This is a genomic window from Nocardia sp. NPDC005746, assembly GCF_040630785.1.
In the GTDB taxonomy this organism is placed as follows: domain Bacteria; phylum Actinomycetota; class Actinomycetes; order Mycobacteriales; family Mycobacteriaceae; genus Nocardia.
On record NZ_JBEXYE010000009.1, the window covers coordinates 222893 to 280563 of the forward strand.

At 69.3% G+C, this 57671-nt stretch carries 47 protein-coding genes (2 of these 47 running past the window's edge); 15 read left to right on the forward strand and 32 right to left on the reverse strand.

Features of this window, described 5'->3' with window-relative positions:
* The 4 genes from ABZ412_RS19350 to ABZ412_RS19365 form a co-directional block, all read right to left on the reverse strand.
* A protein-coding gene (locus ABZ412_RS19350) for a hypothetical protein (protein WP_357282273.1) crosses the window boundary here: on the reverse strand, nucleotides 1-1432 show its 5' portion. It extends 647 nt beyond the left edge of the window; 1432 of the gene's 2079 nt are visible here — the first part of the coding sequence; its start codon is at nucleotides 1430-1432; its stop codon lies beyond the left edge, outside the window.
* On the reverse strand, nucleotides 1429-1749 hold the full coding sequence (locus ABZ412_RS19355; RefSeq protein ID WP_357282274.1) for a hypothetical protein: 321 nt from the start codon (nucleotides 1747-1749) through the stop codon (nucleotides 1429-1431). Before ABZ412_RS19355 ends, ABZ412_RS19350 begins: the two co-directional genes overlap by 4 nt.
* Before the next feature lie 62 nt (nucleotides 1750-1811).
* On the reverse strand, nucleotides 1812-2123 hold the full coding sequence (locus tag ABZ412_RS19360; protein WP_357282275.1) for a DUF6802 family protein: 312 nt from the start codon (nucleotides 2121-2123) through the stop codon (nucleotides 1812-1814).
* Between the two features lie 105 nt (nucleotides 2124-2228).
* Nucleotides 2229-2435, reverse strand: coding sequence for a PspC domain-containing protein (locus tag ABZ412_RS19365; protein ID WP_357088867.1), 207 nt, complete (start codon nucleotides 2433-2435; stop codon nucleotides 2229-2231).
* A 116-nt stretch (nucleotides 2436-2551) separates the two neighbouring features.
* Between ABZ412_RS19365 and ABZ412_RS19370 the strand changes: the two genes are divergently transcribed.
* A complete protein-coding gene (locus ABZ412_RS19370) occupies nucleotides 2552-4195 on the forward strand; it encodes an ABC-F family ATP-binding cassette domain-containing protein (RefSeq protein WP_357282277.1) in 1644 nt (547 codons plus the stop codon).
* Between the two features lie 69 nt (nucleotides 4196-4264).
* On the opposite strand, the gene glmM is transcribed toward ABZ412_RS19370, so the two are convergent.
* The 5 genes from glmM to ABZ412_RS19395 all read right to left on the reverse strand — a co-directional run bounded on the left by glmM (nucleotide 4265) and on the right by ABZ412_RS19395 (nucleotide 12440).
* Nucleotides 4265-5641, reverse strand: coding sequence for a phosphoglucosamine mutase (glmM, locus tag ABZ412_RS19375; RefSeq protein ID WP_357282278.1), 1377 nt, complete (start codon nucleotides 5639-5641; stop codon nucleotides 4265-4267).
* Between the two features lie 226 nt (nucleotides 5642-5867).
* Entirely contained in the window at nucleotides 5868-6383 is a 516-nt protein-coding gene (gene rpsI, locus ABZ412_RS19380; RefSeq protein ID WP_357282280.1) for a 30S ribosomal protein S9, read from the reverse strand.
* On the reverse strand, nucleotides 6380-6823 hold the full coding sequence (gene rplM / locus ABZ412_RS19385; RefSeq protein WP_357088878.1) for a 50S ribosomal protein L13: 444 nt from the start codon (nucleotides 6821-6823) through the stop codon (nucleotides 6380-6382). Before rplM ends, rpsI begins: the two co-directional genes overlap by 4 nt.
* Nucleotides 6824-7049: 226 nt before the next feature.
* A complete protein-coding gene (locus tag ABZ412_RS19390; protein ID WP_357282282.1) occupies nucleotides 7050-9671 on the reverse strand; it encodes a hypothetical protein in 2622 nt (873 codons plus the stop codon).
* A 78-nt stretch (nucleotides 9672-9749) separates the two neighbouring features.
* Nucleotides 9750-12440: an FHA domain-containing protein gene (locus ABZ412_RS19395; protein WP_357282283.1), complete on the reverse strand. Its 2691-nt coding sequence runs from the start codon at nucleotides 12438-12440 to the stop codon at nucleotides 9750-9752.
* Between the two features lie 169 nt (nucleotides 12441-12609).
* Here ABZ412_RS19395 and ABZ412_RS19400 point away from each other — a divergent pair, with 169 nt between their 5' ends.
* Nucleotides 12610-14028, forward strand: a complete 1419-nt coding sequence (locus ABZ412_RS19400) for a metallopeptidase (RefSeq protein ID WP_357282392.1) — start codon at nucleotides 12610-12612, stop codon at nucleotides 14026-14028.
* Between the two features lie 21 nt (nucleotides 14029-14049).
* Here ABZ412_RS19400 and ABZ412_RS19405 read toward each other — a convergent pair whose 3' ends face one another.
* Nucleotides 14050-15399 (reverse strand): FHA domain-containing protein, encoded by a 1350-nt coding sequence (locus ABZ412_RS19405; protein ID WP_357282284.1) that lies wholly within the window; start codon nucleotides 15397-15399, stop codon nucleotides 14050-14052.
* A 142-nt stretch (nucleotides 15400-15541) separates the two neighbouring features.
* On the opposite strand from ABZ412_RS19405, the gene ABZ412_RS19410 reads away from it, so the two are divergent.
* The 5 genes from ABZ412_RS19410 (at nucleotide 15542) to ABZ412_RS19430 (ending at nucleotide 20398) form a co-directional block, all read left to right on the forward strand.
* A complete protein-coding gene (locus ABZ412_RS19410; RefSeq protein WP_357282286.1) occupies nucleotides 15542-17113 on the forward strand; it encodes a serine/threonine-protein kinase in 1572 nt (523 codons plus the stop codon).
* Between the two features lie 37 nt (nucleotides 17114-17150).
* Nucleotides 17151-18371 carry a hypothetical protein gene (locus ABZ412_RS19415; RefSeq protein ID WP_357282287.1) on the forward strand — a complete coding sequence of 407 codons (1221 nt, stop codon included), beginning with the start codon at nucleotides 17151-17153 and terminating at the stop codon, nucleotides 18369-18371.
* Nucleotides 18372-18405: 34 nt separating this feature from the next.
* Complete coding sequence (locus ABZ412_RS19420; protein WP_357282289.1) at nucleotides 18406-19614, forward strand: hypothetical protein; 1209 nt, start codon at nucleotides 18406-18408, stop codon at nucleotides 19612-19614.
* Between the two features lie 101 nt (nucleotides 19615-19715).
* Nucleotides 19716-20045 carry a WXG100 family type VII secretion target gene (locus ABZ412_RS19425; RefSeq protein ID WP_357282291.1) on the forward strand — a complete coding sequence of 110 codons (330 nt, stop codon included), beginning with the start codon at nucleotides 19716-19718 and terminating at the stop codon, nucleotides 20043-20045.
* Nucleotides 20046-20095: 50 nt separating this feature from the next.
* Nucleotides 20096-20398: a WXG100 family type VII secretion target gene (locus tag ABZ412_RS19430; protein WP_357282292.1), complete on the forward strand. Its 303-nt coding sequence runs from the start codon at nucleotides 20096-20098 to the stop codon at nucleotides 20396-20398.
* A 59-nt stretch (nucleotides 20399-20457) separates the two neighbouring features.
* Here the strand turns inward: ABZ412_RS19430 and eccCa (ABZ412_RS19435) are convergent, their stop codons facing one another.
* Complete coding sequence (eccCa, locus tag ABZ412_RS19435) at nucleotides 20458-24492, reverse strand: type VII secretion protein EccCa (RefSeq protein WP_357282293.1); 4035 nt, start codon at nucleotides 24490-24492, stop codon at nucleotides 20458-20460.
* A gap of 69 nt (nucleotides 24493-24561) precedes the next feature.
* Between eccCa (ABZ412_RS19435) and eccD the strand changes: the two genes are divergently transcribed.
* Entirely contained in the window at nucleotides 24562-26022 is a 1461-nt protein-coding gene (gene eccD, locus ABZ412_RS19440; protein ID WP_357282295.1) for a type VII secretion integral membrane protein EccD, read from the forward strand.
* Between the two features lie 12 nt (nucleotides 26023-26034).
* Nucleotides 26035-27462 carry a type VII secretion-associated serine protease mycosin gene (gene mycP / locus ABZ412_RS19445; protein ID WP_357282296.1) on the forward strand — a complete coding sequence of 476 codons (1428 nt, stop codon included), beginning with the start codon at nucleotides 26035-26037 and terminating at the stop codon, nucleotides 27460-27462.
* Between the two features lie 2 nt (nucleotides 27463-27464).
* Here the strand turns inward: mycP and eccB are convergent, their stop codons facing one another.
* Complete coding sequence (eccB, locus tag ABZ412_RS19450) at nucleotides 27465-28952, reverse strand: type VII secretion protein EccB (protein WP_357282298.1); 1488 nt, start codon at nucleotides 28950-28952, stop codon at nucleotides 27465-27467.
* Nucleotides 28953-29062: 110 nt separating this feature from the next.
* On the opposite strand from eccB, the gene eccE reads away from it, so the two are divergent.
* Nucleotides 29063-30736: a type VII secretion protein EccE gene (eccE, locus tag ABZ412_RS19455; protein ID WP_357282300.1), complete on the forward strand. Its 1674-nt coding sequence runs from the start codon at nucleotides 29063-29065 to the stop codon at nucleotides 30734-30736.
* Here the strand turns inward: eccE and ABZ412_RS19460 are convergent.
* The 3 genes from ABZ412_RS19460 to ABZ412_RS19470 form a co-directional block, all read right to left on the reverse strand.
* On the reverse strand, nucleotides 30721-31284 hold the full coding sequence (locus ABZ412_RS19460) for an NAD(P)H-dependent oxidoreductase (RefSeq protein ID WP_357282302.1): 564 nt from the start codon (nucleotides 31282-31284) through the stop codon (nucleotides 30721-30723). The genes eccE and ABZ412_RS19460 overlap by 16 nt on opposite strands.
* A 22-nt stretch (nucleotides 31285-31306) precedes the next feature.
* Nucleotides 31307-32542: an NAD-dependent epimerase/dehydratase family protein gene (locus ABZ412_RS19465; protein WP_357282394.1), complete on the reverse strand. Its 1236-nt coding sequence runs from the start codon at nucleotides 32540-32542 to the stop codon at nucleotides 31307-31309.
* 198 nt (nucleotides 32543-32740) lie between these two features.
* A complete protein-coding gene (locus ABZ412_RS19470) occupies nucleotides 32741-33556 on the reverse strand; it encodes an S-methyl-5'-thioadenosine phosphorylase (protein WP_357282304.1) in 816 nt (271 codons plus the stop codon).
* A 109-nt stretch (nucleotides 33557-33665) separates the two neighbouring features.
* On the opposite strand from ABZ412_RS19470, the gene ABZ412_RS19475 reads away from it, so the two are divergent.
* Nucleotides 33666-34004, forward strand: coding sequence for a metal-sensitive transcriptional regulator (locus tag ABZ412_RS19475; protein ID WP_357282395.1), 339 nt, complete (start codon nucleotides 33666-33668; stop codon nucleotides 34002-34004).
* A 107-nt stretch (nucleotides 34005-34111) separates the two neighbouring features.
* Here ABZ412_RS19475 and ABZ412_RS19480 read toward each other — a convergent pair whose 3' ends face one another.
* From ABZ412_RS19480 to infA, 13 genes are all read right to left on the reverse strand, one after another.
* Complete coding sequence (locus tag ABZ412_RS19480; protein ID WP_357282306.1) at nucleotides 34112-35119, reverse strand: nitrilase-related carbon-nitrogen hydrolase; 1008 nt, start codon at nucleotides 35117-35119, stop codon at nucleotides 34112-34114.
* Nucleotides 35120-35198: 79 nt separating this feature from the next.
* On the reverse strand, nucleotides 35199-36191 hold the full coding sequence (locus tag ABZ412_RS19485) for an AraC family transcriptional regulator (protein WP_357282307.1): 993 nt from the start codon (nucleotides 36189-36191) through the stop codon (nucleotides 35199-35201).
* A gap of 101 nt (nucleotides 36192-36292) precedes the next feature.
* Entirely contained in the window at nucleotides 36293-37147 is an 855-nt protein-coding gene (locus tag ABZ412_RS19490) for a nitrilase-related carbon-nitrogen hydrolase (RefSeq protein ID WP_357282308.1), read from the reverse strand.
* An 81-nt stretch (nucleotides 37148-37228) separates the two neighbouring features.
* A complete protein-coding gene (locus ABZ412_RS19495) occupies nucleotides 37229-38209 on the reverse strand; it encodes an AraC family transcriptional regulator (protein WP_357282309.1) in 981 nt (326 codons plus the stop codon).
* Nucleotides 38210-38438: 229 nt separating this feature from the next.
* A complete protein-coding gene (locus tag ABZ412_RS19500) occupies nucleotides 38439-39404 on the reverse strand; it encodes a helix-turn-helix domain-containing protein (RefSeq protein ID WP_357282311.1) in 966 nt (321 codons plus the stop codon).
* A 274-nt stretch (nucleotides 39405-39678) separates the two neighbouring features.
* Nucleotides 39679-40635, reverse strand: a complete 957-nt coding sequence (gene truA / locus ABZ412_RS19505) for a tRNA pseudouridine(38-40) synthase TruA (protein WP_357282312.1) — start codon at nucleotides 40633-40635, stop codon at nucleotides 39679-39681.
* 69 nt (nucleotides 40636-40704) lie between these two features.
* Nucleotides 40705-41202 (reverse strand): 50S ribosomal protein L17, encoded by a 498-nt coding sequence (gene rplQ, locus ABZ412_RS19510; RefSeq protein ID WP_357282314.1) that lies wholly within the window; start codon nucleotides 41200-41202, stop codon nucleotides 40705-40707.
* 52 nt (nucleotides 41203-41254) lie between these two features.
* On the reverse strand, nucleotides 41255-42313 hold the full coding sequence (locus ABZ412_RS19515) for a DNA-directed RNA polymerase subunit alpha (protein ID WP_033085978.1): 1059 nt from the start codon (nucleotides 42311-42313) through the stop codon (nucleotides 41255-41257).
* A 119-nt stretch (nucleotides 42314-42432) separates the two neighbouring features.
* Entirely contained in the window at nucleotides 42433-43038 is a 606-nt protein-coding gene (rpsD, locus tag ABZ412_RS19520; protein ID WP_357088930.1) for a 30S ribosomal protein S4, read from the reverse strand.
* Between the two features lie 21 nt (nucleotides 43039-43059).
* Nucleotides 43060-43473 (reverse strand): 30S ribosomal protein S11, encoded by a 414-nt coding sequence (gene rpsK, locus ABZ412_RS19525; RefSeq protein WP_213557959.1) that lies wholly within the window; start codon nucleotides 43471-43473, stop codon nucleotides 43060-43062.
* Between the two features lie 9 nt (nucleotides 43474-43482).
* On the reverse strand, nucleotides 43483-43854 hold the full coding sequence (gene rpsM, locus ABZ412_RS19530; RefSeq protein ID WP_213557960.1) for a 30S ribosomal protein S13: 372 nt from the start codon (nucleotides 43852-43854) through the stop codon (nucleotides 43483-43485).
* Nucleotides 43855-44034: 180 nt separating this feature from the next.
* On the reverse strand, nucleotides 44035-44148 hold the full coding sequence (gene rpmJ, locus ABZ412_RS19535; RefSeq protein WP_033085975.1) for a 50S ribosomal protein L36: 114 nt from the start codon (nucleotides 44146-44148) through the stop codon (nucleotides 44035-44037).
* Nucleotides 44149-44270: 122 nt separating this feature from the next.
* Nucleotides 44271-44492: a translation initiation factor IF-1 gene (gene infA, locus ABZ412_RS19540; RefSeq protein WP_040804562.1), complete on the reverse strand. Its 222-nt coding sequence runs from the start codon at nucleotides 44490-44492 to the stop codon at nucleotides 44271-44273.
* 3061 nt (nucleotides 44493-47553) lie between these two features.
* Here infA and ABZ412_RS19545 point away from each other — a divergent pair.
* Together ABZ412_RS19545 and ABZ412_RS19550 are read left to right on the forward strand one after the other, a co-directional pair.
* A complete protein-coding gene (locus ABZ412_RS19545) occupies nucleotides 47554-48588 on the forward strand; it encodes an AAA family ATPase (protein ID WP_357282315.1) in 1035 nt (344 codons plus the stop codon).
* A 246-nt stretch (nucleotides 48589-48834) separates the two neighbouring features.
* On the forward strand, nucleotides 48835-50652 hold the full coding sequence (locus tag ABZ412_RS19550; RefSeq protein ID WP_357282317.1) for a serine/threonine-protein kinase: 1818 nt from the start codon (nucleotides 48835-48837) through the stop codon (nucleotides 50650-50652).
* Between the two features lie 7 nt (nucleotides 50653-50659).
* On the opposite strand, the gene ABZ412_RS19555 is transcribed toward ABZ412_RS19550, so the two are convergent.
* From ABZ412_RS19555 to ABZ412_RS19565, 3 genes are all read right to left on the reverse strand, one after another.
* Nucleotides 50660-51925: a hypothetical protein gene (locus ABZ412_RS19555; protein ID WP_357282319.1), complete on the reverse strand. Its 1266-nt coding sequence runs from the start codon at nucleotides 51923-51925 to the stop codon at nucleotides 50660-50662.
* Nucleotides 51926-51933: 8 nt separating this feature from the next.
* On the reverse strand, nucleotides 51934-53100 hold the full coding sequence (locus ABZ412_RS19560) for a hypothetical protein (protein WP_357282320.1): 1167 nt from the start codon (nucleotides 53098-53100) through the stop codon (nucleotides 51934-51936).
* Between the two features lie 145 nt (nucleotides 53101-53245).
* Nucleotides 53246-53752, reverse strand: coding sequence for a DUF4254 domain-containing protein (locus ABZ412_RS19565; RefSeq protein WP_357282322.1), 507 nt, complete (start codon nucleotides 53750-53752; stop codon nucleotides 53246-53248).
* A 151-nt stretch (nucleotides 53753-53903) separates the two neighbouring features.
* Here ABZ412_RS19565 and ABZ412_RS19570 point away from each other — a divergent pair, with 151 nt between their 5' ends.
* Together ABZ412_RS19570 and ABZ412_RS19575 are read left to right on the forward strand one after the other, a co-directional pair.
* Nucleotides 53904-54767 (forward strand): GntR family transcriptional regulator, encoded by an 864-nt coding sequence (locus ABZ412_RS19570; protein WP_357282324.1) that lies wholly within the window; start codon nucleotides 53904-53906, stop codon nucleotides 54765-54767.
* The gene (locus ABZ412_RS19575; RefSeq protein WP_357282325.1) at nucleotides 54764-55447 is read left to right on the forward strand and encodes a GNAT family N-acetyltransferase; all 684 of its coding nucleotides are present in this window, start codon (nucleotides 54764-54766) and stop codon (nucleotides 55445-55447) included. Before ABZ412_RS19570 ends, ABZ412_RS19575 begins: the two co-directional genes overlap by 4 nt.
* A 1-nt stretch (nucleotide 55448) precedes the next feature.
* Here the strand turns inward: ABZ412_RS19575 and eccCa (ABZ412_RS19580) are convergent, their stop codons facing one another.
* Nucleotides 55449-57671, reverse strand: the 3' portion of a protein-coding gene (eccCa, locus tag ABZ412_RS19580) for a type VII secretion protein EccCa (RefSeq protein WP_357282327.1). The gene runs 1800 nt beyond the window's last position; only the last 2223 of its 4023 coding nucleotides appear in the window; its start codon lies beyond the right edge, outside the window; it ends in the stop codon at nucleotides 55449-55451.

Genomic DNA, 57671 nt, shown 5'->3' on the forward strand with positions numbered 1-57671 from the left:
GTCCAGCGAGGTCGAATTCGAGATGGCCGGACGGAAGGTTCGATGTCCCTGGGCCGCGCGGTGGTTCGGCAGGCCGGTCCGCACCTGTTGGCTTATCCGTGTCGGCGTGCGCATTCGGGTCGGCCGGCTTGTCAGGGTAGGCAGACTTCTCCTGTCCTGCAGGCGTGTCTACGTCGCCCGGGGTATCGGATGCGGGGTCGGACAGGGAGCCGAGCTGTTCGAGGACGGTGGATAAGCCCTGCCGCAAACCGGTTTCGAGCTTGCCGATGAGGCCCTCGAGCGCCTGCGCGAGCATTTCGGCCTGGGGCTGGGCCTGTTTCGGCACGGCGCCGGACCCCGAATCGGACGGGGTGGGTGCACCGGGGACCGGCGGCTCCACGGCGGTAACCGATCCGACAGAGGCGGGTTCGGTGGCCTCGGCCGGACGGGTGGGCGCCACCTTCGCACACGCGTGGTCACATGGTTGCCCGGTTGCGGTGCCGGGCCGACCGGATCCCTCCTGCGTAGGTTGGGGCGCGCCCGAATCGCCCGGCCCGCAGCAGTCCCGCGACCGCGCGGACCCGGCGTCGGCCTGTGGGCATTGGCCACGGCCTACCGTCGGCGGCGAGGATTCCGGCTCGGACGGCGCGGGAGCCACGCTGGGCTGCGCCCCAGCAGGATTGGCCTGTTCCTCGGTCGAGTCTGGTTGCGCCCCACCGTGGCTGCCGAGCAGAGCTGCGGAATTCGTCTCCGGTTGGGGCAGCAGGGCTTGGGATGGTTGTGGATAAGTGTGGTCGATGACCTGCTCGAAGGCCGTGATGATGGTGCGGTAATGGGATTCGACGGTGTCGGCGGCGGCCGCGCAGGCGGCGGTGAAGGCGGCCAGCTGCCGGTCGACCTCGGGCCGGAATGTGGCTGTGAGCCAGGGGTCCGCTTTCGCGAGGGCGCCGATGGCGTCGGGGGTCCTGCCGTCGATGGTGATTTCGGCTTCGCCATCGGGGTGGGGCTCGAGGAGGCCGCGGGTTCGTTCCGCTTTGGTGAGGATGGCGGCGCGGATCGGGTCGAGGGCGGCGGCGATCGCGATGGCGGCGGTGCGGATGGTGTCGAGGTCTTCGCGGGCTTGGCGCAGTTGGGAATTCAGGAGGGCGAGGGCCTCGGTGCCGGTTGCGCCGGTCCAGGCCGCCGGAAGGGAGCTCGCTACCGAGTGGTGGGAGGTGAAGCGGGATTCGGCGTCGGCGAGCGCCTTGTCCAGTTCGGTTCGGGCGGTGTCGAATTCGTCGAGGTTCAGACCGCGTTGTTCGTCGTAGCGGGCGTAGAGCTCGGTCACGTTCACACCGGCCGGTTCACCGAATGCCTTGGCGTACAAGGGCAGGAACTGTTCCCAATAGCGCAGGCCGGGCGCTCCGTGGTCGAGGATCTGCTCGACGGTCTTGCCGGTGGGGTCGAAGGTCATCGGCCGACCTGGTGGAGAGCGGTGGCGCGGTCGTGGTCCAGGCGGGCGTATTCGGAGGCGGCGCGGTCGAAGACGTCGGCGGTGGCGGCGGCCGCGGCAGCCCAATGCCGGAGGCAGCCTGCCGCGCGCTCGAATCCGCGATGGATGGCGGCGCCCTGGGCGGAGTAGTCGCGTCCCGCCACGTCATTGCCGAGACCGAAGGCGTGGTCGCCGATGGCGTGGGCGTGCTGCCCCAATGCCTCGGCGTTGTCCCGCAGGGTGGTGGCCGCGGTGTGCAGGGCGGTGACGCGCACGCCGAAGTCGCCGGATTCACCCATCGATCCCCCCTCGAATCCCCACGGGCCATGGCCCGTGGCGTGAAATCCCCCGTCAGCCCCGGCTAGGTGCCGCCGAGGTGTCCGCCGTCCGCGCGCACCCACGCGGTGGTGCCGTCGGAGTTGTGGTGGAATTCCCAGGCGGCGTAGTCACCGCCGCTGTCCACCACGGTCACATGGTCGGCGTAGCCGTCGTGATCCAGATCCGTCCACACCTGCATGGCGTGTGCGGTGCCGGTGGTCACGGTGTCGGCCAGGCCGTCCGCGTCGAGATCCTGTGTGGGGTGCGACAACTCGACCGCACCTAGCCCACCCAGTTCCGAATGCGCGTCCAGTTCTGGCAAATCCAGTCCGGGCAGATCACCCGATGTGACCATGGTGTGCACTCCTCCGCAGTGGCGTGATCACCATCCTGGCACTCGCGATCACCCCTCGCACCACCTTCGACGCCGATTGTGGACAACTCGCGGCCTGGGGATGACTCAGCGCTTGGGGATGATGATCCACAGCGCGATGTAAAGCAGGAACTGCGGTCCGGGCAGCAGGCAGGAGAGGATGAAGAGGAAGCGGACGAGACCGGGGCTCCAGCCGACGTATTCGGCGAGACCGCCGCACACGCCGGCGATCCACTTGTCGTGCTGGGAGCGGGTCAGTCGCTTCGGGGCCGGGGTCGGAAACTCTGTGGTCATGTCTCCACTGTGCCGAGCCGCGGCCGCGCGCACATCGGTCCCTCGCCGGATAGCGACCCTGAACTTTCCGAGGCCCGACGTCAGGGTGCCACCCTGAACACGGCAGAATCGCCCTGGTGAGCACCACTCTGCATGCGCGCGGCTTGGCCGCCGGACACGGCGAGCGTCTGCTGTTCTCCGACCTGGATCTGATCCTCGCCCCCGGCGATGTGATCGGCCTGGTCGGTGTGAACGGTGCGGGCAAATCGACCCTGCTGCGCATGCTCGCCGACGGCGACGCCCACGAGGGCGAGATCGTGCTGAGCCCGCCGGACGCCACCGTCGGCTATCTGGCCCAGGAGCCGGAGCGCATCGAGGGCGAGACGGTGCTGGAGTTCCTGTATCGCCGCACCGGGGTGGCCGCCGCCCAGCAGACCATGGACGCCGCCGCCGAACGCCTCGCCGACGGCGGTGACGACGAGTACTCCCCCGCCCTGGAGCGCTGGCTCGCCCTCGGCGGCGCGGACCTGGAGCAGCGCGCCGAGGAGGTGGCCGCCGATCTGGGCCTCACCGACAGCCTCCCGCACGGTCTGGCCACCCCGATGACCGTGCTCTCCGGCGGTCAGGCTGCCCGCGCCGGTCTGGCCTCGGTCCTGTTGTCCCGCTTCGACATCCTGTTGCTCGACGAGCCCACCAATGACCTCGATCTGGACGGCCTGGCCCGGCTCGAGCAGTTCGTGACCGGGGTCCGCGAGCCGCTCATGGTGATCAGCCACGACCGGGAGTTCCTGGCGCGCACCGTGAATCGCATCGTCGAGCTGGATCTGGCGCAGCAGCAGGTCGGTGTGTACGACGGCGGCTACGACTCGTATCTGGAGGAGCGGGCGATCGCGCGCCGCCACGCCCGCGAGGCCTACGACGAGTTCGCCGACACCAAGGCCGGCCTGGAGGCGCGGGCCACTATGCAGCGCAACTGGATGGAACACGGTGTCCGCAATGCCCGACGCAAGTCGAAGGCGGATTCGGACAAGATGGGCCGCAAGGCTCGCGCGGAGTCCACCGAGAAGCAGGCGTCCAAGGTCAAGCAGACGCTCAAGCGCATCGAACGCCTGGACGTGGTGGAGGAGCCGCGCAAGGAGTGGGAGCTGCGCATGTCCATCGCGGCCGCGCCCCGCAGCGGCGCGGTGGTGGCCACGCTGTCCGGCGCGACGGTGTCCCGCGGCGAGTTCACCCTGGGACCGGTGACGGTGCAGGTGGATTGGGGCGATCGCATCGTGCTGACCGGCGCGAACGGCGCGGGCAAATCCACCCTGCTGTCGCTGCTGCTGGGAAAGATGAAGCCGGACAACGGTTCCGCGTCGATCGGTTCGGGCGTCGCGATCGGCGAAGTCGATCAGGCGCGCGGCCTGTTCCGCGGAACCGCCACCCTCGCGGACACTTTCAGCGCGCAGATCCCCGACTGGAACGAGTCGGATGTCCGCACCCTGCTCGCGAAGTTCGGTCTCCGCGGCCCGCATGTGCTGCGCCCCAACGACACGCTCTCCCCGGGTGAGCGCACCCGCGCCGCGCTGGCGCTGCTGCAGGCCCGCGGGGTGAACCTGCTGGTGCTCGACGAGCCCACCAACCACCTGGACCTGCCCGCCATCGAGCAGCTGGAGCAGGCCGTCGAATCCTTCGAGGGCACAGTCCTCCTGGTGACCCACGACCGCCGCATGCTGGACACGGTCACCGCTACCCGCCGCTGGCACCTGTCCGACGGACACCTCACCGAATCCCACTGACCGTCGAGTGGCACACCCTGGAGGGAAACTCGGACGAATCCCCTCCAGGGTGCGCCGCTCGGCGAAGAGTCAGACGGTCTCGACCAGTTTGGTGAGATGGTCGGCCAAGTGGTGGGCCTGCTCCGGGTCGGTGGCCTCGACCATGACGCGGACCAGTTGTTCGGTTCCGCTGGGGCGCAGCAGGATTCGACCGGTGTCACCCAGCAGCTGCTCGGCCTGGGCGACGGCTTCCAGCACCGCGGGGGCGGTGGCGACGGCGGCCTTGTCCGTGACCGGGACGTTCACCAAGATCTGCGGGACGACCTGCACGATGCCCGCCAATTCGGCCAGGCTGCTGCCGGTCTCGGCCATCCGGGTCATCAGCTTGAGGCCGGTGAGCACGCCGTCGCCGGTGGTGCCGTAGCGCGGGAACACCACGTGCCCGGACTGCTCGCCGCCGAGGGTATAGCCGCCGTTGCGGAGGTCCTCGAGCACGTAGCGGTCACCGACGGCGGTGGTGCGCACCGTGATTCCGGCCTCGCGCATGGCGATGTGCAGGCCGAGGTTGCTCATGACGGTGGCGACCAGCGTGTTCTCCACCAGGTCGCCGGAGTCGCGCATGCCGACGGCGAGCACGGCCATGATGGCGTCGCCGTCCACGACCGCGCCGGTGGCGTCCACGGCCAGGCAGCGGTCGGCGTCGCCGTCGTGGGCGAGGCCAAGGTCGGCGCCGTGCGCGCGCACGGCCGCCTGGACCTGCTCGAGATGCGTGGAGCCGCAGCCGTCGTTGATATTGAGGCCGTCGGGGTCGGCATTGATGGCGATGACGGTCGCGCCCGCCTCGCGGTAGGCGGCCGGTCCGACCTCGGAGGCCGCGCCGTGCGCGCAGTCCACCACGACGGTGAGCCCGCGCAGGTCACGGCCGGTGGCCTGGACCAGGTGCTCGACATAGCGTTCGTGGGTGCCTTCGAGGCTGTACCGGTCGTTCACGTCGAAGACGTGCCCGCCCAGGCCGGGGCGTCCGAGGATGCGGCCGATCGCCGCGCCGGTGGGCCGGGTGAAGCCCCCCTCCGCGATCAGCGCCTCGATCCGGTCCTCGACGACGTCGTCCAGCTTGTGCCCGCCCGCGGCGAAGATCTTGATGCCGTTGTCCGGCATGGGGTTGTGCGAGGCGGAGATCATGACGCCCAGGCACGCGTCGTACACGCCGGTCAGGTACGCGACGGCGGGCGTCGGCAGCACGCCGACCGACAGCACGTCCACGCCCGCGGAGGTGAGGCCCGCGGTGACGGCGGCCTCCAGCATCTCGCCACTGGCGCGGGGATCGCGTCCGACGACGGCGACGGCGCGCTTCTTCCCGCGGCTCAGCACCTGCGCCGCCGCGGCCGAAACCTGTAGCGCCAGTTCCGGACTCAGCGACCCGTTGGCGAGCCCGCGCACACCGTCGGTACCGAACAAACGTCCCATTACCTCAACACCCCTGCAGTTCGGTGGATACAGCACGAGAGCAGGCTTCCCGCCCTCTCCGGGACTCTCGCACTCCGCCGTGTTCCGCGGCGGAGTGCGTCCAGGAAAGAGGTGGCAACGGTTGTAAACCGTTGTGGGGAGCCTGCTCTCGCACAGGTTGCCGTGTAGACCGTACCGTGCCCGGTCCCCACGGGGGCCGGGCACGGTAGAGCCTGACGGCGCAATATCAGCGCTTCGAGTACTGAGGCGCCTTACGGGCCTTCTTGAGGCCGTACTTCTTACGCTCGGTGGCACGCGGGTCACGGGTCAGGAAGCCGGCACGCTTGAGGGCGGGACGGTCGTCCGGGGTGACCTCGATGAGGGCACGCGCGATGGCCAGGCGCAGAGCGCCGGCCTGACCCGACGGTCCACCACCGACGAGGCGGGCGTGGATGTCGAAGGTCTCGGTGCGCTCGACGGTGACGAGCGGGGACTTCACCAGCTGCTGGTGCACCTTGTTCGGGAAGTAGTCCTCGATGGTGCGGCCGTTCAGCACGAAGTTGCCGGAACCCGGCACCAGGCGCACGCGGACCACGGCCTCCTTGCGGCGGCCGACGGTCTGCACCGGACGATCGATGATCACCGGAGCGGAGAAGGTCTCGGTGTACTCGGCCTCGGCCTCGTAACCGTCACCCTCCTCGACGACCTCCACGGCGGTGTCCTCGACGACGTAGTCGTCGTTGAATTCCTCAGGAGCGGTCACTGGGCCACCTGCTTGATCTCGAAGGGGATGGGCTGCTGGGCGGCGTGCGGGTGGTTCGGGCCCGCGTAGACCTTCAGCTTGCCGATGATCTTGTTGCCCAGCTTGTTCTTCGGGATCATGCCCTTGACAGCGCGCTCGACCAGACGGTCGGGGCGGGTGTCCAGGATCTGGCCCACGGTACGGCCCTTCAGACCACCCGGGTGACCGGAGTGGGTGTAGAGGACCTTGTCCTGCCGCTTGTTGCCGGAGATGGCGACCTTGTCGGCGTTGATGATGATGACGAAGTCGCCGCCATCAACGTTCGGGGCGTAGGTCGGCTTGTTCTTGCCACGCAGGATGTTCGCAGCCTGCACGGAAAGACGGCCGAGCACTACGTCAGTGGCGTCGATGACGTACCACTTGCGGGTCACGTCACCGCCCTTGGGGCTGTACGTAGGCACAGTGCATCCCTGTCTGTCGTAGGTTTTGCCAGCCAAGTACGCGATCGAGCTGAATCCCGGCGGCCGGTGGAGACCCGGGGCTCGTGTGACAGCCGGAAACCCGGCCGTATCGCACACCAACGAGCAACCATACCAGCGGGGACCGCGGACCCTCGAATCGGTCCCGGGAGCCGTGGCCACCGGCCCGATGCGCCCCGTCACCCGGGGGGATGCACCCGGCCGGTGGTCAGATGTGCAAGGGCGGGCCGGGGTCGACCCCGCGCACCGGGCCGGGCAGCGTGTAGCGCAGCGTGTCGATGCCGGACCGCACGCAGTCCGTCTTGTGCGGGTCGCCGATGGTGGCGATGCCGGAGCCGGGCAGCCCCGAGACGAACGGGGTCACCGCGCAGCTCTCACCGACCGGGAGCAGCTCGATATCGGTGGCCCTGGTCACACCGCCGACAGGCGCCGGGGATCCGGCCGTGGGGTCCTGGCGCTGATCCGAGTGCGCGCCCAGGAGCGACAGGGCCGCCGCTCCGACGATGATGGGCGCGCCGAACGGCTTGCGCATCTTGTTCCACAGCTTGCCCTTGCGCTGCTTGCGATCACCCTCGGAGCCGGATCCGGAGTCCGAATCCGACTGCCCAGCGGTATCTTCCGGCGTTTGCGGAGTAGACCCACGCACCCCCGACGACATCGCCCCACCGTACATCGCGCCGGGTTGACCAGAAGCGTTTCCGCCGGATCCAGCAAAACTCCCGCGACCCGAACCGGACGTATCCCCCTCGGCCCCATAGGGACCCGCCGGGTAACCGCCGCCGCCGTGGCCACCTTGGCCGCCGTAACCGCCCGATCCGTATCCGCCCTGGCCGTACTGCACTGCGGCGCCCTGCTGGCCGCCGTACTGCCCGCCCTGAGCCGGCTGCGCGCCGCCGGGACCGTAACCGCCCTGCGCCGAACCCTCCGAGCCCGGAGCGTTCGCCGAACCGTAGCCGGTGCCGTAGCCGCCCGCCGAGCCCGGACCGCCTGTGCCGGGCCCGAATTGACCCGCCGCTCCGCCCTGCTGCGGATAACCGCCCGTGCTCGGGCCAACCGTTCCGAAACCGCCGCCCTGGCCGTAACCGCCGTATGCACCCGGACCGCCCTGTGGGCCCTGCCCGCCGGGGCCGTAGCTCCCCGCCGAGCCCTGTTGCGCACCTGCGGAACCCGAGCCCGCGCCGCCCTGGCGACCCGATCCGGCGCCGCCCTGGTCGCCCGGACCGAAGACCGTGGTCATCTGGTCATCGGCGGGTGAGCCCGGCGGCCGCGTGAATCGGCCGCCGACGCCTTCCAGACCGGGCGGCAGCGTCCCTCGTCCCCCGACGACGGGCTGCGACCCGGTGGCCGGGCCCTCGGACCCGCGCGCAACCCTGTGGCCCGCATCGATACTCGGGCCGGTCCCCGCGGCCGCGGTCCGGTTCTCGCCCGCGCCCGCCTGCGCGGTCAGCCGGGCCAATTCCTCGGGCGTCACCCGCTGGGTGATGCCGCCGGGCCCGGTGTTACCCGTGGGGCCGCCCTGAGATGCGGCCTCCTGCCCGGTGATTCGACGCGTGAGTCCTTCGGCGGCCGGATCGGCCACCGGCTGCGCGCCCTGCCCACCCGCCTGCGGTCCCTGCGCCGCGGCCTCCTCCGCTGTCAGACGACGCGTCCGGCCGTCCGGATCGCCGCCGTCCCGGTCACCGTCGGCCGCGGGCTGCGGGCCGGTGCGGGGCGCGGAACCCGGGCGCTGCGGAGCGGATTCGGGTGCCGGCGGTGAATCCATGTGCCGGGGAACCAGTTCCGGCTGCTGGGACAGCGGTTCGGGCTGGCGCTGCAGCGCCTGGTCCGCGTCGCGGCCACCGGGGACGTGGCGCGGCCCCTGCTCGACGGGCCGCGCTTCCGCTCCGCCTGGCTGCTGTCCACCGCCGACCGACTGTTGTCCCGCACCGCCCGACTGCCGGCCGGAACTGTTCGACTGCTGTCCCGCGCCGGGCTGGGGCCGGTCGTAGGCCGGGTCGCCTTCGCTGTCGGCGACCAGCAGGTGGGTCGCGCCGAGGACGAGGGCGTGCATCGGGTGGTCGGCGACCTGGAAGCGGTGGCCGAGGTGGTTCTGGAAGGCCAACCGCAACGCGTCGTTGAAACAGACATTGCCGGTGAGCAGCACCGTGGAGGTATCGGCATTGATGGCGCGCGCCGCGGCCATCACCTCGATGACCACATTGTCGGCGGCATGCGCCTCGTGCAGCGCCTCGGCGGTGATGGCGACGCTGACCGATTCGGTGGGCTGGTCGTCATTGCCGTGCACCGCGACGACGAGGCATTCGCGGCCATCGGAGTAGACGCCGACGGCGCCGACGCCGGGTCCGCGGCCGGGCGCGCGCACCAGGCCGAGGGCGCGCACGTAGCCCGAGAGCGCCACCGACTCGGGCAGCGGTTCGGCGGGTACGCCGAGTTGTTCCACCAGGCGCACGAATTCGTCGACCTGCGGGTCGGGCCATTCGTCGGGGAAGGGCAGCGCCAGCACGTCGGGCGTCGCCCCCAAGTGCTCGATCACCGAAGCCAGCGGGTTGTGCATGCGCGCCCGGAACACCAGTTCGGCGGGCCAGGTCGCGCCGGCCACCACGATCTGCGGGTGCCCGATGATGTCGCGCACATCGGAGATGGCGATGCCGACATCCGGCCGCCGGTCCACGCCTGCGGTGTGCAGCCGGCCCGACGAGTCGGCCAGCAGATATGCGGGCGGCGTGTACGAGCCCTCGACCTGGACCGGGCGTATGGGTGAACCGCCGCCACCGGCGGCCACCGACACCACGTCCCAGCCGAGATGCACTGCCCCAACTCGCGCTGTCACAGTCATCAGTCTGCCTGCTCGCTCCGTTGAGCGCGCGACCGAATCACTCTTCGCACCCCTGCGCGAGTGTGTCCCCGGTCACGCCGCCGACTTCTTCAAACGCAGGCGCGACCAGGTGAACAGGGTCAGCAGCGTCGCGATCACGCACAGCATGGCCACATCCAGCGACCACGCGGCGACCGTGTGCTTCCAGAAGCTGTCCTGCTGCGCCGCGGCCGAGATCGACAGCTCGGGCAGATTGACCGTGGACGCTCCGGCGGCATAGCCCCAGCGCGACGGGAACAGCCAGGACAGCTGGTCCAGTACGGCACGACCGGTCACCGGAATCATGCCGCCCGCCATCACCAGCTGGGCCATGATGACCACCACCAGCAGCGGCATCACCTGCTCGTTGGATTTGGCCAGCGAGGACAGCACCAGGCCCAGGATCACGCAGGCCACCGCGGTCAAGGCGACGTCGAGGTAGAGCTCCACGGTGCCTAGCGAGAGCACCGCACCCGTGGCCGGTGGCTTCTTCACCGCCAGCACGATGCCGATCATCACGGCCGACTGCACCAGCGCCGCCAGGCTGAAGACCACGACCTTCGACATCAGATAGGCGCCGGAACGCAATCCGACCGCGCGTTCGCGGTAGTAGATGGCCCGCTCACCGACCAGGTCACGCACGGTGAGCGTGGCGCCCATGAAGCACGCGCCGAGGATCAGCACGACCAGCAGCTGTTGCGCCTCACCGTTGTTGGCGCGCACGAAGCTGCCGTCGGGCGCCTGCACGAATCCGACGGACTCGAATCCGCTCTTGCCCTGCACGACCAGCGACAGACCGCCGAGCACGAACGGCAGGATCCCCAGGAACGCCAGATAGCCGCGGTCGGCGAAGATGAGCCGCAACTGCCGCCGGGCCAGGGTCGAGAACTGTTTGAACGGACTGGATTTCGGCGCCTTCGCCCGTTCCACCGGTTTCACCGGCGCGGGTGGCTCCGCGAACGCCTGGCGGGAACGGAAATTCGCGAAGGCCCCATCCGGATCGGCGGCGACGCGGCCGAAGATCTCGGCCCAGTCGCTGGTGCCCATGGAATGCCCGACGCTGCCCGGATGCCCGCAGAACGCGGTCTTGCCGCCGGGGCCCAGCAACAGCACCTGGTCGCACATGTCCAGGCAGGCCACCGAGTGGGTGACCACGATGACGGTGCGCCCGGCGTCGGCCAGTTCCCGCAGCATGGTCATGACCTGGCGGTCCAGCGCCGGGTCCAGGCCGGAGGTGGGCTCGTCGAGGATGAGCAGCGAGGGGCCGGTGAGCAGCTCCATGGCCACCGAGGCGCGCTTGCGCTGACCGCCGGAGAGCCGGTCCACGCGGGTGTCGGCGTGCTGGGTGAGCGAAAGCTCCTTCAGCACATCGGCGATCACCTGCTTGCGGTCGGCCTTGCTGGTGTCCGGGGGCAGTCGCAGCTGGGCGGCGAAGTTGAGCGCCTGCTTGACGGTGAGCTGCCGGTGCAGCACGTCGTCCTGCGGCACCATGCCGATGCGGGAGCGCAGCGCCTCGTATTCGACGTGCAGGTTGCGGCCCTCGAAGGTGACCACACCCGCGGACGGAAGCGTGGTTCCCGCAATGAGTTTCGACAGCGTGGACTTGCCCGCGCCGGAGGGCCCGATGAGCGCGGTCAGCGATCCGCGCCCGGCCTGCATGTTCACGTCCACGAGCAGCTGCTTGTTGCCCTCGACGGTGAACGAGACGCCGTGCACGTGCAGGCCCTGTTCGGCGACCGGCCGCTGCCGGTGCACGAGCGTGCCTTCCTGCACGACGAAGTCGACGTTACCGATGGTGACGATGTCGCGTTCGCGCAGCAGCGCGCGCTGTTCGCGGCGGCCGTTGACGAAGGTGCCGTTGGCGGAGTTGAGGTCCTCGATGGCGAGGCCCTCACGGTCGGGCACCAGGCGCGCGTGCTTGCGCGAGGCCATCGGATCGTTGACCACGATCTCGTTGTCGCTGGTACGACCGATGTGCAGACCGTTGCGCGGAATCCGGTCGGCGCGCGCGATGGCCGCGGTGGAGGCCCGCGCGCGGATCGGCGGCAGCGCCGAGGTGTCCGCCTTGGTGGTCATATTGATGGGATCGCCGCCCTGCGGCGGCTGGTTGACCGGCGGGCGCACCACATTCGGCGTGGCCGCGTTGCCGATGGGCGGAGTCGGCCGCTGCGGCACCGGATTCGGCTGCTGATGCTGCGGACCCGATACCGGCCGGTTCGGATTCCACTGATTCTGGTTGGGCTGGGCCACGTTCGGCGGCTGCCAGGCCTGCTGGGGTCGCTGCTGCACCGGCGGGCGCTGCGCGAACGGCTGCTGCGCCTGCTGCGGGTGTCCCACCTGGGGCAGCGGCCGGGACGGCGGCCGGTTCTGCTGCGGCGCCAGCCGCTGCTGCGGTTGCGGTTGCGGTTGCGGCGCACCACCACCGCCGCGCGCGAGCTGCGGCAGCAGGTGCAGCAGCGGGCCGCTGATGGCGTCGCCGAGCCGCACCTGGGTGGGCCGGTTGATCACCAGCGGCGTGGTCAGCCGGCGGGCGTCCACGAAAACGCCGTTGGTGCTGCCGTTGTCGCTGAGCATCCACGATCCGGCCTCGTAGCTGAGGATCGCGTGCACGCGGGAGACCAGCGGGCTGTCGACGAACAGCGTCACCTCCGGCGCCCGGCCCATCGTGATCTGCTGAGTCGCGTCGAAGACCCGTTCGGTTCCATCATGACGCACGGTGATCTGCTGCGCCCCCGGTGAAGACATGGTGGGATGATAATTGAAGCCCCCGGAGTCCGGCGTCGCGCTTCTCGGCCGTCCGTCCGATTCCGGGACACGATCGGTATCGGTTGTCGAGGGAGAACACGTGGGGAGACGCCGGGGGGAGGCGGTGCGCACGCGCCGGTCCACGGGGATTCGCCGTGTATTCGTGACGCTGGGCGTAGTGCTCGTGGCGGTCGCGCTCTTGTCCGGCTGTACACGAAATGTTCACGGCCGGGCCGTATCGATCTACGACGACCCGTTCAAGGTGGCCGGTCTGCCTACCACGGGCGGGCCCAGCGGCCCCCGCTCCGGGGTCCCGGATTCGACGCTGATCGCGGAGAACTCCGACGGCGGCAGCATCGACAAACTGGTGCTCAACGCGCTCGACGACATCCAGACCTATTGGCGGGGCGAGTTTCCGCGCGAGTTCGGCGGCGCCTTCAGCCCCGTGGACCATTTCATCTCCTGGAACGCCAAGACGCCGCGCTCGCAGTCCGGGCAGTTCTGCGGCGAGACCAGCTACCGGCTCGTGAACGCCGCCTACTGCCGGCTGGACGGTTCGGTGGGCTGGGATCGCGGGGTGCTGCTGCCCGCGGTGGCCGACGAGTTCGGGAAGATGTCGGTGGTCATGGTGCTGGCCCACGAGTACGGGCACGCCATCCAGGAGATGGCCAAACTGGTCGGCCGCCGCACCCCGACCATCGTCAAGGAGCAGCAGGCGGATTGCTTCGCGGGCGCGTTCATCCGGAATGTGGCCGAGGGCAAGGCCCCGCACTTCACGATCAACACCTCCGACGGGTTGAACGCGGTGCTGGCCGCCACGGTCGCCTTCCGCGACGCCGACCCCGACGATCCGCAGAGCGTGCACGGTTCCGCGTTCGAGCGGGTGACGGCCGTGCAGATCGGGTTCACCGACGGCGCCAAGGGCTGTCAGGCCATCGATCAGAACGAGATCGACCGCCGCCGCGGCGATCTGCCGCAGACCCTCGGCAACGACGCCAATCACGGCCAGTCCGAGGTGACCCAGTCCAGCCTGCAGGAGCTGGCCAAGTCGATGGCGACCATCATGCCGGTGCGCGACGAGCCCGAGTACGGCTACGACACCGCGAAGCTGAACTGCCGCAACGGCGCCGACACCGTGCCGGTCACCTACTGCCCGGCCACCAATCGGATCGGCACCGATGTGCCCGCGCTGCACGACCGCGGCGTCTCCAATGCCGACGACCAGGACGCCTTGCCCGCCAACGTGACCGGCGATTTCACCGCCTACATCGTCTTCATCTCCCGCTACACCCTCGCCGTGCAGCACGCCGCCGGACTGCCGTTGAAGGGCGCGAAGACCGGTCTGCGCGCGGCCTGTCTGTCCGGGGTGATCTCCGGGAAACTGGCCGACCCGAGCCGCAAGGCGTCCGGCGGCATCTCACTGTCCGCGGGCGATCTGGACGAGGCGGTCTCCGGTCTGCTCACCGACGGCCTGGCCGCCAGCGACACCGACGGCAAGACCGTGCCCAGCGGCTTCTCCCGGGTGGACGCCTTCCGCGCGGGCGTGCTCGGCACCAATCAGGAGATCTGCTACTCCCGATACATCTAGGGGCGCGGGAGTTCTCGCGTCCTACCCGAACGGCGGCGGCGCGACCGGCTCCAATCGCAGCACCCGGTTGCCGAGCATGACCTCCGCGCCCGGTACCAGGGTGAACGGTTGATTCGGTTGCAGCCGAACCCAATCGCGATACCCGGGCGGGCGCACCCGGGTGCCGTTGGTGGAGCCGCGGTCGACGATGGTGACATCCCAGTTCACCAAGCGGATCTCGGCGTGCGCCCGGGACATGCCGCCGGAGCTGTCGTCGATGCGCAGTGGCAGCAGGCCCGCGCGGGCCGGTTCGGACAGTTCGGGATCGCGGCCCACCACGGCGTCGGCCGCCAGCATGAAGGTCATGCCGTCGTCGAGCACCAGCATGCCCAGCGGCGGCCGGATCACCTCGGACACCTGCTGGGTCTGATCCACCGGCATGCCGCACACGGTGCAGAAGGCGGCCCGCGGGTCGCTGGGATGCGCACGCGCGCATTTGAATCCGAGCACCTTCGCGGTGAGCGCGGTCGCCTTGGCGGTGGCCTCGAGCCGTCGCTGCAGGTCCGGGTCGGGTTTGGGCGCCGGGTTGGTGCCGCTCAGCTCGCTCGCGCCGCCCATCTCGGTGGGCGCGTGGTGCAGGTCCGGCGCTGCCGGAATGCCCTCGGTGACCGGATCCACCGGGGCGGGATCCAGGTTCGCGGGAATCCGATTGGAGGTGCGGGTCGGGATCAGGTCCGGGTCCACCGGCGGCGGCTCGGGTTCGGGATCGCGTTCGGCGTCGAAGGCGGCCGTGGGCGGCGGCGGTTCCGCGGCCCGGTGCCGCGCCCCCGCCGGACGCGCCGGGGTGCGCGACACCACCGGTTCGCCCTCGAACCACACCACCGCGCCCGACGCGGGCGCGAGTCCCTCGACGAGCGAGCCGATTCCACGCTCGGGCAGTTCCGGCGCCCGCCGCCGCGGTTCGTCGATGAACAGGGCCGCGGCCCGCGCGGGCGGCGCGGCGACCCGGTCCACGGTGAAGGCGGCGTCGCTGCCGCGGTAGTACTCGACGGCGGTTCCGGCCAGCACGGCCGTCACCGATCCGTGCAGGAAGATGGCCAGCCCGCCGGTGTCGGCGGTGGACAGGATGCCGAATTCGATGGGCTGCCCGGGCGAGATCCGCTCGGCCTCCTTCATCAGCCAGCGGGTGGCCTGCCGCGCGATCTGCCGCCCCGGCCCGTCCGGGACCAGATCGGTGGCGTCGGCGACCAGGTCCCCGAGCGCCCGCACCGCCGTCACGGCCCGCGATTCGGGGGTGATCGCGCCCCGCTCCCGATGCGCCACCAGGATCACCGCTCCCGCCACCCGGCTCAGCGCATGGCCGCCCGCGACGACCTCGACCTGCCGATCCATCACGGGAACCGGCCCCGGGGAAGCACGCGACAGGGATCCTTCAGCACAGCCACCAGGTTACGTGCCCGTCCGGCACCGGCTACAGTCGCGGAGAGCAGCGGGGGGAGCCGCTGCGTCCGGCGAGGATCCAGGAGTTGATGCGATGGCACTGAGTCCTGGCACCATCGTCGGCGGATATCGGATCGTTCGCGTGCTCGGCTCGGGCGGCATGGGGACCGTGTATCTGGGCAAGCATCCCGAGCTGCCGCGCATGGACGCGCTCAAGGTGCTCTCCGCCGAGTTGACCAGCAACGAGGAGTTCCGCGGCCGCTTCGAACGCGAGGCCAATGTGGTTGCGGGCCTGGATCACCCGAACATCGTCGCGGTGCACAATCGCGGCGAGGAGAACGGGCAGCTGTGGATCGCCATGCAGTATGTCGAGGGCACCGACGCCTCGGCCGAGCTCAAGCGCGATCCGGCCGCCATTCCGCCGCTGCGGGCGCTGTCCATCGTCGCCCAGATCGGCCGCGGCCTGGACTACGCGCACCGGCGCGGCCTGCTGCACCGCGACGTGAAGCCCGCCAACTTCCTGCTCTCCACCGCCGCCGGTGAGGACGAGCGGGCCCTGCTGGCCGACTTCGGCGTCGCCAAGTCCACCGAGGACACCACCGAGCTGACCCAGACCGGCAGTTTCGTCGCCACCATCGCCTACGCGCCGCCGGAGCAGCTATCAGGGCTGCCGCTGGACCACCGCGCCGACATCTACAGCCTGGGCTGCTCGTTCTTCAAGCTGCTGACCGGCCGGAACCCGTATCCCGCAACGCAACCGGCGCTGGTCATGATGGGCCACCTGCACGAGCCGCCGCCGCGCGCCACCGATGTCGACCCGCATCTGCCCGCCGCGCTGGATCACGTCTTCGCGCGGGCGATGGCGAAGAATCCGGCCGAGCGCTTCAATTCCTGCCGCGAGTTCACCGAGGCCGCCACGGCCGCGCTGGTGCCGGGCTACAACCCGGTGTCCACCAATACTTCTCCGACCTATCCGATCCAGATCGCGCCGCCGGGCCTGCTGCCGGCCGGTGAGACCCAGACCGGCATACCGGTTTCCGCGGCCGAGCCCACCGAGCTGGTGCGGCCGCCGCGCAACCGGACCCGGCTCTACCTGGGTATCGGTGCGGCGACGGTGGCGGCCGCGGTGGCCGTGGGCATCGGCATCGTCGCCAGCGGCGGCAGCGAGACCGGTTCCGCCGCAACGACGTCCGCCGGTGCGGCCCCGGCCGCGAACACCGCCCCGAACTCGGTGGACCAGGCGCGCAAGGACAATCCCGCGTTCCAGGGCAAGTCCGTCACCGTCGTCGACGTGACCGGCGACGACTACAACACCAAATACAGCATCTACCTGACCGGCAGTGATCAGGCGAAATACCTGGAGAGCCTGGGCTTCGTCTACAACGCCCAGTACCGGCCCGCGGCCGGGGAGACCTCCCCGCGCCCCTCCTCCGGCTACGGTTCCTTGAAGGTGACCGACGACTCGTACATCATCGCGGTCCGCAGCGACGCGAAGGCGGGCGGCGGCGGCCTGCTCGGCCTGCCCAGTGAGATCACCAGCTCCCGCGCCATCGTGGTGCCGGTCGACGACGCGTCCGCGGTCGCGGCGATCCGCAATTGGACCCCCGAATCCGGTCAGACCCTGCTCACCAAACTGGTGCCGGTCCTGCACAACCGGATCAAGTAGGGTTTTGCCGGTCAGTCAGCTCTGGGGAGGGGAACCCATGCGCCTGCGCGCAGCCATGTCCGCGGCTTTCGCCGTCACGGTGGTGATGACCGCCGCGTGCGGCTCGGATCCGGGGCCCGCCGCCCCCGCCGAGCCCGTCATCGACCTGGCCAAGCTCGACACTGGCAACCTGATCACCCAGCCCAAGAAGTACGACAAGGCCGAGAGCAAGGAACTCGGCCGCGCCGTACAGGCCGAACGGCTGGCCAACTACCTGCCGCTGCCGGCGGAGATCAACCCGGTGGTCAAATATCCTCCGGCCGCGGTGAACGGCGCGATCCGCCCGTTCATCGATCTCGGCTCCAGCGCCATGAAGATCCGCACCAACGCCAAGGCCGCCGACCTGCGGGCCGCAGCGCCCGGCTTCCTGTCCGGCTACGTCACCACCGGCAACTCCGACAAATCACCGGGGCTGTCCTACGAGTTCGCGAACACGGTGCTGATCTTCACCGACGACGCGGCGGCGAAGGCGGCCGCGCAGGCCCTGGGCCAGGCCGATTTCGACGCCGCCCCGAGCGAGCGCCTGCACCTCGACAAATATCCGGACGCCTTCGTCTACCTGGACAAGTCCTACGGCTTCAACGCGACCGTCCGATCCTGGTACGCCACCGGCCGATTCGTCATCTTCGGCTACGTGTGGGACGACGTGATGGCGGAGACCAAGATCAGCGATCCGGCCGCCCTGCTGGCGCGCGTCCAGCTCGGCATCGACGTGATCCCGGGCGCGCTGGCGAAGTTCCCGGCCGTCGCGCCGGATCAGCTGACCGAGCAGCCCGTCGATCTGGACGGCGTGCTCGGGCGGACACTGCGCACCGTCGTCGACGATCAGTCCGAGCGCGGCATCCCCGGCGTCTACGACCGGCACGGCGGACTCCAGATCTTCCCCGGCGACGACAACGCCGCGCTGTTCGAGAAGGCGGGCGTGGACCGGGTGGCGTTCAACGGCGGCTACGTCTTCCGCGCCCGCGACGCCGCCGGAGCCGCGGACATCGTGGCCGAGCGCGCCCGCACCTCACGCACCTTCCGGCCCGCCGACTCCCCCGCGAACCTGCCGAATGCCGAGTGCCGCAAATACACCGGGCCGCAGCGCTTCTCGATCACCTACTACTGCTACGTCACCCACGGCCGCTTCGCCGGGGAGGTTGCGGCGAGCCAGCTGCTCGATGCGCAGCAACGGATCTCGGCGCAGTACGCCCTGTTCGTCAATGCGGAAAAGTGATCGGGAGGGGACGGCAATGATCTCGCGTTTTCGGATGACCGCTCTGCTCGCGATCACCGCGGCGGCGGTGGCGGGCTGCGGTTCGGCCGTCACCGGCACGGCGACCCCGGGTGAAATCGATATCCGCACATTGGATGTCGGCAAGTACTCGACCCTGCCGCTGGACCTGCGCTATGAATACAACCCGCGCATGCGGTTGGGGATCGAGCTGGCGACGCAACGCCTGGCCGGCCACGTGGTGAACGGCGCCGACATCGACCCGGCCCTCACCTTCGGCACCGGCGTGGTGTCGATGACCAATACCGAGACCGCCACCCGGGTGCTGGCCGACGTCACCGCGCCGGTGCTCGACGCGAACAAGATGATGTTCGGGATCTCGGTGGGCCACACCGACAAACAGCCCGACAAGTCCGGCAAGACCGTGGAGGGCAGTTCCTTCACCACGGTCACCGTCCTCCAATTCCGTGACGCGGCGGCCGCCGCCAAGGCCGCCACCGACTTGGACGAGGCCGACTTCGCCGTGGCCCCGGACGTCAACGAACGGGTGGCGCTGCCGAAATACCCCGACGCCCACACGCATTGGCGACCCGGGGTCGCCAGCATCGGATCGACGGTCGCGCACGGCAATTACGTCGTGAACGCCTATGTCGGTGTGAAGGATCCGGAGCTGCCGAAGTTGACCGCGCTCGCCACGAAGGTCCTCGACGCGCAATTGCCGCTCCTGGATGCCTTGCCGCCCTTGACCCCGGACGGCGTGCTGCGCCTGCCGTTCGACGCGGATCACATGCTGCGGCGCACCCTCAATCCCGGGGAGAGTTTCCTCCCCGATTTCCAGTCGATGGCCGTGGCCGAACCGCGCGGCTTCCTGCATCGGGTCGCCGATCAGGCGTTGTGGCGGCGGATCGTCACCGACACCGGAATCGATCGATACTCGATCGCGGGCGCGAACTACGACGGTCCGTCCATGCTCTTCCGCACCCGGGACGCGCAAGCCGCGAAGCAACTCGCCACCGCCGTTCTCGAACACGGCTATTCGGGCGCCGCGGACGCACCGGCCGGATTCCCGGACGGGAAGTGCGGACAATCCACCGACGCTCCGGCCTCCAGTCTCACTCGCGCCAAACGCTTCCGGTGCACGGTCAGCTATCGCCAGTACACGGCCGTGGTGGACTCCGATCAGATCGCCGACGCCCATCAACGGGCTGCCGCCCAATACGCATTGTTCGCGAACAGCACCTGGTAGCAGCGGTTCGAGCTGCCTCTCGCGCGGAGGTGGAACCGGCGGGTCGTGACCTACGTCCAATCACTACGAGGTCGTCCGCCCGCGAATCGGAAGGAGGCACCGTGGCCGGTGCATTCGAAGCCAGTAATGAGCTCATCCAGGCCAAGGCCCAGGAGTTCCAGAAGACCCACGACATGCTCATGCACTCCATCGCCGATCTGAAGCGCGATGAGGACAGCATGGTCGCGGGCTCGAATTGGCGGGGCGGCGCGGCCGACGCGTTCAACGCGTTCATGCAGCGCTACTACTTCCAGGCCGACAAGCTCAACGACAAACTCATGCACACGGCCGAGACGCTGATCAAGGTCGGCTCGAACTACGAAGAGCACGACAAGGATTACGAATCCAAGGTCAACGCACAGATTTCGAGCCTCGACCTCCCGGCTGTCTAACCACTCGGCCACCCCTCGTTCTTTCCGGACAATTGGCAAAGGAATTCACCATGGCAGCAGTTGACGGCCAGATCATCTCCGCCCATTTCGAGGGCGTCGCCGACGGCGCGAATTCGATCATCCGCCGCGCGGAGGCCATCCGCGACCAGCTCGAGGCCTTCCATCGCACTGTCGAGGAGTTCGTGCGCAACAACTGGAAAGGTGACGCCAACGACGCGTTCGCCGACCTCCAGCGCATGTGGAACCAGCACGTCCGCCAGCTCAACACCACCTTGAACGGCGCGGCCACCTTGGTCCGCACGGGCAATGCCGAACTCCAGGCCAAGGACACCGCCCTCGCGGGCCTCTTCTGAACCGAGGCTTCACCCGGAGAGCGGGCGCGGGCACTTGTTCCCGGGCCCGCTCTCCGTCATTACGGCTCAGCGGATGGCAGCCAGCCGGTGTGGATGAGTTCCTCGCCGGACCGGGTGCCGTACGTGCCCCGGCCCGGGGGCATGAGGCCGGGGCGGGTGTTGCCGAAGAGGACGCCCTCGTCGCGGCTGCAGCTCATGATCAGGGACGCGGAGTTGAGTTCCTTGAGGCGGTTGAGGGTGGCCTCGTACATGGCCCGGCCCGCGCCGCCGGAGCGGCGGGCCAGGATCAGGTGAAAGCCGAGGTCGCGGGCGTGCGCGAGATGGTCGACCAGGGCGTGCAGCGGGTTGCCGCTGGCATTGGCGACCAGGTCGTAGTCGTCGACGATGACGTACAGTTCCGGCCCCTGCCACCAGGATCGGTCCTTGAGCTGCTGCGGGGTCACCTCGGGTCCGGGCATGCGCTGGGTGACGTAGGCGGCCAGGTCGGCCATGTTCTGGGTGAACTGCGGCGCGGTGGTGCCGTATCCCGCGAGGTAGCCCTGCGGGACGGCGCCGAGCATGGTGCGCCGGTAGTCGCCCATGATGATGCGCGCCTGATCGGTGGTGTTGGCCGCGCAGATGGACTGCACCAGCGACCGCAGCACGGTGGTCTTGCCGCATTCGGAGTCGCCGATGATCACGAAGTGCTGGCTCGTCGCCAGATCCAGGAACACCGGGGCCAGCTGCGCCTCGTCGATGCCGAGCGGGAAGCGCAGGCATGGCCGGGCGTGGTCCACGCGCGCGGGCCAGTCCCCCGCCGCGTGCAGCAGTTCCGCGCGCGGCAGCCGTTCGGGCAGCATCCGCACGGCGGGCGCGGGTCGCCCCGGAGTCAACCGCGCGATAGCCGAAACCGCCTGCGCCACCCCCGTTCCCAGCGAAGCCGGGTCCGAGTCGCTGTCCACCCGCGGGAGGGCGGTCAGCATATGCAGCCCGTCCGCGGTCATACCGCGCCCCGGCCGGCCCATGGGCACCAGCGCTGCGAACTTGCGCCCGAGATCCGAATCCATCGGGTCACCGAGCCGCAGTTCGATGCGCGTGCCGATCTGGTCCTTGAGCGCGGGCCGCGCCTCGGCCCAGCGATTGAGCGACAGCACGATGTGCACACCGTACGAAAGCCCTTGTACGGCAAGGTTCATGACGGTCTGATCGAGCGGTTCGAATTCCTGCCGGAACGCGCCGTACCCGTCGATCACCAGGAACGCGTCCCCGAAAGGGTCTTCCGACACGCCCGCCGCTGCCCGGTGGGCGTCCGGCCCGGTGGCGCGCAGCCGCCGGAACTCGGCCATGGATTCCACACCGAGCCTCCGGAAGCCGGCCTCGCGGCGGCGCATGATGCCCACCATCTCGGCCACGGTGCGCCGCACCTGATCCGCCTCCATCCGGCTGGCCACCGCGCCGACGTGCGGCAGCCCTTCCAGGCCGACCATGGTGCCGCCGCCGAAGTCGAGCAGATAGAACTGGACCTGTTCGGCGGTGTGCGTCAACGACATCGCCATGACCAGCGCCCGCAGCGCGGTCGACTTGCCCGACTGCGGGCCGCCGACCACGGCGGCGTTGCCGCGCGATCCGGACAGATCCACCACCATGGGATCGCGGCGCTGATCGTAGGGCCGGTCGACGATGCCGATCGGGGCGCGCAGGGCCGCCAGCGGATTCCAGTCGCCGGTGAGGACGGACCGCGGCAGCAGCTGATCCAGGGTGGGCGCGTCGCCGAGCGGAGGCAGCCAGATCTCGTGGGCGGGCCGCCCGTGCCCGCGCACCCGTGACACCAGCATCTGCAGGTGGGAGATCTGGTCCGCCTCGGCGGGCGTGGTCACCGGCTCCGGCCGCTCGGACAGCGGAATCCGGTCGGCGGCCCGGAATTCCACGTGGGCCGCGCTGAACGGTCGCGCGGTCACGTCGACCTCGCCGGAGCGGGTCACCGTCCCGTCCTCGCGCTGCGGCGCGCCACCGGTGTACGGCCCGGAGACGTAGGCGGACTGGAACCGCTGGATCTCGCCGGCGTCAGCCTTCAGGTAGCCGCCGCCGGGATTGCCCGGCAGGTTGTAGGCGTCCGGCACCCCCAGCACCTGACGGGATTCATTGGCGGAGAAGGTCTTCAGGCCGATGCGGTAGGACAGGTGGCTTTCCAGCCCCCTGAGCCGCCCTTCCTCGAGCCGCTGCGAGGCCAGCAGCAGGTGCACGTGCAACGAGCGTCCGAGGCGGCCGATCATGGTGAACAGTTCGGCGAAATCCGGGTGCTGCGAGAGCAGTTCGGAGAATTCGTCGAGCACCACGAACAACGCGGGCATCGGGTCGAGGTCGGCTCCCGCGGCCCGGGCCTTCTCGTACTCCGAGACGTTCGCGAAGTTCCCGGCCGCGCGCAGGAGTTCCTGGCGGCGGTTCATCTCCCCGGCGAGCGCGTCGCGCATGCGGTCGACGAGGTCGGCTTCCTCTTCCAGGTTGGTGATGATGGCCGCGACATGGGCCACCCCTTCCAGCCCGAGGAAGGTCGCGCCGCCCTTGAAGTCCACCAGCACGAATTCGAGCTGATCGGGCGAGTGCGTGGCGATGAGCGAGAGCACCAGCGTGCGAAGGAATTCCGACTTGCCGGACCCGGTCGCGCCGATGCACAGCCCGTGCGGACCCATACCGCCCTCGGCCGCCTCCTTGATGTCGAGCACCACCGGCAGCCCGTCGGCCCCGACACCGAACGGCACCCGCAGTCGTTCGCGACCGTAGCGCGGCCGCCACGCGGTCTCGGGAGTGAAGGTTCCGACGTCGCCGAGCCCCAGCAGTTGCGCCCAGCTGGAGATCACCTCGCTCTCCTCTCCACCGGTTTCGACGGCGCGCGGATGAGGGGCCCGGTAGGGCGCGAGCCGCCGGGCCGCCTGTTCGGCCTCGCGCGCGGTGATGCGGTCGATGACGGCGAAGCGTTCCAGCGCCCCGGACGGTCCGCGCCCTGCGCACTCGCCGTTCTCCACCACCATCTGGATGCCGCGGGAGGCAGCCAGCCCGGGCGCGTATCCACACAGGTCGACGACGGTGACGCCCTCGAACCCGTACTCGCGCAGCGGATCTTCCTCGGCTTCGAGCAGTCCGCCGTCGACCACCAGCACGATCTGGGTGAGTCCCGGGTCTGCGGGCTGGTTGCGGGAGTACCGAACCCGATTGTGCAGCAGCGGATTCAGATCGGCGTGGGCTTCACGAATGGACCCGTACACCATGCGGCCGCTGCCCACCCCGTCCCGGGATTCGGGATGCTGGCTGTGCGGCAGCCATTTGGTCCATTCCCATTCCCGCACAGTCTCCGTGGGCCCGCAGACCACGGCGATCAGCACCTGGTCGGGGCCCTGGAACATGGCCAGTTGCAGCAGCATGGCCCGGGTCATGTCGCGGGCCTGGACCCGGTCGCCGGTGAGCTGGACGGCGGCGAAGCCTTTCACGGCGAGGGCGGTCGGCAGGTCGGGGACGGTGGAGTGGGTGCGCACGAAGCGCCGCAGCGAGACCGCGGCGATGGGTTCGAGCTCCTCGACGGGCCCTGTTTCCGGGGCGACCAGTCTCGTAGCAAGTCTCTGGCTACCGAGTCCGATGCGGGCGTGACAGAAGTCCTTGTCCCCCGGCCGGCGCTCCCACATCCGCGCGGTCCCGGCCAGCATCCAGATCAGTCCGGGCTCGGGGTGACTCCATTCGACGGCCGCCCGCTGCTGCCCGGCCGTCTCCTCCACGTCCCGCCGCACCTGATCGAGGTAGCGGAGATAGTCCTTGCGGTCCTCGTTGGCCTCGGCCGCCCGCTGCCCGTTGCCGCCCTGCCCCGCATACATCCCGACCATGGAGAACACCATCATCATCGGGAACATGAGGCTCATCGGATTGGACGCGATGCCGCTGCCGGAGGTGAACAGCAGCACCACCATGCCGAGCATGCCGACGCCCATCACCACCGGCATCAGTTTCGCGAAAAGGTTGGCGGGCACCGCTCGCGGGATCTCCGGCGGCGGCTGCAGCGTGACTTCGCCGCCGGGCGAACGCGGCATCTCCCGGCGCGGGCGGCGGTGGAACCGTACGGTGCTCATCGCGGAAATTCCCCCGGAGTTCGGCCGGTCAGTGTACGGACGGCAACCATCATGCCGTACAGTGCGGGCGTGACGCACTCGCGGACGGATCACCTCGAGGACTTCCGCGGCACCGTGCGCGCGCCGGATCTGGCGCGAGTCACCATTCTGGCCAAGCACACCCAGGTCGACATGGCCATTCCCGTCGATGTGCCGGTGGCCCTGATCATCCCGAGCGTGGTCGACATGGTCGATCAGCACAACCGCGCCAACGACTTCGACCTCGACGGCGAACAGATCGAGCCACACGAATGGGTGCTGGCCCGCATCGGGCAGCCGCCCTTCTCCAATTCCCTGAGCCTGGGCGAACAGGGCGTGCGCGACGGGGAACTGCTCATGCTGGAGAGCGCCGAGAACATCGCGCCCGCACCGCTCTTCGACGACATCATGTACAACGTCGCCATCGCCGACGCCGATCACTTCCGAAGCTGGTCGCCGCGCACCGCCCGGCTGACCGGCTCGGTCCTGGCGGTCGTCATCATGGCGACCGGCTGCTTCGGACTGCTGGCCGCCCCCGACGCGATCCCGTCCTGGATCACCGCCACCGTGGCCACCGCCGTCACCGTGCTGCTGGTCACCGCGAGCACCGTGCTCGCCCGCATATACCGCGAGCGCGTGAGCGCCCTGGTCCTGGGCGGCTCCGCTCTGCCGACCGCGTTCACCGCGGGCCTGCTCTACGTCCCGGACCATTACGGCTGGGCCAACGCGCTTCTCGGTGCGGTGCTGGCCGGAGCCACGTCCCTGCTGACCTGGCGAGCGACGGGAGTCGGGCCGGGATTGTTCATCGGCGCCGCGACACTGGCCGCCTTCACCATCCCGGCCGCCCTGGTCGGCCTGCTCACCGATCTACCGCTGCGCGCCATCGGCGGTGGCGTCGTAACGGTCGGACTGGCCGGATTATCAGTGGCCCCAAGGCTTTCCATGCTGCTCGCCCGGCTGCCACTGCCGCCGGTGCCCGCGCCCGGCACCCCCATCGACCCCACCGAGGACGATCCCGACGACCACCGCGCCCTGCCCACGCTGGACATGCTGCGCGCGAAATCCGAACGGGCACAAGACCATCTGGCCGGTCTCGTCGCGGCCACCGCCCTCGTGGTGGTGACCGGGGCGGTGGCGAGTGTGGATCCGGCTGCCATCCGGCCGTTCTGGCCCGGTCTGGCGCTGGCCCTGGTGTGCGCGGCGGTCCTGATGTTCCGCAGCCGCACCTACGCGGGCGCGGAACAGGCCGTGGTCCTCATCGTCGGCGGCGCGGCGATCGTGCTGCTCGTACTGATCGGCACGGCCCTCACCCAGCGGCAACCGCTCACCGTATTCGGCGTGGCGCTGGCGCTTTTCGCGGCCGCGCTGGTGCTGGGCTTCCTGGTGCCGCGGCAGCAGTCGACCCCGCCCGTACTCCGCGCGCTCGAGTTGCTGGAGTACGGCTTCGTGGCCGCAGTCGTACCGCTGGCCTTCTGGGTGACCGGCCTCTACGCCCTCGTGCGCGGACTCTGAGAGCGGTCCGCCATGCGAGGTAGGACGCTGCGCACCAACACTTTCCGATTCGCCGCGGCGACTTCGATACTCGCGCTGGGGGTGTCGTTCGGGATGGGCTCGGAGCCGGCCGTCGCACACGCCGACCGGCCGCCGCCCATCGACGCGGGCCTGCTGCCCCCGGGCGGCCCAGCCACCCCGCCGACGCAGACCGAGCATCCCGCCAACTCCCCCTGCCTCAGCACCCAGGCGAGCGGCGACGGACCGACGGTCCCGGCGACCCAGCGCACCCTGGATCTGCCCCGTGCATGGCAATTCTCCCGTGGCGCAGGTCAATTGGTGGCGGTCATCGACACCGGGGTGTCCCCGCACCCCCGCTTGCCCGGACTCGTCCCCGAGGGCGACTACGTGGCCGCGGGCGGCGACGGCACCGAGGACTGCGATGCCCACGGCACCATCGTGGCGGGCCTGATCGCCGCCACCCAGGTGGGTGGGCAAGGCTTCTCCGGGGTCGCCCCGGAAGCCCGCGTCATGACCATCCGGCAGACCAGCGCGCTCTACCAGGCCAAGAGCGCGGGCCGGGAGAAGGGCCCCGACGACATGCCCGACGGCTACGGCAAGATCTCCGCGCTGGCCTCGGCCGTCCGACGGGCGGCCGACACGGGCGCACGGGTCATCAACATCTCCCTGGTCGCCTGCCCGACGACGGAGCCGGCGAGCGCCGAGATGGGTGCGCTGGGCGCGGCCGTGCAGTACGCGGCGGTCCAGAAGGACGTGGTCGTCGTGGCCTCCGCCGGCAATACCGACACCTGCAAGGCGAGCAATCCCGGCCCCGATCCGGTGCACCCGGACCGGGATCCGTGGGATCGCGTCACGTCCTACGTGATCCCGGCCTGGTGGGATGCCTATGTGCTGTCGGTGGGCTCGGTGGACGCATTCGGCCGGCCGTCGCGGTTCACCGTCCCGGGTCCGTGGGTGGGTGTGGCCGCGCCGGGCGAGAACATCGTCTCGCTCGATCCCCGCACCACCGGGCTCACCACGGCGAAGGTCACCAATCAGGGGCAGGTGTTGCCCTATAGCGGAACGAGTTTCGCCGCACCGCAGGTCGCGGGTGTCGCCGCGCTGGTGCGGGCGCGGTACCCGGAGATGCGGGCCGACGAGGTCATCGACCGCATCGAGGCCACGGCGCACGCCCCGGGTGAGGGCTGGAATCCGTACATCGGTTACGGCACGGTCGATCCCGTGGCCGCGCTGACCGCCGAGGTACGCAAGGAACTGCGCCCCAAGCACCCCGCCGACGCACGGGATCAACAGCTCCCATTACCCGAACCCGCTCCCGCGCCGGACAACACGGCACGCGATGTGGCCTTGATCGGCAGCGGAGTGGTGGCGCTCGTGCTGGTGCTGGGATTCCTCGCATCGTTCCCGCTGCGCCGCAGGTTCGGCGGCCGCGACAGCTGACGTCAGTTCGCGCTGGGCCCTTGGGTTCTCACCGGTTCCTCGGCCGGGTTCGGATCGGGCGCGACGCCGTCGTGGGCGACCATCGCGCCCTCCCGGCTCAGGGTCGGCCCGGGCGCGAGCAGTCCGAGGATCGGCCACGGCGCGGACTCGGGCCACACCGTCGCCGGATCCATCCCCAGGGCCTTGGCGGCATCCGGATTCCGGATGCCGAAGCGAACCCCGTAGTCGGACACGAAGAACAGGCTGTCGTGGCGCTGACTGTCCGGCTCGATCCCGGTGGACTGCACGTACACGCCCGCGCCCGGCTTCATATAGACGCTGTCCACATTCGGCCCGCTGCCGTCGGCCTGCGCCAGCGGCACCAGTCTCGCGCGGTCGGGGATCGGGACGGCATGCCCGGTGAGCACGGACAATTCGGCATGCTTGCCGCCGTCGGAGGTGTCGGCGGAACCGACCAGCCGCCAGGACAGGCAGTCGACCGGCTGGTCCTTGCCGTCCACCAGGGTCGGAGCCCGCGCCGGATACTTCGACACCCGCAGCGCCGAGGACACCGGCGCTCCCGTGCGATCGGCCTGGGCGATAAGGCTGTCGGCGGCGCTGGACCGGTAGGTATTGCGAATGATGTCGGCGGTCAGCGCCGACACCGGCTGCAACCCGTCTGCCAGCACCACGTAGTACCTGCTGTCGGTCCGCACCTGCACCACGTCGCCGATCCGATGGTCGCCGAGCGCGTAACCCGGTGCGGTCCCGGCATTCTCGATCGGCGGCGGAACCAGCGGCAACACTTCGGGGATGGCGTCGAGCAGCCCCTCACTGATCGGCCGCGGCGTCCGCCCGCTCAGGTCCAGCGCGTCGACCACGGCACGATCGTCGAGATCGATCCGGGCGCGCTGATCGTCGTAGATCAGATACGTGTGATCGCGCCCCTGCACCAGCAGCGCCCGTCCGGACTCCAGCGCGGAAGCCTTGTCCGCCAATGTCAATTCGCCGACCAGCACCGAACTGGCGAGGGTGCGGCTGCCGTCATTCGACAGCGCGTCGCACACGGTCCAGGTGTGACCGTCCCCGCCGGTGAACCCGAGCGAGGTCGGCGCGCCCGGAATGCCGATCAGCTGGCCGCGCGGCTTCTTCGCCAGTTCGGACTCGTTGACGGTGGCCGGTTTGACCGCATCGCCCGCGGCCAGCCGGGCCGAGGCCAGGTTCAGCGCCGGGTGCACCACATTGTCGAGCACGACGTAGACCGCGCCGGTGTCCTTACCGATGACGATCTTGTTGGACCCGATCTTGTCCTGCGGCCGCAGCAGAGCCAACACTCCGCAACCAGCCAAGGCGACGCACGCGAGAATCAGTCCGGCGAGGAAGGCGCGGGACTGGGATCGCATGGGATCGTGCAGCATTCGCACGTCCCGGCGGACCAGGGCGTGCTCCATGCGACGGACCAGGAAGCGGTAGCCGCTCACCTGCCATCGGGTCGTGGGTTTCGAAGGCATCCAAATCCCCAGTGAGTCGTGGGTTTTCGCCGAACACAGTACAGTGACCTGGACATTTATTCACACACGGCCGGCGCGCGGGGCCGATATCGGGGAGCCGGGGATCGATGATGACGATCGCATCCGGAGAGTCGGCGGGGCGGCCGTCGCGGACCGGTCGAGGCGGGCGGCCGGGCCGGATCTCGGTCACGAATCTGGTCTGGGCGCAGCTCGCCGGACTGGTCGTTCTGATTGTCGCCATGGTGTGCGGACTGGCCTGGTGGGGTGCGCTCGCTCTCGGCATAGTGGTCGGTCTGGTTCTGTTGCTACCACTCGGCAAACGCACCCTCTCGGACTGGATCGCCACCCGCGGCCGCTTCCGCGCCCGCCGCGGCCACCCGCCCGCCGACACCATCGACTTCCGCGCCTCCGACGGCCGCCCGCTCGGCCTCTACCGCGACGGCAGCCGCGTGGTCGCCGTCGTGGAGGTACTGGCCCCGAAGGGTGGCCTCACCCGGCTGGGCCGTGCCACCGTGCACGCCACCCACCTGCTGCCGCTGCCCGAACTCGCGAAAAGCCTTACCCAGCACGACATTCTGCTGTCCGGCATCGACATCGTCTCGCACGGCTTCCGCAGCCGCTCCGGTACGCCCGCGGGCGCCATCTACGAATCCCTGCTCGGGCCGCTGCCCGCCACCGCGCACCGCACGGTCTGGCTCGCCATCGCCTTCGACCCCGTCACCTGCCCCGACGCCACGGCCCGGCGCGGCGGCGGCCTGCCCGGCGCGTACCGCGCGGTCACCATCGCCACCGAACGCGTCGTGCGGGTGCTCGAGGACGGCGGCTGCGCGGCCCGCCTGCTCACCGCCCCCGAGATCCGGCAGGCCGCGTTGCAGGTCACCGCCGGCGTGGACCCCGGGCAGCTGACCCAGCACTGGCGCTACGCCGAACTCGGCAACAGCGTGAACATCGGCGCCGCCGTGGATCCCCGGCAGCTGGCCTCCGATCTGCTCGCCCAGCTCTGGGTCCCCGCCTCGCGCGGCACCACGGTGGCCGTCAAACTGCGCCCGGGCCGCAGCACCGACACCGTGCGCATCGGCGCGGCCTGGCGGCGCACCTCCCGGGAACTGCCCGAGTTGCCGGTGCGGCACATGATCTCCATGAACGGCCGCCACCGCGAGGGCCTGCTCGCCCACCTGCCGTTCGCGGTGCCCGGCCTGGACGACACGGCGCCCGCCGAGCTCCGCGAGATCGACGAGCTCGGCACGCTGCACCTGCCTTCGGCGGGCTGCGGGCAGTTGCTCGGCTCCGACGACGACGGCAACGGCGTCGCCATTCGCCTGGTGGGCCAAGGTATTTCGAGTGTGTACGTGGCGGGCGAGTTGTATCTCGCACAACAGTTGATCTTCCGCGCCCTCGCTGTCGGCGAACGCGTCCTGATCCGCACCGACCGCCCTGCGGCCTGGCAGCATCTGGTCACCACCATCGGCAATCCGGAACGCCTCGCCCTCGCCGTCGAAACCCACCAGTCCGACGCCGATTTCACGGCCACCCTGGTCGACGGCGTCCTCGCGCCCGCCCCGCACGCGGGCCTGACGACCGTCTATCTGACAAGTGACCCGCTCGGCTGGCCCGGCGCCGCCCCCGACCTGTCCGTCCACCAGCCGGGTGCGTCCGGGAACCGAATCATTCTGCGCACCGGCGTCACCGAGGTTCCGCTGACCCTGGTCTCCATCCCCCGCGAGTCCACCTACATCGGCCGGCCCCGCGCGGCCGCCGCCGTCACACCTCAGCTCCCCGGGTAGGGGTTGGTGGCGCGGGCGGTGCGCAGAGTCGCCGCCCACCAGGCGAGTTGACGCAGCATACGGTCCGCGGCGTCGAGCGCGGCCCCGTCCCGTGTCTCGCCCTCGGCGTCGAATTTGCGTTTGGCCTCATGGAAACTGACGGTCTCGCGCACCGAGACCATGTGGATCTCGGCGACCACCTGCCGCAGCTGCTCCACCGCGCGCAGACCGCCGGACAGCCCGCCGTAGCTCACGAAACCGATGGGCTTGCCCCGCCATTCGCGCTTCACACTGTCGAAGGCGGTCTTCAACGACGCCGGATAGCCGTGGTTGTACTCGGAGGTGACCGCCACGAACGCGTCCGCGGCCTCGACCCGCCGCTGGAACGCTCGCACCTCGTCGTTCTCGGTGAGATCCACCGGCAGCGGGGTGTTCATCAGATCGATGACCCCCACGTCGAACGCGGCGTCCGCCCGCGCCCGGCGCAGGAACCAGTCCGCGACGACCGGCGCGAACCGCTTGGGCCGCACGCTGGCGACGATGACCTCGAGCCGGAGCGGGGTGTCCATGCCGAGAGCCTATCGGGCTCGCTCAGCGCCGCCCCGCGCCGCGCTCGGCGTACTCCGTGAGCCCGGTGGCGGGCGTGGTGGGAGCCGTGAAATTCAGGACGTGCCGGGCTCTTTCCGGATGCGCGACCACATGCCGGACATCGGTGGCCCGGCACTGCCCGGTCACCACCGGCGACGGCCCGTCCACCGCCTTGGCCATGGTCGAGGCGACCTCCCACAGGGTCAGCGGCCGCCCCGAGGCGATATTCAAGGGCACGAACCCGGGCACCGGGCGCTCCACCGCGGCCACCGTCGCCAGCGCCGCATCGCGCACATGCAGGAAGTCCCGGACCTGCCCACCGTCCTCGAACACTCGCGGCGGGCGGCCCGCCGCCAGTTCGGCCCGGAACCGTGCCACCACACCGGTTTCCGCGGACCGCACGCGCCGCCCGTCGGCCACCGCGTCGCCGTAGAGATTGTGGTAGCGCAGCACCGCGGCACTGCCCCCGGTATTGGCCACCCACGCCAAGGCGTAATGCTCCTGCGCGACTTTGCTTGCCGCGTAAGCGCTCCGGGGCCGCAGCGGGGCGTCCTCCCCCATCGGCTCCCAGGTCAGCACCTCCCCCGAACGCGGTGCACGATGATCGAACAGCCCCCGGTCCAGATCCCCCCGCCGCCGCAGTCCCGGATAGAACGGTCCGCCGCGCAATCCTCGATACCGGCCCTCGCCGTACACCACCACCGAGGACCCGAGCACCAGCCGCGGCACGCCCTCCCGTTCCATGGCTGCCAGCAGCACGGCGGTGCCGACGTCATTGTGCGCGGCGTAGAGGGCGGCCCAACGCATCCCATCCGCCCCCGGCCGCTCGGTTCCGCCCCGCCCCGCCCCGACCGGGGCACGCACACACGGCCCGGCGCCATGCCCGGAATCGTCGCGCCCACGCTGCCCGTCCCCGGCCACCCGCCGGGAATGCCGAACATCCGGCGGGGCAGCCGGATTGGAGGGATCCCCGCGCACCGGCTCGATCGCGCCGCGCACATGCGGCAGCGGCACCGCCGTCGCGAGGTGACAGACCGCGTCCACCTCGGCCAACAGGGTTTCGAGCGCACCCTGATCACGGATGTCGATGCGCGAGACATTCTCCGGAACAACGGGATTCGGACCGTGCACGGTCTCGAGCAGGGCGTCGATGGCGATGACCTCGTGCCCCGCGGCCAGCAGGGCGCGATGGACATGGGAGCCCAGGTAACCGGCCGCCCCGGTCACCAGGACACGCAGGGGGTCACGACCGCCCGCCTTCATGAATCCAGCGTAGGGCATGGCCGGCCGTAACCCGAAGGCCTATCGATGGATAGACGGTGCGGGGCGGCTGGACGCCACCCGCGGATGCCGCCACGAGCAGGTGCAACGACGCACCACGGGGCACAACGGAGTACCCCGGCCGCTCGGGCGGCGGCCATCACGCGTGACCGGCCGCTACGGCAGCTCGAACGGGAGCTGCACGCCGGTGCCGGTCAGCACGCGGCACTTGTCGCAGGTGTCGTCGCCCTCGACGGCGGCGACGGCGCGGCGCACCATGGCCTTGAACGGCACCAGATTGCGCTCGAACTCGGCGAACACGTCGGCGGCGCTGACGCCCTCGCCGGACTCCAGCCCGGCATCCAGGTCGGTGACCAGAGCGATTGCGGAATAGCACATTTCGAGTTCACGGGCGAGCACGGCCTCCGGGTGCCCGGTCATATTGACCAGCTCCCAGCCCTGCCCGGCGAACCAGCGGCTCTCGGCGCGGGTGGAGAATCGCGGGCCCTCCACCACGACCATGGTGCCGTAGTCGTGCGCGGGCAGGTCGTCGCCGATCGAGGCGATGGCGGCAGTGCGCAGCTCGTCGCAGTACGGGTCGGCGAAGGACACGTGGACGCCGCCGACGTCGTAGAAGGTCTGGGGGCGACCGGAGGTGCGGTCCACCAGCTGGTCCGGCACGGCGATGGTGCCCGGCCCCCAGTCCGCGCGCAGGCTGCCGACCGCACAGGGGCCGAAGATGCGGCGCACGCCCAGGGTGCGCAGCGCCCACATATTGGCGCGGTAGGGCACGGTGTGCGGCGAGAACTCGTGCTTGCGGCCGTGCCGGGGCAGGAACGCCACCGAGCGTCCCTCCACCTGGCCGATGGTGATGGGCGCGCTGGGCGCGCCGTAGGGGGTCTCGATCTCGACCGTGGTCGCGTCATCGCCGAAGAAGTCGTAGAAGCCGCTGCCTCCGATGATGGCGAGCGTTGCCCGTGCGTCCGAACTCATGCTCCGATTCTTGCGTACGCGGCCGTGAGTGGTGGTAGCAGGGCGAAGCATGTACCCTAGGGGGGTATTTCCCCCGGGAGTGAGGACAGCGCAGGTGACCAACGACAAGATCGCGACCCAGGACGCCGCCGGGCACGACACCGCCGAGTCCTGCCACGACACCGCCTCGCACGGCTACATCACCGCCAAGGACGACTACCTCAAGCGCCTGCGCCGCATCGAAGGCCAGGCCCGCGGCCTGCAGCGCATGGTCGAGGAGGAAAAGTACTGCATCGACATCCTCACCCAGGTGTCGGCCATGACCAAGGCGCTCCAGGCGGTCGCCATGGGGCTGCTCGAGGATCACATCAGCCACTGCGTGGTCGACGCGGCCGTCGCGGGCGGCCCCGAGGCCGAGGCCAAGATCAAGGAAGCCACCGACGCCATCGCGCGCCTCGTGCGGAGTTAGCACCTCTCAGGGGCTTCCCCTGAAAGCCCTGTCACTCCGCCGACTCCGCCGGCAACCCACCGCTCTACACGGGGCCCGCCTGACAGAGACCGCGGCGGCCGCTCGCGTCAGCAGGCCGCGGTGCCGCCGGGGTAGGCGCCCAGGGACGCCGGGAGGGCCCAGCGGTCGGGGCCCGACTGCCAGCCCGCGGCGACGCGACGGGAGCCGCGGCGAGTGGGTGCGCTGTCCTTGCGAGTGTTGTCCTTGCGATCCCGGGTGGTGCGAATGGAGTCGCAGGGCTGGTTGTCCGCGAGCGTCACGGCGATCTCGAGGTCGGCGTAGAGGATGCCCTCCTCACCCTCCGCGAGCGAGGCCACCACTTCGCCGCCGTCGACGCCGTAGATGCGGGCGCATCCGGTGGGGCCGCCATTGTGGCGCCGCGCGCTGCCCACACCGCCGAACGCGGCGTCACCGATCACGGCGGTAGGGGCGATCACGTACGCGCCGACCTCGAGCGCGTACATCCGGCTGAGCGTGGCGCTCGACTCCGGTCCGACCGCGTCGCCGTCGGGGCTGGCGGGCCAGGCGGCCACGTGGATCTGCTCCTCGTCGGCGCGCAGCGCGCGGGTGAGCAGTGGCCGCTGATTCTCCTGACCGGACAACGCGCCGTACTTGCCGATCGGGGTGTGGTGCACCGCGGGCAGATTCGGAGTTCCGGAGGCGAATATCTTGCGTTCCACGCTGTTCAGACCGGCTTTGCGGCGGACCGACAGCAACTGCCCGGAATCATCGATCACGGCCTGCGACATATAGATTCGCCGTTCCTGGCGCTCACCGAATCCGAGTACGACATGAATGTCGTGCGCGGCGGCGGCAGCGGTGATCGCGCACATTTCCGCGCCGTCCCGCGTCATCGAATTCTCGCGGCATCTGGTCGAGTATTCGACATTCCACTGATTGGTATCGATCCAGCGCCACCACGGATAACCCGGGAGAAACGCCTCCGGGAATGCGACCAGCCGCGCCCCCTGCACCGCTGCCGCCCGGATCAGTTCGACCACCTGATCGACGCCGTCGGAGAGCCGCAGCCAGCTGGGTTCGGCCTGGACGGCGGCGACTCGCACCGTAGTCCTCATCGCTTTTCCCTCATGCAAGAGGAGCCTTGCCAAGTTATAGCGATCGAACAATGGCGACGAGTGCCGAATGACCGACTGATCATGCCAGGGCGCGGAATGCCCCCGGAGTTGTGCCCATTTCCAAACGGAAGCTTCGATAGAAGCTACGCTCCGTGAGGAATCCCGCCGCTTTCGCCACCGCCGAAAGCGGCAACTGTGGTGCATTTCTCAGTAGGTCGCAAGCACGTTCGATGCGCATGCGGCGCAACACCGTTCCCGGTCCGCCCTCGAACTCACCGAACACTCGATACAGCGTACGCCGAGACATTCTGCAGCCCTCCGCGATTCGATCCACTCCGAGATCGGGATCGGCGCAGTGGTCGCGCATGTAGTTCAGGACCCGTTGCCGATTGAGCGCGTCCGCCGACTGGTCACGCGGCGCGCGGCCGGACGCGGCGATCGCGGCGGCGGCCAGCAGATCCATTCCGGGCGCGGACAATAGCGCGGCGCCATCGGGATCGGTGTGCTGCAATTCGGCCAGCCCGCGAAAGAAGCTGCCCACGATTCCAGGCGCAGTGTTTGCCGAAAATACTGTGGCAGTGGGCAATTCGAGATTGTCGATGCCGTAGCGCTCGCGTAGTCGGCTGAGCGGGACCTGCACCACGACTTGCTCGAACCGCTCCGGCGCGTCCCAGCGGTAGGGACGGGTGCTGTCGTAGAACACGATTCCGCCGGGACCGACATCGGCGACGCGATCGTCCTGACACAAGCGCGCGGTGCCGACGGTCGGAATACTGGCGAGGAGATATTCGTCGGCACTGCGGCCGATGAGTGCGCCGGTGCGACGAATGACTTGCGGCGTCGATCCGATTACCGACACATCCATCTCGCCATAGCTCGCGGATTCGATATAACCTACAAAGCGACCACTCGGTATAGGTTCAACCGCCAGCGGCACGTAGGCAGCACTCACCTGCGCCTCCCAGCGCTCGAATGCCTCCGTCGACGTCTGTTCCTGGCCGGACCGAACCTCGATCCGGTTGACCGGTGGTAACCCTTCCACTCCCCATCCCTCGATGACAATGGCGGCCACGTGTACGGCCGAATACTGGGGAGAGTGTGTCAGATCGGACGAATTCCGGCCAATGGGCCGAACTGGTACGAACCAGTAACCGGTGCGGACCGGTTGACGAATCAGGCGGCGGACTCGAAGCTCAGATCGAGTTCCAGATCGGCATACAGCAAACCCTGTTCGTGCGCGCCCAAAGGCGACGCCAGTTCCTCACCGCCCGGCGCGAAGATCCGCGCGTGCCCGCCCGGCCCCGGCACCAGCTGCTTGGCCGGCTCCGCGCCGCGGCGGCTCTCACTGCCCGCCACGTCCATCACCGAGCACGCCGCGATCACGTTCAGCTGACCGACCACCGCGTACCAGAGCGTGGCCGCGTTGTTCACCCGCACGCCCCAGTCCACGTCCCGCGCCACGATGAAACCCGGCCAGGACACCACGTGGATCTGCGCCCCGGTGCGCTCCAGCTCCCGCCGCGCGGGCAGATGCAACTGCTCGGAGCCGCCCTGCACCGCGATGCGGCCGATGCCGGTGCGGAACACCTGCGGCTCGCCGGGCTCGCCGGAGCGGAAGATCTGCTGCTCCAACAGCGTCAGCTCGGGCTTGCGGCGGACTCCGAGCAGTACCCCTCGGTCGTCGATGAGGCACTGGGACATATACAGCGCGCTGCCACAGCGTTCGCTGAAGCCGAGCAGCACATGGATGCGATGCCGGCGAGCGGCGTCGGCGATGCGCCGGAACTCGGTGCGCCCCACCGTCATCGAATTGGTGCGATAACGTGCGAAGAACCCCTCGCCCCAGCTCACCGATTCCAGCCACAGCCACCACGGGTAGCCGGGAAGGAAGGTCTCCGGGAAGGCCACCAACTGTGCACCACCCGCGGCCGCGTCCTCGATCAGCCCGATGGCCTGCCCGACTCCGGCGGGCAGATCCAGCCATCGCGGCTCGGCTTGGACAGCCGCGACTCGCACCTTCGTGGGCACCTCGGCTCCTTCGACGGATCGGATGATGTGCAATCACCCTTCGCCGAACGCCAGCCGGTCACAGCGACATACTGTGCCGAGCTACCGACAGCGCGTGCCTGTGTCCAATTGCGACCGGAATTGTCCCGGCGTCACGCCGGTTTCCTGCCTGAATGCCCGGTAGAAATGCCGATCCGTGGCGAAACCGGACGCCGCGGCAATCACCGAGAGCGGGCGGGTCGGGTCGGCTCGCAACAGCCTGCGGGCGTGCTCGACCCGCATCTGCCGCACCAGCGCGGCCGGGCCGCCGATCTCCTCGCAGACCCGGTAGAGGGTGCGCCGCGAGACCAGGCAGGCGTGCGCCACCTCGTCGACGGTCAGGTCCGGATCGGTGTACCGCTTCCGCAGCACCGCCAGCACCTGCTGGCGGGTGAAGACCGAATCGGCGGGCCCGGGCGAGGAGTGCCCGTTGGCCAGCAGCAACGCCGACGAGAGCATCGAGGTGACCTGCGACTCGAGAACGTCCGCCGCACGGCCGGTCTCCTCCGCGCCGAGCCGGGCCATACCCCGGAAGAAGTCGGCCACCACACCCATGGCCCCGGTGGCGGGCAGCGCCTTGGCGATCGGCAGCTCCTCACGCACCAGGCCGGCGTGGTCGAGCACCGCGTCCATGGGCGCGCGCACGATGGTGGACACCGCGTTCTCGGTGGTCCGGCTCTCGATCGGGCGGGCACTGTCGTAGAAGGCGATGGTCCCGGCCCCGCCCTCGGTGATCCGGCCGCTCTGCTCGGTCCAGTTCGAGCCATCGACGATGATGTTCACCAGCAGGAAGTCCCCGGCGGCCTGCTCGAGCTGACGCTTGGTGCGCACCACCCGCTGGGCGCTCGAGGTCATCAGCGTGAGGCTGGACCGATCGAACTGGGTGTAGCGGAGTTTGCCGTGCCAGGGCCCGGCGCCGATCGGTTCGACGATCGAAGGCAGCACTGCATCGGCGACGAGGGCCTCCCACTGCTCGAAGGCTTGCCGCGCGGAAACCTCTGAGGTCGTACGGACTTCGGCACTGGCCGTGGAAGCGATACCCACACCTGCATCATTCCACTAGCGGCCGCCAGGAGAACGGGAATGAGGCCGACTGATCCGACAAAACAGACCAATCAGCCCGATTGCTCCGGGAACTCGCCGACCCGGTCGCCGGCGGCTCGAGGCGGCGACCGGGCGGCGCGTCCCCAGTATGCCGCGCCGACGCCGCCCTGTGACTGCCCAGCCGTGCCAGTTCACTGCCCATTCAGGTCAGCCGTGAAATACCACCTGATCAGGCATGATTTATCCGGAATTCGCCAGGGGTCATGCCGGTTTCGCGTTTGAAGGCCCGATAGAACTGCCGCTCGGATACGAAGCCCGCCGACCGCGCCACCGACAGCAGCGGCCGCGTCGGATCGGTGCGGATCAACGACAGCGCCCGCTCCACCCGCATCCGCCGCAACATGGCCGCCACGCCGTCTCCACCCTCTTCGAACAGCCGGTACAGAGTGCGCCGCGACACCGAACACGCGCCCGCCACCTGATCGATGGTCAGCTCCGGATCGGCGTAATTCCGCTGAATGAACGCCAGCGCACGCTGTTTGGCCAGCGCGTGCGCGGGCTCGTCGTGCGGCAGGTCGCCCGCGGCCAGCTGCACCACCGAGGCCAGCAGGCCCGTACCGTGTTTGGCCAGCACCGCGGCCTGTTCCGGTGCGGTGTACTGCAATTGCGCCATGCCGCAGAAGAAGCGGCCCACGATCCCGGCCGCGCCCTCGGGCGGGAAGCGCACCGCGGTCGGCATCCGGTCCGCCGGCACCCCCGACGCGCAGACCACCTCGGCCAGCGGCACCTGCACCGCCACCACGCCCCAGGAACTCTCGAAATGCGCGCTGAAGGGCCGGGAACTGACGTGCAGGGTCAGTCCGCCGTCGGCCAGCTCCCCCACTCGCCCATCCTGCTCCAGCCAGCCGTGGCCGTGCGTGGTGATGCTGGCGAACAGCACCGGTTCCTCGGGATCGTGGAGGAGTTGCGGTATCCGGCTCAGATGCTGCCCGCTGGCGGTCACCATCGACACGTCGATGCCGTCGAATCGCGATTGCACTATGCGCGCCCGGAATTCCCCCGACCGCACGGGTGTCACCACCAGTGGAACGTAGGCGGCCGCGACCACGGCCTCCCATTCCTCGAAAGTCTCCTGCTGCGAAACCTCCGGCGTGGAGCGAACCTCCATCACCGAGGGCTCGACGCCGCCCCTCATTGCCCGATTCTCGCATCCCGCCCCCACCCCGAACCCCGAATTCCCCTAACAACCTCCAACTTTCATCCAACCGCCCGAATTGGCGCATTGCCCGCAACTCGCACAGCGAATCTTCATCCCGGACTTGCACTTTCATCCGCGCGACCGGTCCGCGATCACGGGCGCGGCATCACACCCGCGACCTCGGCGGAGACGTGATCGCGGGTGCGGAAGATCGGGGTGGGACCGGAGGATTCGAACGACGCGCCCGGCGGGCGGCACGCCGGAAAGGGGGTCAGTCCCCGCAGCAGCCCTCGGGGTCGGCGGCGCTGCTCTCGAGATCGGTGGCACCGCCCGCGGGACCGGGAACGGTGCGAACCTCGCGGGTCTGGATATTGCGGGCGGCCAGATCGGCGTCGGCCGGATAGTCGACGGCGATCAGTGACAGCCCGTGGGCCGGGGCCACGGTCACCGCGCTGGCGCGTTCGCGCTCGTTCAGCAGTCCGGCGATCCAGTCGGGCGTACGGCGGCCCTCACCGACGGCCAGCACGCCGCCGACCAGACTGCGGACCATGGACCAGCAGAACGCGTCCGCGCTGACATACGCGGTCAGCAGGTCGCCCTCCGCGACCCAGTCGAAGCGCTGCAGTTCGCGAATCGTGGTCGCGCCCTCACGGCGGCGGCAGAAGGCCGCGAAATCGTGCAGGCCCAACAGGTTTCGGGAGGCCTCGCGCATGGCCTCGAGATCCGGGCCGGGACGGCAGGGCACCACGCCGCGGGCCTGCAGCGGCTCGGCGCCGTAGGGCGCGGTGGTCAGGCGGTAGGCGTAGTGCCGGCGGATCGCCGAGAAGCGGGCGTCGAAGTCCGGCGGGGCGATCCGGGCCTGCTTGACCCGCACGTCCTTGGGCAGGAAACGGGCCAGCCGGTGCACCAGCTTGGGGCCGTCGACCTCGGTGTGGGTATCGAAGTGCGCGACTTGACCTTCCGCGTGCACCCCGGCGTCGGTGCGCCCGGCCACGGTGAGCTGGATGGGTTCGCGCTGCACCTTGGACAGCGCGTCCTCCAGCACGCCCTGCACGGTGCGCAGGCCGGGCTGACGGGCCCAGCCGGTGAAATCGGTGCCGTCGTAACTGATGTCCAGCCGTACCCGAATCGAAATGGGTTCGGGCGTCGGATCCTCCACGGTCACAGCGATCTCCTGGTTAACATGGAGAAAGCCCGCCGACCCGGAGGGGACGGCGGGCTCACTCATGGGATGTCCACCTTCGGGGTTTCAGGGGAAGCCCCTGAAACCCCTGGTTGGTCCGAAGGACCCGGAGTATTACTCCGCGGCCTTGTCCTCGGCAGCCTCGGCGGCCGGAGCCTCAGCCTCGGCGGCCTCGTCGGCCTTGGCCTCGGCCGGAGCCTCGGTGGCCTTCGAAGCGGCGACACGACGGGCACGATCGGCCTCGTTGGTCACGGTCTTCTCGCGGACCAGCTCGATGATCGCCATCGGAGCGTTGTCACCCTTGCGGGGGATGGTCTTGATGATGCGGGTGTAGCCACCGTCGCGGCCCTCGAACGAGGGACCGATCTCGGCGAAGAGGGCGTGGACGATGTCCTTGCTACGGATCACCTTCATGACCTCGCGACGGTCGGCCAGGGTGCCGCCCTTCGCCTTGGTCACGAGCTTCTCGGCGTAGGGGCGCAGCGCCTTGGCCTTGGCCTCGGTGGTCGTGATACGACCGTGTTCGAAGAGCGCCGTCGCCAGGTTGGCGAAGATCGCCTTCTGGTGCGACGCCGACCCGCCGAAGCGGGCACCCTTCTTGGGCTTGGGCATGGTTGGAATCTCCTGTGTCTAAGGCAGATCCGGGGCGCTGGCCCCGAGCCGCCTAAAGCTGTTCGGTCTCGGCGTAGTCCTGCTCGCCGCTGTCGGTGTCGCTGAACGAGCCGCTGTCGCTCCAGGTGCCGCTCGCCGCGTCGTAGCCGACGACGGAGGACGGATCGAAGGAAGCCGGGGAGTCCTTGAGGGACAGGCCGAGCGAGTGCAGCTTGACCTTGACCTCGTCGATGGACTTCTGACCGAAGTTGCGGATGTCCAGCAGGTCCGACTCGGTGCGGGCGACCAGCTCGCCGACGGTGTGCACGCCCTCACGCTTGAGGCAGTTGTACGACCGAACGGTGAGATCCAGGTCCTCGATCGGCAGGCCGAACGAGGCGATGTGGTCTGCCTCGGCCGGGCTCGGGCCGATCTCGATGCCCTCGGCCTCGATGTTCAGCTCGCGCGCGAGACCGAACAGCTCGACCAGGGTCTTGCCCGCCGACGCCAGCGCATCCCGCGCGGAGATCGAGTTCTTGGTCTCGACATCCAGGATGAGCCGGTCGAAGTCGGTGCGCTGCTCGACACGGGTGGCCTCGACCTTGTACGTCACCTTGAGAACCGGCGAGTAGATCGAGTCAACCGGAATCCGGCCGATTTCCGCACCCGACGCCTTGTTCTGCACGGCCGGGACGTAGCCGCGACCGCGCTCGACCACGAGCTCGATCTCCAGCTTGCCCTTGTCGTTCAGGGTGGCGATGTGCATGTCCGGGTTGTGCACGGTCACGCCCGCCGGGGGGACGATGTCACCGGCGGTGACGGTGCCCGGGCCCTGCTTGCGCACGTACATGGTGACCGGCTCGTCCTCTTCGGACGACACGACCAGGCCCTTGAGGTTCAGGATGATGTCGGTGACATCCTCCTTCACGCCCGGGACGGTGGTGAACTCGTGCAGCACGCCGTCGATGCGGATGCTGGTGACCGCGGCACCCGGGATGCTCGAGAGCAGGGTGCGGCGCAGCGAGTTGCCGAGGGTGTAACCGAAACCCGGCTCCAGCGGTTCGATGGTGAACCGCGACCGGTTCTCGGACACGACCTCTTCGGTCAGCGTCGGTCGCTGTGAAATCAGCATTTCTTCCTCCTTCGGACGCCCACTATTTGACGCCCACTATGTGGGAGCTGTTGCGGCCCTGACCCTGTGCTTATCGAACTGAGCAGGGCCACAACCAGCGGCACGCTTACGCGCACCTATTACTTCGAGTAGAACTCGACGATCAGCTGTTCCTGCAGCGGAACATCGATCTGCGCACGCTCGGGGAGCTGGTGCACCAGGATCCGCAGACGGCCGGGAACGACCTGCAGCCAGCCCGGGATCGGGCGGTCGCCGACGGTCTCACGCGCCACCTGGAAGGGGTACATGGCCAGCGACTTCGCCTTGACATCGATGATGTCGTACTGCGAGACCTGGAAGCTCGGCACGTCGACCTTCACACCGTTGACGGTGAAGTGGCCGTGCGAGACCAGCTGGCGAGCGCCACGACGGGTACGGGCCAGACCGGCGCGGTACACGACGTTGTCCAGACGGGACTCGAGCAGACGCAGCAGGTTGTCGCCGGTCTTGCCCTTCTGGCGGTTCGCCTCTTCGTAGTACTTGCGGAACTGCTTCTCCATGACGCCGTACGAGAAGCGAGCCTTCTGCTTCTCCTGCAGCTGCATGAGGTACTCAGACTCCTTGATCCGCGCGCGGCCGTGCTGGCCGGGCGGGTAAGGACGACGCTCGAACGCCTGGTCGCCTCCGACGAGGTCGACACGCAGACGACGCGACTTGCGGGTGATAGGGCCGGTATAACGAGCCATTTTTCTACTCTTCCTTTCCCGCTAGACGCGACGCCGCTTGGGCGGACGGCAGCCGTTGTGCGGCTGCGGAGTGACATCGGAGATCGTGCCGACCTCGAGGCCGGCGGCCTGGAGGGAACGGATCGCGGTCTCGCGGCCCGAACCCGGGCCCTTCACGAAGACGTCGACCTTCTTGACACCGTTCTCCTGCGCCTTGCGGGCAGCGTTCTCGGCGGCGAGCTGAGCGGCGAACGGGGTCGACTTACGCGAGCCCTTGAAACCGACGTGGCCGGAGGACGCCCAGGAGATGACATTGCCCTCGGGGTCGGTGATGGACACGATCGTGTTGTTGAACGTGCTCTTGATGTGAGCGTGGCCGTGCGGGATGTTCTTCTTATCCCGGCGACGCGCTTTCTGAGTCTTCTTCGGGCCCGAGGCCCGGCTCTTCGGAGGCATGCGCTATCCCTACTTCTTCTTGCCGGCGACGGTCTTCTTCGGACCCTTGCGCGTGCGGGCGTTGGTCTTGGTCCGCTGGCCACGCACGGGCAGGCCACGGCGGTGGCGGATGCCCTGGTAGCAGCCGATCTCGATCTTGCGACGGATGTCGGCCTGCACCTCGCGGCGCAGGTCACCCTCGACCTTGAATTCCTGCGCTTCGATGAAGTCGCGGAGCTTGGTCAGGTCGTCGTCGCTGAGGTCCTTCGACCGCAGGTCCGGGCTGACGCCCGTCTCCGCGAGGATCTCCTTGGCGCGGGTACGGCCAATGCCGAAGATGTAGGTCAGCGCGATCTCCATGCGCTTTTCGCGCGGGAGGTCGACGCCCATCAGACGTGCCATGGTTGGCGTTTCCTTACTTTTGCGGAGGTCTGCTCCCTGGCCGTCCCCTCGTAAGTGGGGCCCCGGCCTCCGTACCGGGGGTAGGCCGCCATCCGTCCCCTGACGGGACTCGGCGACGGCGACTGGCGCTGGGAGTGCTTCTTATTGCCAATCCGAACTGCGTTCGGTGCTTGGCGGAGATCAGCCCTGACGCTGCTTGTGGCGCAGGTTCTCGCAGATCACCATGACCCGACCGTGACGGCGGATCACCTTGCACTTCTCGCAGATCGGCTTGACGGACGGCTGAACCTTCACGTCAGATCCAATCTGGGTTGGTGTTCACTGGCCGTGAACACAGTTTTTCCCCGGTCAGTTCGACCGGGGAAACCCGGGACATATCGCCCCGGAAGTCTTGATGCGCTCCCGCGAGGAGCGACTCACTTGTAGCGGTAGACGATGCGGCCGCGGGTCAAGTCGTAGGGCGAGAGCTCCACGACGACGCGGTCCTCGGGCAGGATGCGGATGTAGTGCTGCCGCATCTTGCCGCTGATGTGGGCCAGAACCTTGTGCCCGTTCTCCAGCTCGATCCGGAACATCGCATTGGGCAACGGCTCGATAACCCGGCCCTCGACCTCGATGGCCCCTTCCTTCTTCGCCATATCCTCCGCGATCCCGGTTAGGCTGAACCTGGTTGGTTCAAGCTCATTACGGCAGGTCGGCCATGAGTTTCGCAGGCGCACCGGTGGATTGCTGGTGCACTGTGGCCAACCCGGTGACATACTCACTGGAGGCGGCACGAAGACATGCCACAGCCACTATGTAAGTCACCAGCGACCTACTTTACCCGTCGCCCCAGATCCGGCCAAATACGGGTGCCGTGACGTGCCCCTCCCCGGTCGCGCGGGCCATACCCCGGCCGCGGGCGGCCGATACACGCCGGGCACGCGGTCGCCGGGAATCGCTAAACTACGCCGTGTCCTGCACGATAGATCGAGGCACCCGGGGGTATAAGTGAGTCGCGAGAACGACGGACTCCCGATGCTCCCGCCCTGGCTCTCCGAGAGCGACGTCACCGACACCGGATACGAAGCCCCCGTCGAGAACCTCCCCCAGGACGACCTCATCCCCGAGGAGAAGGGCGGCCGCCGCCTCTTCGGCCGCCGCAAGCCCCGCAAGGACTCGGCCGCCGAACCCGCCGCGCCCCTCCCCCGCACCCCCGGACCCGCGTCCGCTCCCCCACCCGGTCCCGCCGAGCCGCGCACCCAGCAGCCCACTCCGCCCACCCCGATGCCGACCCGCGACCCCGGCACCCACTTCAACCTCCCCCAGAACGGCACGCAGCCCAACGGGGCCCAGCCGACTTCTCCCTCCGGCCGCCACCCCATCGGCCAGAACCCGGCCACCCAGCATCCCAACGGCCACGCTCCTCAGCACCCCAACGGCCAGGCTCCTTTTAATCAGCCTCCCAACGGCCACTCATCCGGACCGAACGGCCAGACGCCTTTCACGCAGCCGCCCGCCGCTCAGACACCGCAGCCACCCCAGCCCAACAGCCAGGCGCCATTCACACAGCCTCCCGCTGCTCAGCCGCCGCAGTCGTCTCAGCCCAACAGCCAGCCGCCCATCGGCCAGGCACCACAGGCTCCCCAGCCCACGGGCCAATCGCCCTTCACACAGCCGCCGGCCGAACGAACGCAGGCCGCGAACTCGACCGGCCAGTCGCCATTTACGCAGCCGCCGGGCGGCCAGACCCCACTCGCCGAGCCGCCCAACAGACAGGGCACAGCCCAGCATGTGGGTCAGGACATCGGTCGATCCTCGAATAGCCAAGGCGCGGAACCGGTTCCGGAGGACGGCCAACCCGTTGCACCCGGCCGCCCGGATGGTCGGGGCTTCGAAGGTTCCTCAGACCCCGGCAAGCCGCCGGGACTCACCGGCGACCCCACTCAACCGCCCGTTGCGCCCGAACCCGCCCAGCCCGGTCCTTCTTCGGTTCCGCTGACACCCCCGCGGTTCTCCGCGCCTCCCGCGGCAGCTGCCCCGGCAACGCCCATCGGTACGCAGCCCGCGGGCGCGTCCCTCGCGGGCACGCCGACCGCGGGAAACCCGGACGCGGCCTCCCCCGCCCGCCCCCCAGCGGACCCGACCACGCGGATGCCCCTGCCTCCGTCTCCGAGCGAAATGGCCGCAGCGGCAAGCGATCCCGCGGTTCGCGCCGCTCGACCGCCGCTGCCCCCAGCTCCCGGTGAGCTGTCCGACGGCGGTCCGAAGGCAGACCGGCTCGCGGCCGATCCGGCCGAGGTCACCAGGAAGATGGCGCAGCCGCCGCTGCCTCCGGCTCCGGGCGATCTGCACGCGACCGGTTCCGGCGTCATCGCGCCGGCCGATCCGACGACTCGCCGGCCGCTCCCGCCTGCCCCTGAATCGAGCCCCACCGCAAGCGAACCGGAGCCCGTCCCGGTTCCGGGCACGCCGAAGCCGACCTCGGCCGATCGCCCGGGCTCCGGCAATGGCGTTCCTCCCGTGCCGAATACGACGGCCGCTGCGCGCGAACCGCTCGACGCGGAACTGGCCGAGCCAGGCGCCGGCGAGACCTCGGGCCCGGAGGCGGACTTCGATCAGGCGATGACGCCGGGCCGCCACCGCGCGGTGGAGGTCACACCGTCCGCCGACCCGCGCCTCGACATTCCGCCCGCGCCGCCCGGTCTTTCCGCACCGGCGTCGGGCCCGCTGCCGCAGGTCCCGGGTGGCCCACAGCAGTCCGCCGATGCCGGTCAGCGGCTGCCACCGCCGCCGGGACCGTTCCCTGACGCGCAGCACCTGCCGCCTGCGCCGGGCCCCTTCCCCGGTTCACAGGGCCTACCACTCGCTCCGGGCCCGCTCCCCGGCGCTCAGGGCCTGCCGCCCGTGCCGCACTCCGGCGTTCCTCCGATGCCGCCGAACCAGGGATTCCCGGCCGGACCCGTTCCGCCGCAGTTGAATCCGTGGGCGAACGGCCCGCAGACCGAGGCCGGGCCGCATTCGAGCGACCCCACCGCGCATGATTCCGATATTCCGGGCATACCCTCGGGGTTCCCCGCCGGGCAGGGCGTAGTGCCACCGGCAGCCTGGGCACCGGACGGCCATCCCTCGATGCCCGGGCAACGCCCTTCGGCGGACGGTCCGGAAGCGGCGGGGGCCGAGGACCCGGACGCGAATCCTTGGGCGAACGCACCGCTGTCCGAGGCCGCGGCGGCTGGGCTGAGTGGTCGCCATCCGGTCAGCGCGCCACAGCCCGATTCCGGGATGCCGACTCCGCCGCGGGGTTTCCCGTCGGGGCCGTCCGTGTCGCAGTCGGCTCCGCAGCGTCCCGATGGTGTCGGGGTTGATGCGAACCCGTCGTCGAATGCCGTGATGTCCGAGGCCGCCGGATTCGACGGGCCGCGGACCAACGGGATGCTTCCGCCCGGCACGGGTATGCCGGGCGACGGCGCTCCCACGCAGCCGCAGTGGGGTCCAGGGGCCGATGGACCGCAGGGTCAGGGTGGGCAGATGCCTTGGGCCGCACCCGGGCCAGAGCAGGGCTACCCAGGTGTGCCCGGCCCGTCCGCAGTGCCTGGCTCTCCGGGACAGCCCGGTCCGTCGGCAGCGCCGGGGTTCCCGGGGCAGCCCGGCCCGGACGCGCCCGTCTGGGGTGATGTGAACGCACAGCCGGGTGGCCACATGCCAGGGCAGTACGGGATGAGTTCTGTGCAGCCCGGATTCGGCGCGCCCGGTCAGTACGGCGCTCCGGCCCAGGCCGGTCCCCCGCAGGGCGCGCGGGGTCCGGCCGGGTTTGCCGGTGGTCCCGCCCCGTCGCTGGATGATGTTCCGTTGCGCCGGGCGAAGAAGGCTCCGGGTTCGGGGTGGCGGCGGGCTGTGCACCATATGTCCGGTGGCGCGATCAATCCCGGCATGTCGGCGGAGGAGCGCCGCCTGCAGGAGTTGGTGGCGCGGATCCGGCAGCCGGTGCGCGGCGACTATCGGATCGCGGTGCTGTCGTTGAAGGGCGGCGTCGGCAAGACGACGACCACGATGGGTCTGGGTTCGATCTTCTCGTCGATTCGCGGGGACCGGGTGATCGCGGTGGACGCGAATCCGGACTTCGGGACGCTGTCGCAGCGGGTGCCGTTGCAGACGCGGTCTACGGTGCGGGATCTGTTGCTGGACGAGCACATTCAGCGGTATTCGGATGTGCGCCGGCATACCTCGCAGGGCAGCAGCCGCTTGGAGGTGCTGGCCAGTGAGCGGGATCCGGCGGCGTCGGAGGCGTTCAGCGAGGAGGAGTACCGCGCGGTGGCGCGGATCCTGCAGCGCTTCTACAACATCATTCTGACCGACTGCGGTACCGGCCTGATGCACTCGGCGATGGCGGGTGTGCTGGATCTGGCGCATTCGCTGGTGCTGATCTCGTCGTCGGCGATCGACGGCGCGCGCAGTGCGGCGGCGACGCTGGATTGGCTGTCGCTGCACGGTCACGACCATCTGGTCCGCAATGCGGTGGTGGTGATCAACCTGCCCCGCCCGGGCGCCCCGAATGTCGGGATCAATCAGTTGCGCGACTACTTCCTGTCGCGTTGCCGCGCGGTCCACATCATCCCGTACGACGCTCACCTGGGTGAGGGCGCGGAGATCGATCTGCATCGCCTGAGCAAGCCCGTCAAGCGCGCTTATGTGGAGCTGGCGGCCACGGTCGCCGATGATTTCGGCACCGACCACCGGCACTATCGGGGCTGAGCAGGGACCGGTTCCGAAGCGCTTCGGCGGCAGGGCGTTCGACCCGGCGGTGACGGTGGCCGCGGGCGGGTGGCTGCGCATGACACGGCTTCGAACGGGTGCTAGTTTGTGGCTCGATCGCGCTGCCGCCCTGTCCGGCGAATTCCTCGCGGCCGACCCCGAGAACTCGGAGTACACCTGGATGCGTAATGCCCGCGGCTTGTCCGCCGCACCCTGCCCGCTCGCGCCGAACCCGGCGGATCTCCGATGAAGGCGCTGTTGCCCGACGATCCGCGCTGGATCGGCCCGCACCACATGATCGCGGTGGTCGGCACGGGTGAGCTGGGCCGGGTGCTCCTGGGTCGGACGCCGACCGGAAAGCTCGTGGCGGTCAAGCGGATTCACCGCTCGCAGACGGTGGACATGGAGTTCCGGGCCCGCCTGCAGCGGGAGCTGGAGACCGGCAAGCAGCTCACCGGTTCCTGGTTCACGCCGGTGGTGGACAGTGACGCCGATGCCGAACGCCCGTGGCTGGCCACCGAATATCTGCCCGCGCCGGATCTGGCGACGGTGATCGCGGGCTGCGGCCCGCTGCCGGTGCCGGGTCTGCGCATGCTGGCGACGGGGCTGGCGTCCGCGCTGCTGGAGGTGCACCGCGCGGTGCTGGTGCACCGGAATCTGAAGCCCGGCAATGTGCTGCTGACCGCCGAGGGCCCGCGCCTGGTGGATTTCGGCATCACGCGCGCCCGCGAGGACGGTTCGGCCACCACCGACGCTCCCGCGTATCTGGCGCCCGAGCAGGCCGAGGGCCAGCCGGTGACCTCCGCGGTCGACATCTATGCCGTGGGCATGCTGCTGGTGCTGGCCGCGACCGGATCCATGTCGGCGACACCGGATCTGCAGGCGGTCCCGCACGCCCTGCGCAAGCTGGTCGAGTCCTGCCTGTCGGCCGATCCGGCGCATCGCCCGTCGGCGCGGCAGCTGCTGGAGCAGGCGGAGCGCATTCCCGGGGAGTCGGCCTGGCCGCAGCCGGTGCTGGATTTCCTGGAGACGCACCGCACCGACGCCGACTGGTGGGCGTCGAGTGGCGAGCAGGAGACCCGTTACCGGGATCAGCTGGCGCGCTTGGCGGATCGCCGCCGCCGCACCATCGGCTGGGCGGCCGCGGCCGTGACCGGTGCCGTGGTGGTGGGCGGCACGGTGATCGGCTTGGTCCGCGCCTCCGATACCGAGGGTCACGCGCAGGCGCGCACGGATTCGTCGCTGGATCTGACGGCCGCCGAACTGCGACTGCTGGACACCTGCGCGGTCCTGGACAAGGCGCTGCCCGGCAAGCTGGGCACCCGCACCGGCGACCCGGAGGCTCAGCCCGGCGGCTGCGCCACCACGGTGCTCGACGCGTCGCAGCGAAAGGTTCACTACACCCTCGACATTCCCGATGCCGCGATCGGCGTGGACCAGTTGAAGCCGACCACGCACACCGCGAGCTGGGGCACGATCCTCAGCGCGGGCGCGGCCGACAACAAGTGCGACACGGTTCTGGTCGCCAAGTCGGCCGGTGATGTCCCGCTGCGTATGTCGGCCGAGCAGCTGGATCCCGCGGCCCAGCCGGGTTCCGCCTGTACCGCCGCCGAGCAGGCGCTGGCGGCCGTGGCCGAGCAGCTGACCGAGGTGGTCCCCCAGCGTAAGGCCGCCGCGACGTCGGTCCTCCGCGTGGACCCGTGTTCCCTGCTGCAGGACAGCGCGATTCACGACATCACCGGTGAGGTCACCGACCGTCAGCATTCGCCGCACGCGTGCGCGGTGGTCGGCCCCAATGGCTGGGTGCGCGTCGACCTGGTCGACCAGTCCCGCCCCGATCAGGGCGACTGGGCCTACGAGGCCGTGCAGACCGGCGACTACACCACCTATGTGATCGGCGCCCGCACCCCGAACGACTGCAATATCGCCTACCTGGTGCGCCCGACAGACAAGGGCAATGCCGAGCAGCTGAAGTTGCAGGTGTCGGATCAGTCGGCCACTCCGGACGCGTGCGGCAAGGCGGCGAAACTCCTCGCCGACGCGGTCTCGAAGCTGCCGAAGTAGCCGCGCGCTACAGGTATTGCGCCTTGGCGAGCAGCGCGTACTGCGCGGCCGCGCGTTGCTGGGCGTCCAGGAGCTGGGCTCCGGCGACGCGCGCGACGTAGCGGTCGTAGTGCAGGGTGCAGACGTAACGGTCGGTGGCGTTCCAGGCCTGGGAGAAGCTGGTGCGGTTGGGGCTGGGGTTCTCGGCGCAGGTCGCCCCGGGCACGCCGGGCGGTGCGTCGGTCGTGCCCTGGATGAGCCCGTTGATGCCCGTCCACAGGCTCGCCGCGGCTTTCGCGTCGCGGGCGCGGAACAGCAACGCGCCCTTGACGGTCGTGGCGGTCAGGTCGACGCCGTTGTCGTCCAGCAGGGGCTTCCACGGCCCCTGGTTGTCGACGGTGTGCAGGTAGCCACGCGCCGTGCGCACGGCTTCGTCCTGTCCGGGGCGTGGATAGTCGGCGGGGTGCAGGGTCCGCCGCAGCATGCCCTCGGGGTCGTAGTCGAGGTAGAGGATCTCGCGCGCGGTCAGCGGGGGCGTCTTGTCGAGCAGCGGCAGCTGGGCGTCGATGATCTTCGTGGCCAGCGTTTTCAGCCCGCCGATCTCCGCTGTGGGGGTCCGGACGGAGACATTGATCGCGTACCGGCCGCGGGACAACGTCGTCGACATGGTCGGAATCCCGGGTCTCCAGTGGCCTTTCGCGGCCGGGTACCTGTCCAGGCTGACCGGGACGTTCTCGGCGGCCGCGACGGCGAAGTCGGCGGAATCGATGCCCTCGGCGGCCGCTCGCGCCTGCTGTTCGTCGGGGAACTGCATCACCGTCACGTTGAAAGTCGTAGCGGTGGGATCGTTCTCCCACCCTTCGAAGGGGCTCGAATTGCCCGAACTGTGGTCGATATAGAGGATTTCGAGGCGAGAGTGGTCGCTGACCGTGGTCGAATAGGCCAGCATCAGGTGATTGTCGTCGAGCACCGGCCTGGCGGCCTTCGCGATCACGAACCCGGTCTCGGGCCGGGACAGCGCCGTGTAGCTGAAGCTCGGGTCGACGTCCGCGCCGCTCACCACGGCGTCGCCGAGCCGCGCGACAGCGATGGCGCTGCCGTCACGGAACGAGTGATCGTAGGAAGCGCGGAAGTCCATGGGCGTGGTCGGGTAGTTGCCGATGGCCAGGTTTCGGATGTCGATCTCGCCCGCCGCGGGAGACCCGGAGACCGTGCCCCCGCACCCGGCGAGTACGAGGCTGAAACTGACAGCGGCAGAGGCGAATACGGCCCTCCGCCAATTGATCTTGTTCACGACTACCCCTATTTGTCGTTGGCGAGAATGGCGTACTGCGCCGAGATCCGCTGATACACGTCCTGCGGCTGCTGCGACCACGCCTCGGCCGCGTACCGCCCGTAGGCGACCATGCAGCGGTACGGGAACTGGAAGGCGACCGGCCCCTGGTACTTGACGCAGCGGGCGTTGGGCAGCCCCTGCGGGGAGTCGATCCGATGCCAGACGCGGCCAACGGATTCCACGCCGACGAACCCCTCGGCCGCGGCGGCGTCGCGGGTGCGGACCAGCCGCCCGGCGCCGAATCCCATGTAGTCCACGCCGAACTTGTCGAACAGCGCGCGTCCCTCGTTCGGGTCGTCCTCCCGGTGCAGCGCCGCTTCCCGGCTCAGGGTGCCCTGGAGCGCGAAGGCCGTCTGGTCGCCGTCGGGCCGGATCAGGGTCAACTCGAGCACGCCCTGCGGATCGAGCGGCAGGTTGGCGAGCTGGTCCACCGGCGTCGGCCGGAAGTCCTTGAGCCGTTCCACGGTCACGCCGATCGCCTTGTCCGCCAGAGCGAGCATGACGTTCGGGTCGGAGATCTTCAGCTCGACGTTCTCGTGGTGGTTGACCACGTCCCCGATCACGTACCGGCCGGTCGCGTACCACGAGGAGAGCGCCTGGAACTGCGGGATCCAGACCACGCGCGCGCTCGGATACACCTTCGACTGCAACGGATCCGGATTGGTGATGGTATCGAAGCGCATTCCCGACAGCGCGGTGGCCGCGGCGGTCGCGGCGGCGTCGCTCTCGAAGATCATCACCGAGTGCCGCAGCGTGTAGCCGAGGTTTTTGGTATCGGCGTTGGAGGCCGCCGCGGTCCCGAATCCGGCGACCAGTCCCGGAGTGCTCGCGGTGAAGGCGTCATTGTCGAAGGACGCGAAAGGCGAACTGTTGCCGAAGGCCTTGACGTCGATGAAGGCGTGTACCCCACCCAGATTGTGGGTCAGCGCCGGATCGATCTGCTGTGGCAACGGCACAGCGTCCGCGAGGCGCATGGCTTCCATATTGCGGCTCATGCGGGCCGGGTCCTTCGGGACCAGTTGCTGGGGTTTGGTGGCGTAACTGCCGGTGTCGAGCTTGGACAGGTCGACGGTGTCGGCGGCGGGCGCCGGGTCGGACCCGCATCCCCCGACGGCCAAGGCCGTAATCGCCACCAGCGCAGCGACTATCGCACGAACTTGTAGCTTGTCCACAACTCCCCTTGTGGTCGAACTCAATGATCGTGCCAACCGTATAACGGAAACGCAAAGATGGCGGTCCGGGCCGCCCTCGGGCCCGGACCGCGCATCGGCCCAGCTGTTACCAGGCGGGCAGCCGACGACGCCCGGCGAGAACATCTCGCACGAGATCGTCGTAGGCGTCCGACAATTCGGCTAAATGGTGCCAAGCGCCATGCAGCATTTCATCATTGGCGTCAAGGGTCATCAACGCGTGATGCGCTCTCACTGATGCGTCCGCGAGCCGGTCGATGACCGATCCGACCGTTTCGGTATGCAAGGTCGCACCCAGGCGATGCTGGGGCACCGAGCGCACGATCCAATCGTCTATGGCCATGACCAATTCGATTCGGCGACGCTTGTTTTCGATGATAGAGGTCGGATCGGTTTCCGGACCGACCCCACCGCGCCCGACCACTCGCCGCTCGTGCAGCACCGCGAGATCGTGGGCGAACCACAGCAGGGGTCCGCCGATGACCCGGTGACCGCGACAAGCGCGCAGGAGTAGGTCGGAGGTCGGCAATAGGCCGGAAGCCAGTGGCTGCGCCTCCAAGTCCACATAGGAACAGGACACGTCGGGCAATGCCACAACGACCGTGTTTGATGTCTCCGAACCTGCCACGTTGCCTCGCGTTCGACGTATAACAACACCGCATTCAGGACGTTCATTACAATAAACCTCAGAATGCTCCTGTCAAGCCTTACACAGCAGTAGAACTACCGGAGTAGACTTCCAACTCTTGAAGCAACAACCGAGGAGCGAGATGGCGGACGGTCCGAGATACCAACGGATCGCAGACCTCCTCCGCGAGGAGATCCGCGCCGGCAAGTGGGAACCGGGCGATCGACTACCGAGTCACAATGAGTTGGCCGATCAGATGCGGGTCTCGATTACGACTGCTCGCAATGCGATTCAACTCCTGGTTGCCGAAAATCTGATCTATACAGCGACTTCTCGGGGCACCATCGTGCGGAGCCAGGAGGTCCTGGAATCCGTTGTGACCAATCACATTCGGCCTGATCGGCCGCGTGCGGCGCACGACATCTTCTCGGAGATCGCGCGCGAGGCCGGTCGCGAGCCGTCCAAACAGTTCAGTGCGAGAATGGAACCGGCCAGTCAGGAGGTTGCGCACTGGCTGGGCGTGGCGCGCGACGAATGGGTGGTTTCGCGCACTATCATGCAGTATCTGGACAACGAACCGTGGTCATGGGAGGTCAGCTTCTATCCGCGAGATCTGGCCGAGGCCACCGGAATCGACGCACCGCACGATATCCCCGAGGGGACGACGCGGCGCCTCGCCGACCGCGGTTACGCCGAGACGGCGCACCGCGACACGGTCGTTTCCCGTCCCGCCACAGCCGAGGAAGCGGCCTTATTGGGCATCGGTCCAGGCACCATTCTTCTCGATCATTTGCGCATCGGGGCCAATCATGATCGCGTCACTCGAGTGACCCGTCATCGTTCCACTGCGGCCCGCAACCGATTGGCATACGAATTGGGCGATGACGAAGGAACGGACATTATTCGTAAAACTCTGGGTGCGCCCTTTCCAACCGGTAATTCCCATTCCTTCGGTAATTCCCTGCTACCCGGTTCGCCATGAAGCCGCACCTGCGTCGGGCCCGCGTCGCGGATCTGGGGACCATCACCCGGTTCCGGTTGCAGCGCACCAGCTGGCTGGCGGCGCGCGGCAGTGACCAGTGGACGCGAGCCGGACGCGGGCTCCCCATCGAGACCTTCGTCCGGTCCGTGGCCCACGCGGTCCGGCGCGGTGAAACCTGGATAGCGGAGGTGGACGGCGAACCCGCCGGGACCATCACCGTCAACGACCGCGCCGACGAAAACCTCTGGTCCCCCGGCGAATTGGCCGACGCCGTGATCATCCACTACATGATCGTCGATCTACGCTTCGCCGGAATCCGCGTCGGCGAGGCGCTGCTGGCGCACGCCGCGCTCCTGGCCCGCCGCCAGCACCGCGGCTGGGTCCGCCTGGACGCCTGGACCACCAATCAGGGTCTGCACGCCTACTACCGGCGCGCGGGCTTCCGCCTCGCGCGCATCGCGGGCCCCGAGGCGACCGGGCCGTCCCGGGCCCTGTTCGAACGACCGACCTCGGCCTGGTCTCACGACCTGGTCCGCCCGACCCTCACCCTGGCCGCCGGCGAAACCACCCGTTTCACCGTCGATCCCGCCTCGGCCCCCACCTGGACCCTCACCCAGCACCCCTTCGTCCGCCCGCACCCGGGCGTGACCGCCGAGCCGGGCTCGGCGGCCACCACCTGAGCTACAACGCGGGCAGGTCGGCGATCTGGATCATCTCGTCGCCGCGGGAGCGGGACCAGAGGATGCCGCGGCCGGGCGGCAGGCGCATGGGGCGGATGTCGCCGATGAGCTTGCCCTCGTCCCGGGAGCCGCTCATGAGCAGTGCGGGGACGGACAGGTTCTTCATCGAGCCGAGCACCTGGTCGTAGAGGGCCCGGGAGATGCCGCCCATATTGCGGGAGATGACCACGTGCAGGCCGATGTCGCGGGCCTGCGGGAGCAGTTCGATCAACGCGCCCAGCGGGTTTCCGCCCGCCACCACCATGTCGTAGTCGTCGACCACGACGTAGATCTCGGGTCCGGTCCACCAGTCCCGGTCGCGCAGCTGCTGCGGGGTGATGTCGGAGCCCGGGATGCGCTTGGACAGGTAGTTGACGACTTCCTTGATCATGCCGCCGCAGGTCTGCGAGGACGTGGAGTACCCGGCGAGCTGGTCGCCCTCCAGGACCCCGAGCAGGGTGCGGCGGTAGTCGATGAGGATGACGCGCGCGGTGTCGGCATTGGAGCTCTCGGCGATGCCGCGAATGATGTTGCGCAGCACCGTGGTCTTGCCGGACTCGACCTCGGAGAACACCATGAAGTGCGGGTCGGCGGCGAAGTCCAGCACGATCGGCTGCAGCTCGGATTCGCCGATGCCGATGACCACCTTGGTCGGGCCCTGCTGAATCCCGTGGCGGCGAGCCAGTTCCAGGATCTGTTCGCGGGGCACGCTGCCGGGCAGGGTGCGCACCTCGGGTGCGCGGCGCTCGCCCCAGATGGCCTGCATCTCGGTGCGCGCGGCGGCCACGCCCTCGGCCAGGTTCTGGGCATTGGTGTCGGAGTCCAGGCGCGGCATGGCGATGAGCATGTGCAGCTGGTCGGCGGTGAGACCGCGGCCGGGCCGGTTGAGCGGCACGTTGACCGCGACCCGGCGGCCCATCTCGGAGTCCGAGGGGTCACCCAGGCGCAGTTCGATGCGGGTACCGATCATGTCCTTGACCGAGGCCCGGATCTCGCCCCACCGGTTGGCGCCCAGGATGACGTGGATGCCGTACGAAAGGCCCTGCGCGGCAAGCTGTCCGACCAGCGGCTCCAGGCTGTCGAATTCCTCGCGGACGACCTGCCAGTTGTCGATGACCAGGAATACGTCTCCGAAGCGGTCGGTCAGCACCGGGTCGTCGGACTGTGGCGCGTTCTGCGCGGCGTGCTTGCGCCGCCGGAACTCGGCCATGGATTCGATGCCCAGCCCGGCGAAGCGCTCCTCGCGTTCGCGCAGCAGGGTGGTGAGCTCGGCGATGGTGCGCCGGACCCGGTCGGAGTCGAGCTTGCCCGCGACCGAACCGACGTGCGGCAGCCCGACCAGGCCGGCCATGGAGCCGCCACCGAAGTCGAGGCAGTAGAACTGCACCTGTTCGGGCGTGTGGGTGGCCGCCGCGGACATGATGATGGTGCGCAGCGTGGTCGACTTGCCGGACTGCGGACCGCCGACGACGGCCACATTGCCCTGCGCGCCCGCGAGATTGATGGTGAGCACGTCGCGGCGCTGCTCGTAGGGCTTGTCGATGATGCCGATCGGCATCCACAGCTGCCCGTGCCGGTTGACCGGCGAGCGCCAGTCCGGATCCGGCAGCAGCATGTCCACGGTCGGTGATTCCTCGAGCGGCGGCAGCCACACCTCGTGGGCGGGACGGCCGTGCCCGGTCAGGCGTTTCACGACGGTCTGCAGCAGGCTGTCGGGCAGGCCCTCGTCGCCGGAGGGCGGCGGGGGCGGCAGCAGGTCGAGTGGATCGAACGGGTTCTCCGACTCGGGCTGCTCGAGGATCTCGACCATGGCGGCGGTGAATTCGCGCGGGGGCGCCTCGACGACGGTGGTGCCGTCGGCGGCCTGGCGAGCCGAGCGGGGCGCGACGTAGGGCCCGGACACGTAGGTCGCGTTGAACCGCAACGGATCCGACGCGTCGCTCTTGAGGTAACCGGAACCGGGGATGCCCGGCAGGTGGTAGGCGTCGGTGATGCCGAGCACCGCGCGGGACTCGTTGGCCGAGAAGGTTCGCAGACCGATGCGGTACGACAGATGCGAGTCCAGGCCGCGCATCTTGTTCTCCTCGAGCCGCTGCGAAGCGAGCAGCAGGTGCACGTGCAGCGACCGGCCCAGGCGACCGATCATGACGAAGAGGTCCGCGAAATCCGGCTTCTGCGAAAGCAA

Coding starts and splice junctions, on each gene's coding strand:
- ABZ412_RS19420 (WP_357282289.1), top strand. CDS start 18,406: ATGACCGCTCTGCTCGCGATCACCGCGGCGGCGGTGGCGGGCTGCGGT.
- ABZ412_RS19460 (WP_357282302.1), bottom strand. CDS start 31,284: ATGGACACCCCGCTCCGGCTCGAGGTCATCGTCGCCAGCGTGCGGCCC.
- glmM (WP_357282278.1), bottom strand. CDS start 5,641: ATGGGACGTTTGTTCGGTACCGACGGTGTGCGCGGGCTCGCCAACGGG.
- eccE (WP_357282300.1), top strand. CDS start 29,063: ATGACGATCGCATCCGGAGAGTCGGCGGGGCGGCCGTCGCGGACCGGT.
- ABZ412_RS19405 (WP_357282284.1), bottom strand. CDS start 15,399: ATGGATCGGCAGGTCGAGGTCGTCGCGGGCGGCCATGCGCTGAGCCGG.
- ABZ412_RS19395 (WP_357282283.1), bottom strand. CDS start 12,440: ATGTCTTCACCGGGGGCGCAGCAGATCACCGTGCGTCATGATGGAACC.
- rpsM (WP_213557960.1), bottom strand. CDS start 43,854: ATGGCACGTCTGATGGGCGTCGACCTCCCGCGCGAAAAGCGCATGGAG.
- ABZ412_RS19515 (WP_033085978.1), bottom strand. CDS start 42,313: ATGCTGATTTCACAGCGACCGACGCTGACCGAAGAGGTCGTGTCCGAG.
- rpsK (WP_213557959.1), bottom strand. CDS start 43,473: ATGCCTCCGAAGAGCCGGGCCTCGGGCCCGAAGAAGACTCAGAAAGCG.
- eccB (WP_357282298.1), bottom strand. CDS start 28,952: ATGCCTTCGAAACCCACGACCCGATGGCAGGTGAGCGGCTACCGCTTC.
- ABZ412_RS19545 (WP_357282315.1), top strand. CDS start 47,554: ATGAGTTCTGTGCAGCCCGGATTCGGCGCGCCCGGTCAGTACGGCGCT.
- truA (WP_357282312.1), bottom strand. CDS start 40,635: ATGAGTGAGCCCGCCGTCCCCTCCGGGTCGGCGGGCTTTCTCCATGTT.
- ABZ412_RS19480 (WP_357282306.1), bottom strand. CDS start 35,119: ATGAGGACTACGGTGCGAGTCGCCGCCGTCCAGGCCGAACCCAGCTGG.
- ABZ412_RS19550 (WP_357282317.1), top strand. CDS start 48,835: ATGAAGGCGCTGTTGCCCGACGATCCGCGCTGGATCGGCCCGCACCAC.
- ABZ412_RS19410 (WP_357282286.1), top strand. CDS start 15,542: ATGGCACTGAGTCCTGGCACCATCGTCGGCGGATATCGGATCGTTCGC.
- rplQ (WP_357282314.1), bottom strand. CDS start 41,202: ATGCCCAAGCCCAAGAAGGGTGCCCGCTTCGGCGGGTCGGCGTCGCAC.
- rpsD (WP_357088930.1), bottom strand. CDS start 43,038: ATGGCTCGTTATACCGGCCCTATCACCCGCAAGTCGCGTCGTCTGCGT.
- infA (WP_040804562.1), bottom strand. CDS start 44,492: ATGGCGAAGAAGGAAGGGGCCATCGAGGTCGAGGGCCGGGTTATCGAG.
- ABZ412_RS19470 (WP_357282304.1), bottom strand. CDS start 33,556: ATGAGTTCGGACGCACGGGCAACGCTCGCCATCATCGGAGGCAGCGGC.
- ABZ412_RS19415 (WP_357282287.1), top strand. CDS start 17,151: ATGCGCCTGCGCGCAGCCATGTCCGCGGCTTTCGCCGTCACGGTGGTG.
- mycP (WP_357282296.1), top strand. CDS start 26,035: ATGCGAGGTAGGACGCTGCGCACCAACACTTTCCGATTCGCCGCGGCG.
- ABZ412_RS19365 (WP_357088867.1), bottom strand. CDS start 2,435: ATGACCACAGAGTTTCCGACCCCGGCCCCGAAGCGACTGACCCGCTCC.
- ABZ412_RS19360 (WP_357282275.1), bottom strand. CDS start 2,123: ATGGTCACATCGGGTGATCTGCCCGGACTGGATTTGCCAGAACTGGAC.
- ABZ412_RS19355 (WP_357282274.1), bottom strand. CDS start 1,749: ATGGGTGAATCCGGCGACTTCGGCGTGCGCGTCACCGCCCTGCACACC.
- ABZ412_RS19500 (WP_357282311.1), bottom strand. CDS start 39,404: ATGAGGGGCGGCGTCGAGCCCTCGGTGATGGAGGTTCGCTCCACGCCG.
- ABZ412_RS19430 (WP_357282292.1), top strand. CDS start 20,096: ATGGCAGCAGTTGACGGCCAGATCATCTCCGCCCATTTCGAGGGCGTC.
- ABZ412_RS19575 (WP_357282325.1), top strand. CDS start 54,764: ATGAAGCCGCACCTGCGTCGGGCCCGCGTCGCGGATCTGGGGACCATC.
- eccCa (WP_357282293.1), bottom strand. CDS start 24,492: ATGAGCACCGTACGGTTCCACCGCCGCCCGCGCCGGGAGATGCCGCGT.